Annotated in this window: 57 protein-coding genes and 2 pseudogenes (2 of these 59 running past the window's edge); 33 read left to right on the forward strand and 26 right to left on the reverse strand. The window is 60.6% G+C overall.

Translation table 11 applies throughout. The features are described from left to right. The 3 genes from BGP85_RS00555 to greB all read left to right on the forward strand — a co-directional run. A protein-coding gene (locus BGP85_RS00555; RefSeq protein ID WP_103448158.1) for a DoxX family protein crosses the window boundary here: on the forward strand, window positions 1–53 show its final stretch. Its footprint begins 382 nt before the window's first position; 53 of the gene's 435 nt are visible here — the last part of the coding sequence; its start codon lies off the left edge, out of view; the stop codon is at window positions 51–53. Between the two features lie 226 nt (window positions 54–279). Beyond that, window positions 280–588, forward strand: a complete 309-nt coding sequence (locus BGP85_RS00560; RefSeq protein ID WP_103448157.1) for a hypothetical protein — start codon at window positions 280–282, stop codon at window positions 586–588. An 11-nt stretch (window positions 589–599) separates the two neighbouring features. Then, window positions 600–1073 carry a transcription elongation factor GreB gene (gene greB, locus BGP85_RS00565; RefSeq protein ID WP_103448156.1) on the forward strand — a complete coding sequence of 158 codons (474 nt, stop codon included), beginning with the start codon at window positions 600–602 and terminating at the stop codon, window positions 1071–1073. 44 nt (window positions 1074–1117) lie between these two features. Here greB and BGP85_RS00570 read toward each other — a convergent pair whose 3' ends face one another. Further along, the gene (locus BGP85_RS00570) at window positions 1118–3625 is read right to left on the reverse strand and encodes an ABC transporter permease (RefSeq protein ID WP_103448155.1); all 2508 of its coding nucleotides are present in this window, start codon (window positions 3623–3625) and stop codon (window positions 1118–1120) included. Beyond that, complete coding sequence (locus BGP85_RS00575) at window positions 3625–4308, reverse strand: ABC transporter ATP-binding protein (protein WP_103448154.1); 684 nt, start codon at window positions 4306–4308, stop codon at window positions 3625–3627. The genes BGP85_RS00570 and BGP85_RS00575 overlap by 1 nt, the downstream gene beginning before the upstream one ends. A gap of 10 nt (window positions 4309–4318) precedes the next feature. Between BGP85_RS00575 and BGP85_RS00580 the strand changes: the two genes are divergently transcribed. The 3 genes from BGP85_RS00580 (at window position 4319) to BGP85_RS00590 (ending at window position 6373) form a co-directional block, all read left to right on the forward strand. Further along, window positions 4319–4924, forward strand: a complete 606-nt coding sequence (locus BGP85_RS00580; RefSeq protein WP_103448153.1) for an arylesterase — start codon at window positions 4319–4321, stop codon at window positions 4922–4924. Between the two features lie 58 nt (window positions 4925–4982). Continuing rightward, window positions 4983–5264 (forward strand): hypothetical protein, encoded by a 282-nt coding sequence (locus BGP85_RS00585; RefSeq protein ID WP_103448152.1) that lies wholly within the window; start codon window positions 4983–4985, stop codon window positions 5262–5264. Between the two features lie 131 nt (window positions 5265–5395). Then, on the forward strand, window positions 5396–6373 hold the full coding sequence (locus BGP85_RS00590) for a L,D-transpeptidase family protein (protein ID WP_103448151.1): 978 nt from the start codon (window positions 5396–5398) through the stop codon (window positions 6371–6373). 139 nt (window positions 6374–6512) lie between these two features. Here BGP85_RS00590 and BGP85_RS00595 read toward each other — a convergent pair whose 3' ends face one another. Next, window positions 6513–6764, reverse strand: coding sequence for an Lpp/OprI family alanine-zipper lipoprotein (locus BGP85_RS00595; protein ID WP_003250288.1), 252 nt, complete (start codon window positions 6762–6764; stop codon window positions 6513–6515). Between the two features lie 508 nt (window positions 6765–7272). Between BGP85_RS00595 and BGP85_RS00600 the strand changes: the two genes are divergently transcribed. Further along, the gene (locus BGP85_RS00600) at window positions 7273–7554 is read left to right on the forward strand and encodes a GNAT family N-acetyltransferase (protein WP_008095521.1); all 282 of its coding nucleotides are present in this window, start codon (window positions 7273–7275) and stop codon (window positions 7552–7554) included. 65 nt (window positions 7555–7619) lie between these two features. On the opposite strand, the gene BGP85_RS00605 is transcribed toward BGP85_RS00600, so the two are convergent. After that, the gene (locus tag BGP85_RS00605; RefSeq protein ID WP_054901725.1) at window positions 7620–8696 is read right to left on the reverse strand and encodes a 3-deoxy-7-phosphoheptulonate synthase; all 1077 of its coding nucleotides are present in this window, start codon (window positions 8694–8696) and stop codon (window positions 7620–7622) included. 234 nt (window positions 8697–8930) lie between these two features. Here BGP85_RS00605 and BGP85_RS00610 point away from each other — a divergent pair, with 234 nt between their 5' ends. The 3 genes from BGP85_RS00610 to cysB all read left to right on the forward strand — a co-directional run bounded on the left by BGP85_RS00610 (window position 8931) and on the right by cysB (window position 11584). Beyond that, window positions 8931–9878: a putative 2-dehydropantoate 2-reductase gene (locus BGP85_RS00610; RefSeq protein ID WP_103448150.1), complete on the forward strand. Its 948-nt coding sequence runs from the start codon at window positions 8931–8933 to the stop codon at window positions 9876–9878. A 104-nt stretch (window positions 9879–9982) separates the two neighbouring features. Continuing rightward, window positions 9983–10480, forward strand: coding sequence for a universal stress protein (locus tag BGP85_RS00615; RefSeq protein WP_103448149.1), 498 nt, complete (start codon window positions 9983–9985; stop codon window positions 10478–10480). Window positions 10481–10609: 129 nt separating this feature from the next. Beyond that, the gene (gene cysB / locus BGP85_RS00620; protein WP_027593928.1) at window positions 10610–11584 is read left to right on the forward strand and encodes an HTH-type transcriptional regulator CysB; all 975 of its coding nucleotides are present in this window, start codon (window positions 10610–10612) and stop codon (window positions 11582–11584) included. A 54-nt stretch (window positions 11585–11638) separates the two neighbouring features. Here the strand turns inward: cysB and BGP85_RS00625 are convergent, their stop codons facing one another. From BGP85_RS00625 to rloA, 5 genes are all read right to left on the reverse strand, one after another. Beyond that, window positions 11639–12373 carry a phosphoadenylyl-sulfate reductase gene (locus tag BGP85_RS00625; protein WP_103448148.1) on the reverse strand — a complete coding sequence of 245 codons (735 nt, stop codon included), beginning with the start codon at window positions 12371–12373 and terminating at the stop codon, window positions 11639–11641. Window positions 12374–12463: 90 nt separating this feature from the next. Further along, window positions 12464–13807 carry an aminodeoxychorismate synthase component I gene (pabB, locus tag BGP85_RS00630; RefSeq protein WP_103448147.1) on the reverse strand — a complete coding sequence of 448 codons (1344 nt, stop codon included), beginning with the start codon at window positions 13805–13807 and terminating at the stop codon, window positions 12464–12466. A 115-nt stretch (window positions 13808–13922) separates the two neighbouring features. Further along, window positions 13923–14903, reverse strand: a complete 981-nt coding sequence (locus tag BGP85_RS00635; protein ID WP_103448146.1) for an alpha-L-glutamate ligase-like protein — start codon at window positions 14901–14903, stop codon at window positions 13923–13925. Then, window positions 14903–16438 (reverse strand): osmotic stress tolerance membrane protein RloB, encoded by a 1536-nt coding sequence (gene rloB / locus BGP85_RS00640; RefSeq protein WP_027919646.1) that lies wholly within the window; start codon window positions 16436–16438, stop codon window positions 14903–14905. The genes BGP85_RS00635 and rloB overlap by 1 nt, the downstream gene beginning before the upstream one ends. Before the next feature lie 5 nt (window positions 16439–16443). After that, entirely contained in the window at window positions 16444–16980 is a 537-nt protein-coding gene (gene rloA, locus BGP85_RS00645; protein ID WP_027919647.1) for a retropepsin-like aspartic peptidase RloA, read from the reverse strand. Between the two features lie 300 nt (window positions 16981–17280). Here rloA and BGP85_RS00650 point away from each other — a divergent pair, with 300 nt between their 5' ends. From BGP85_RS00650 to prpD, 6 genes are all read left to right on the forward strand, one after another. Continuing rightward, window positions 17281–17997 carry a GntR family transcriptional regulator gene (locus tag BGP85_RS00650; protein ID WP_103448145.1) on the forward strand — a complete coding sequence of 239 codons (717 nt, stop codon included), beginning with the start codon at window positions 17281–17283 and terminating at the stop codon, window positions 17995–17997. Beyond that, window positions 17994–18884 carry a methylisocitrate lyase gene (prpB, locus tag BGP85_RS00655; protein ID WP_027919649.1) on the forward strand — a complete coding sequence of 297 codons (891 nt, stop codon included), beginning with the start codon at window positions 17994–17996 and terminating at the stop codon, window positions 18882–18884. Before BGP85_RS00650 ends, prpB begins: the two co-directional genes overlap by 4 nt. Window positions 18885–18946: 62 nt before the next feature. Next, window positions 18947–20074 carry a bifunctional 2-methylcitrate synthase/citrate synthase gene (gene prpC, locus BGP85_RS00660; protein ID WP_060483892.1) on the forward strand — a complete coding sequence of 376 codons (1128 nt, stop codon included), beginning with the start codon at window positions 18947–18949 and terminating at the stop codon, window positions 20072–20074. Between the two features lie 80 nt (window positions 20075–20154). After that, complete coding sequence (gene acnD / locus BGP85_RS00665; protein ID WP_103448144.1) at window positions 20155–22743, forward strand: Fe/S-dependent 2-methylisocitrate dehydratase AcnD; 2589 nt, start codon at window positions 20155–20157, stop codon at window positions 22741–22743. A 13-nt stretch (window positions 22744–22756) separates the two neighbouring features. Next, window positions 22757–23947, forward strand: a complete 1191-nt coding sequence (gene prpF / locus BGP85_RS00670) for a 2-methylaconitate cis-trans isomerase PrpF (protein ID WP_103448143.1) — start codon at window positions 22757–22759, stop codon at window positions 23945–23947. A gap of 68 nt (window positions 23948–24015) precedes the next feature. Continuing rightward, window positions 24016–25500, forward strand: a complete 1485-nt coding sequence (prpD, locus tag BGP85_RS00675) for a 2-methylcitrate dehydratase (protein ID WP_103448142.1) — start codon at window positions 24016–24018, stop codon at window positions 25498–25500. A 120-nt stretch (window positions 25501–25620) separates the two neighbouring features. Here the strand turns inward: prpD and acnB are convergent, their stop codons facing one another. Further along, the gene (gene acnB, locus BGP85_RS00680) at window positions 25621–28230 is read right to left on the reverse strand and encodes a bifunctional aconitate hydratase 2/2-methylisocitrate dehydratase (RefSeq protein WP_103448141.1); all 2610 of its coding nucleotides are present in this window, start codon (window positions 28228–28230) and stop codon (window positions 25621–25623) included. Between the two features lie 404 nt (window positions 28231–28634). On the opposite strand from acnB, the gene BGP85_RS00685 reads away from it, so the two are divergent. Both BGP85_RS00685 and BGP85_RS00690 read left to right on the forward strand, forming a co-directional pair. Next, window positions 28635–29102 carry a DUF1289 domain-containing protein gene (locus tag BGP85_RS00685; protein ID WP_181004521.1) on the forward strand — a complete coding sequence of 156 codons (468 nt, stop codon included), beginning with the start codon at window positions 28635–28637 and terminating at the stop codon, window positions 29100–29102. 75 nt (window positions 29103–29177) lie between these two features. Beyond that, window positions 29178–29831, forward strand: a complete 654-nt coding sequence (locus tag BGP85_RS00690) for a hypothetical protein (protein WP_103448139.1) — start codon at window positions 29178–29180, stop codon at window positions 29829–29831. A 7-nt stretch (window positions 29832–29838) separates the two neighbouring features. Here the strand turns inward: BGP85_RS00690 and queD are convergent, their stop codons facing one another. Next, complete coding sequence (gene queD, locus BGP85_RS00695) at window positions 29839–30195, reverse strand: 6-carboxytetrahydropterin synthase QueD (protein ID WP_103448138.1); 357 nt, start codon at window positions 30193–30195, stop codon at window positions 29839–29841. A gap of 51 nt (window positions 30196–30246) precedes the next feature. Then, the gene (locus BGP85_RS00700; RefSeq protein ID WP_103448137.1) at window positions 30247–31326 is read right to left on the reverse strand and encodes a patatin-like phospholipase family protein; all 1080 of its coding nucleotides are present in this window, start codon (window positions 31324–31326) and stop codon (window positions 30247–30249) included. A gap of 152 nt (window positions 31327–31478) precedes the next feature. Here BGP85_RS00700 and BGP85_RS00705 point away from each other — a divergent pair, with 152 nt between their 5' ends. The 5 genes from BGP85_RS00705 (at window position 31479) to BGP85_RS00725 (ending at window position 35479) form a co-directional block, all read left to right on the forward strand. After that, window positions 31479–31787 (forward strand): PepSY domain-containing protein, encoded by a 309-nt coding sequence (locus BGP85_RS00705; RefSeq protein ID WP_103448136.1) that lies wholly within the window; start codon window positions 31479–31481, stop codon window positions 31785–31787. Continuing rightward, window positions 31787–32101, forward strand: coding sequence for a PepSY domain-containing protein (locus BGP85_RS00710; protein ID WP_103448135.1), 315 nt, complete (start codon window positions 31787–31789; stop codon window positions 32099–32101). Before BGP85_RS00705 ends, BGP85_RS00710 begins: the two co-directional genes overlap by 1 nt. Window position 32102: 1 nt before the next feature. Next, a complete protein-coding gene (locus BGP85_RS00715; RefSeq protein WP_103448134.1) occupies window positions 32103–32771 on the forward strand; it encodes a response regulator transcription factor in 669 nt (222 codons plus the stop codon). Then, on the forward strand, window positions 32768–34087 hold the full coding sequence (locus BGP85_RS00720; protein ID WP_103448133.1) for an ATP-binding protein: 1320 nt from the start codon (window positions 32768–32770) through the stop codon (window positions 34085–34087). The genes BGP85_RS00715 and BGP85_RS00720 overlap by 4 nt, the downstream gene beginning before the upstream one ends. A gap of 243 nt (window positions 34088–34330) precedes the next feature. Further along, complete coding sequence (locus BGP85_RS00725) at window positions 34331–35479, forward strand: HPP family protein (RefSeq protein WP_103448132.1); 1149 nt, start codon at window positions 34331–34333, stop codon at window positions 35477–35479. On the opposite strand, the gene BGP85_RS00730 is transcribed toward BGP85_RS00725, so the two are convergent. Continuing rightward, entirely contained in the window at window positions 35453–36319 is an 867-nt protein-coding gene (locus BGP85_RS00730; protein WP_103448131.1) for a LysR family transcriptional regulator, read from the reverse strand. The genes BGP85_RS00725 and BGP85_RS00730 overlap by 27 nt on opposite strands. A 180-nt stretch (window positions 36320–36499) precedes the next feature. Here BGP85_RS00730 and BGP85_RS00735 point away from each other — a divergent pair. Next, window positions 36500–37213 (forward strand): annotated as a pseudogene (locus BGP85_RS00735) (AMP-binding protein); the annotation flags it as partial. A gap of 1031 nt (window positions 37214–38244) precedes the next feature. On the opposite strand, the gene BGP85_RS00740 reads toward BGP85_RS00735, so the two are convergent. Continuing rightward, window positions 38245–38553 carry a helix-turn-helix domain-containing protein gene (locus BGP85_RS00740; RefSeq protein ID WP_033740654.1) on the reverse strand — a complete coding sequence of 103 codons (309 nt, stop codon included), beginning with the start codon at window positions 38551–38553 and terminating at the stop codon, window positions 38245–38247. Between the two features lie 163 nt (window positions 38554–38716). Between BGP85_RS00740 and BGP85_RS28615 the strand changes: the two genes are divergently transcribed. From BGP85_RS28615 to BGP85_RS00755, 4 genes are all read left to right on the forward strand, one after another. After that, window positions 38717–39112: a hypothetical protein gene (locus tag BGP85_RS28615; RefSeq protein ID WP_125855459.1), complete on the forward strand. Its 396-nt coding sequence runs from the start codon at window positions 38717–38719 to the stop codon at window positions 39110–39112. Window positions 39113–39131: 19 nt separating this feature from the next. After that, window positions 39132–39596 (forward strand): hypothetical protein, encoded by a 465-nt coding sequence (locus tag BGP85_RS00745; RefSeq protein ID WP_028699633.1) that lies wholly within the window; start codon window positions 39132–39134, stop codon window positions 39594–39596. Next, window positions 39590–40108: a hypothetical protein gene (locus BGP85_RS00750; protein WP_103448130.1), complete on the forward strand. Its 519-nt coding sequence runs from the start codon at window positions 39590–39592 to the stop codon at window positions 40106–40108. Before BGP85_RS00745 ends, BGP85_RS00750 begins: the two co-directional genes overlap by 7 nt. Before the next feature lie 311 nt (window positions 40109–40419). Beyond that, window positions 40420–40746: a hypothetical protein gene (locus BGP85_RS00755; protein ID WP_028699632.1), complete on the forward strand. Its 327-nt coding sequence runs from the start codon at window positions 40420–40422 to the stop codon at window positions 40744–40746. A gap of 404 nt (window positions 40747–41150) precedes the next feature. Here the strand turns inward: BGP85_RS00755 and BGP85_RS00760 are convergent, their stop codons facing one another. Then, a complete protein-coding gene (locus BGP85_RS00760; protein ID WP_028699631.1) occupies window positions 41151–41942 on the reverse strand; it encodes a DUF5677 domain-containing protein in 792 nt (263 codons plus the stop codon). Between the two features lie 297 nt (window positions 41943–42239). Here BGP85_RS00760 and BGP85_RS28620 point away from each other — a divergent pair, with 297 nt between their 5' ends. Next, entirely contained in the window at window positions 42240–42638 is a 399-nt protein-coding gene (locus BGP85_RS28620; RefSeq protein WP_028699630.1) for a hypothetical protein, read from the forward strand. A 594-nt stretch (window positions 42639–43232) separates the two neighbouring features. Here BGP85_RS28620 and chrA read toward each other — a convergent pair. Together chrA and BGP85_RS00770 are read right to left on the reverse strand one after the other, a co-directional pair. Next, the gene (gene chrA, locus BGP85_RS00765) at window positions 43233–44603 is read right to left on the reverse strand and encodes a chromate efflux transporter (RefSeq protein ID WP_028700057.1); all 1371 of its coding nucleotides are present in this window, start codon (window positions 44601–44603) and stop codon (window positions 43233–43235) included. Beyond that, window positions 44596–45537 carry a chromate resistance protein ChrB domain-containing protein gene (locus BGP85_RS00770; RefSeq protein ID WP_139813918.1) on the reverse strand — a complete coding sequence of 314 codons (942 nt, stop codon included), beginning with the start codon at window positions 45535–45537 and terminating at the stop codon, window positions 44596–44598. Before BGP85_RS00770 ends, chrA begins: the two co-directional genes overlap by 8 nt. Window positions 45538–45727: 190 nt before the next feature. Here BGP85_RS00770 and BGP85_RS00775 point away from each other — a divergent pair, with 190 nt between their 5' ends. Then, window positions 45728–47032: an MFS transporter gene (locus BGP85_RS00775; protein WP_049277359.1), complete on the forward strand. Its 1305-nt coding sequence runs from the start codon at window positions 45728–45730 to the stop codon at window positions 47030–47032. A gap of 40 nt (window positions 47033–47072) precedes the next feature. On the opposite strand, the gene BGP85_RS00780 is transcribed toward BGP85_RS00775, so the two are convergent. The 6 genes from BGP85_RS00780 to BGP85_RS00800 form a co-directional block, all read right to left on the reverse strand. Next, on the reverse strand, window positions 47073–47246 hold the full coding sequence (locus BGP85_RS00780; protein ID WP_028700060.1) for a DUF1289 domain-containing protein: 174 nt from the start codon (window positions 47244–47246) through the stop codon (window positions 47073–47075). A 68-nt stretch (window positions 47247–47314) separates the two neighbouring features. Beyond that, window positions 47315–48271, reverse strand: a complete 957-nt coding sequence (gene dmeF / locus BGP85_RS00785; protein ID WP_028700061.1) for a CDF family Co(II)/Ni(II) efflux transporter DmeF — start codon at window positions 48269–48271, stop codon at window positions 47315–47317. Then, complete coding sequence (locus BGP85_RS00790; protein ID WP_028700062.1) at window positions 48268–48543, reverse strand: metal/formaldehyde-sensitive transcriptional repressor; 276 nt, start codon at window positions 48541–48543, stop codon at window positions 48268–48270. The genes dmeF and BGP85_RS00790 overlap by 4 nt, the downstream gene beginning before the upstream one ends. 170 nt (window positions 48544–48713) lie before the next feature. Beyond that, complete coding sequence (locus BGP85_RS29075; RefSeq protein ID WP_254912523.1) at window positions 48714–48836, reverse strand: hypothetical protein; 123 nt, start codon at window positions 48834–48836, stop codon at window positions 48714–48716. A gap of 75 nt (window positions 48837–48911) precedes the next feature. Beyond that, complete coding sequence (locus tag BGP85_RS00795) at window positions 48912–49580, reverse strand: hypothetical protein (RefSeq protein WP_049277358.1); 669 nt, start codon at window positions 49578–49580, stop codon at window positions 48912–48914. 12 nt (window positions 49581–49592) lie between these two features. Next, window positions 49593–50330 (reverse strand): HupE/UreJ family protein, encoded by a 738-nt coding sequence (locus BGP85_RS00800; protein WP_049277357.1) that lies wholly within the window; start codon window positions 50328–50330, stop codon window positions 49593–49595. 513 nt (window positions 50331–50843) lie between these two features. Between BGP85_RS00800 and BGP85_RS00810 the strand changes: the two genes are divergently transcribed. The 3 genes and pseudogenes from BGP85_RS00810 (at window position 50844) to BGP85_RS00820 (ending at window position 52336) form a co-directional block, all read left to right on the forward strand. Beyond that, on the forward strand, window positions 50844–51161 hold the full coding sequence (locus tag BGP85_RS00810; protein WP_028700065.1) for a metal-sensing transcriptional repressor: 318 nt from the start codon (window positions 50844–50846) through the stop codon (window positions 51159–51161). 4 nt (window positions 51162–51165) lie between these two features. Next, window positions 51166–51605, forward strand: a pseudogene (locus BGP85_RS00815) (YqaA family protein). After that, window positions 51602–52336: a TraX family protein gene (locus tag BGP85_RS00820; RefSeq protein WP_028700066.1), complete on the forward strand. Its 735-nt coding sequence runs from the start codon at window positions 51602–51604 to the stop codon at window positions 52334–52336. The pseudogene BGP85_RS00815 and the gene BGP85_RS00820 overlap by 4 nt, the downstream one beginning before the upstream one ends. Window positions 52337–52408: 72 nt before the next feature. Here the strand turns inward: BGP85_RS00820 and BGP85_RS29490 are convergent, their stop codons facing one another. From BGP85_RS29490 to BGP85_RS28625, 3 genes are all read right to left on the reverse strand, one after another. Further along, window positions 52409–52540 (reverse strand): YHYH domain-containing protein, encoded by a 132-nt coding sequence (locus BGP85_RS29490; RefSeq protein WP_102667976.1) that lies wholly within the window; start codon window positions 52538–52540, stop codon window positions 52409–52411. Window positions 52541–52881: 341 nt separating this feature from the next. After that, on the reverse strand, window positions 52882–53283 hold the full coding sequence (locus tag BGP85_RS00830; protein WP_226342988.1) for a TetR family transcriptional regulator: 402 nt from the start codon (window positions 53281–53283) through the stop codon (window positions 52882–52884). Continuing rightward, window positions 53267–54765 carry the 3' portion of an integrase gene (locus BGP85_RS28625; RefSeq protein WP_131812210.1) on the reverse strand. It continues 391 nt past the right edge of the window, so 1499 of the gene's 1890 nt are visible here — the last part of the coding sequence; the start codon falls outside the window, past its right edge — the gene reads right to left on this strand; it ends in the stop codon at window positions 53267–53269. Before BGP85_RS28625 ends, BGP85_RS00830 begins: the two co-directional genes overlap by 17 nt.

Genomic DNA, 54765 nt, shown 5'->3' on the forward strand with positions numbered 1-54765 from the left:
TACTGATCGAAGGCGCGGGCCGCTTGTCCTTCGACCGCCTGATCGCCCGCTGACAGATCACCAATTGCAAGCTGCAAGCCCCAAGCCGAACACATTTCAGCTTGGGGCTTGCAGCTTGCGGCTTGTCGCTCTAGCATACCGCCTGCGCCGATTTAAACAGCTACTTGCGGGGCGCAGGACTGGCCCCCTCTCCGGGTCATCCGAAATACCGCTAAAGCGCTGGTTCGGTGACGCCTCCCACCGCTGCCCAGCGGGATTCGCGAGGCGGAGAGAAACTCCATGAGTTGTCCACGTACCAGTGTCTGTTTGAGCCCACTACCAGCCAGCCAGGCTTCCCGCACACCGCGCATCCTGCTCGGTGGCCAGCATCAGCCCACGCTCTTGCGTCACCTTGAAGGCTTGTCGCGTCGCAAGGGCCAGGCCCGCGCCTTTCTTATCCAGTTTGCCGAAGACGCCTGCCGCCTGGAGCAGTTCGGCAATGATCGCTTCGACCTGGCGGTGATCCAGGCACCTGCCCGGGAAGACGCGGCCGAAGTCATTGGCCAGCTTACCCGCATCGCGCGTCAGGGCCTGATTACCCGACGCTGAGGAGCGCGCCGTTGAGCACCAACATCATCACCACGGAAGGTCACGAGGCCCTTAAGAAGGAGCTGGATCATCTGTGGCGGGTCTATCGCCCGGAAATCACCCAGAAAGTGACCTGGGCCGCTTCGCTGGGTGATCGCAGCGAGAATGCCGACTACCAGTACAACAAGAAGTTGCTGCGCGAGATCGACCGTCGGGTCCGCTATCTGCGCAAGCGCCTCGAGGACGTGAAGGTGGTCGCCTACTCGCCGCAGCAGGAAGGCAAGGTGTTCTTCGGTGCCTGGGTCGAAATCGAGAACGATGGCGGCGAGACCATGAAGTTTCGCATTGTCGGGTATGACGAGATTTATGGCCGTAACGACTATATCTCGATCGACTCGCCGATGGCCCGGGCCCTGCTCAAGAAGGAGGAGGGCGATGAAGTGCTGGTGAATACACCGACCGGTCAAGCAACCTGGTATGTGAACAGTATCGATTACGGGCAATGAATTGTTATCGCATGTACCGACGCTAAGGCCGGTACATGCAAGCATCAGGTCTCCCTCAGTACTGCCAGTGGGCTGGCATTCAAGGCTCGCTGAGTGCCCAGTACCCCGGCCCCGCCCACCAGCAGCGCCCCGACCAGCGGCAGCACCAGCAGCCACGGATGCGGGCTCCACTGCAGGTCGAACGCATAGCGATACAGCACCCAGGTTATCAACTCGCACCCCAGCGCCGCCAAGGCGCCACTGGCCGCCCCCAGCAAACCGAACTCGATGCGCCGTGCCTTGACCAACAAGGGGCGAGCGGCGCCCAGTGCCCGCAGCAAGGCACCTTGGCGAATCCGCTCGTCGAGCGTCGCCTGCAGCCCGGCGAACAACACGGCAAGCCCCGCCGCCAGCACGAACAGCAACACATATTCGACCGCCAGGGTGACCTGGGCGAGGATGCTGCGTAGCTGCTCGAGCAAGGCATCGACCTGCAGGATGGTCACCGCCGGAAACGCCCGCGACAGCGCCACCACATCCAGGTCATGGCCTGGCGCCAGATAGAAGCTGGTCAGGTAGGTGGTTGGCAGCCCCTGCAGGGTGCCCGGCTGGAAGATCATGTAGAAGTTCGGCTGAAAGCTGTCCCAATGCACGCTACGCAGGCTGCTGACCCGCGCCTGGCGCTGCTCGCCGCCGATGTCGAAGGTCAGCAAGTCGCCCAGATGCAGCTTGAGGCTGGCAGCCAGCTCGGCCTCGACCGACACGCCGGGGATTTCATCGCTGCCAGGCAACGCTTGCCACCAACTGCCTGCGCTCAGCTCATTGCCCTGAGGCAGGTCGGCCGCCCAGGTCAGGCTGAGGTCGCGTTGCACGGCTCGCTCGCCGGCGGAATCCTTGCTGACGATCTGCTGCACCGGTTGGTCGTTTATCTGAATCAGTCGGCCGGGGGTCACCGGATACAGCGGTGCCGAGTGGGCATTCACATCGTGCAGGCGCTGGGCGAACGGTTCGCGGTCAGTGGGCAGGATGTTCAGGGCAAAATGGTTGGGGGCGTCCTTGGGCAGCTGGGCCTGCCAGTTGTCGAGCAGCTCTGCCCGCAGCAGCGCAACCAGAGCCATGGCCAACAAGATCAGGCCAAAGGCCAGGGCTTGCCCGGCAGCGGCCATCGGGTGGCGCAGCAATTGGCCGAGGCCCAGGCGCCAGGCCAGAGGTGCGCCGGCGAGCGCCTTGCGCAGGCTCTGCAAACCGAGCAGAAGCAGCCCGCCCAGCAGCAGCGCGGCGATCAGGCCGCCGCCCAGCAGGGCGAAGGTCAGTAGCAGGTCAAGGCTCAGGCGCCACATGATCAGGCCCAGGGCGAGCAGGGCGGCGCCATACACCAGCCAGCTGCTCGGTGGCACGGGCAGCAGATCGCGACGCAGTACGCGCAACGGTGGCACCTGGCCCAGCGCGGCCAGCGGCGGCAAGGCAAAGCCGGCCAGGGCCACCAGGCCGGTGGCGATGCCGGCCAGTGCCGGCAGCAGGCCTCCGGCCGGCACTTCGGTGGGCAGCAGGCCATGCAGCAGGCGGAACAGGCCCAGTTGCGCCAGCCAGCCGAGCAGGGCGCCGGCCAGGGCCGCGACCAGGCCAAGCATTGCCAGTTGCAGGCAATACAGCCCCAGTGCCTGGTGCCGCGACAGCCCCAGGCAGCGCAGCAGGGCGCTGGCATCCAGGCGGCGCGTAGCGTAGCGGCTGGCCGACAGCGCCACGGCCACGCCCGCCAGCAGCACGGCCACCAAGCTGGCCATGTTCAGGTAGCGCTCGGCTTTCCCCAGGGCACCGCCGATCTGCCGGTTGCCATCGCGGGTGTCGAGCAGGCGCTGGCTGGCGGCAAGGTTGTTTTCCACGGCCTGGCGATAGTGCGCGAGGGCTTCGGCATCGCCGCGCCACAGGTCGCGGTAGGAAACCCGGCTGCCGGGCTGGATGACCCCGGTAGCCTGCAGGTCCGCCAGGTTCATCATCACCCGGGGCGTCAGGCTGTAGAAGTTATTGGCACGGTCTGGTTCGTAGGTCAGCACGCGGCTCATGCGCAAGGTCTTCATGCCGACGTCGATGCTGTCGCCAACCTTCAGTCCCAGGGCCGCGAGCAGGCGAGGTTCGACCCAGGCTTCTCCCGGTGCCGGGCCGCCGCCAGGAGTTTCCTCGGCGTAGGGCGCGGCGGCACTGCGCACCTGGCCGCGCAATGGGTAGGCACCATCGACCGCCTTGATGCTCGAAAGCTGGATGCCGGCATCGCCGCCCACCACGCTGGTGAACTCCACGACCTGGGCATGCCGCAGCCCTAGCGCCTGGCCCTCGCTGAGCTGTTCTTCGCGGGCCGGTGCGCTGCCTTGCAATACCAGGTCGGCGCCGAGGAACTCGCTGGCGCGCAATTGCATCGCGCCATTCAGGCGGGCGCCGAAATAGCCGATGGCGGTGCTGGCGGCCACCGCCACCAGCAGGGCAAAGAACAGTACGCGCACTTCGCTGGCGCGGATGTCGCGCAGCAGCTGGCGCAAGGCCAGGCCGTACAGGCGGGACAGCGGCATATGCTTCATCAGGCCTCCACCGGCGCCACCAGGCGGCCTGCGTCCAGGCGGATCTGGCGCCGGCAGCGGCGAGCCAGGCGCTCGTCATGGGTGACCAGCACCAAGGTGGTGCCGCGCTCCTTGTTCAGCTCGAACAGCAGGTCGCTGATACGCTCGCCGGTATGGCTGTCGAGGTTGCCGGTGGGTTCGTCTGCGAACAGCACTGCCGGTTGTGCGGCGAAGGCGCGGGCGATGGCGACCCGCTGCTGCTCGCCACCGGAAAGCTGGCGCGGGGTGTGGGCCAGGCGCTTGCCAAGGCCGACCCGCTCCAGCAGGGTGCGGGCGTGCTCGCGGGCGTCGCGCCGACCGTCCAGTTCCAGAGGTAGCATCACATTTTCCAGGGCGTTGAGGCTGTCGAGCAGCTGGAACGACTGAAAGACGAAACCGACATGCTCGGCGCGGACCCTGGCGCGCTGGTCCTCGTCCAGCGGGCCGAGGTCGTGCCCGGCGAGGATGACCTGGCCGGCGCTGGGGCGGTCGAGGCCGGCGAGCAGCCCGAGAAGGGTCGACTTGCCCGAGCCGGAGGCGCCGACGATGGCCAGGCTGTCGCCCTGGGCAAGGTCGAGGGACAGGGCGTGGAGGATGGTCAGGTCACCTTCCGCACTGGGGACCACTTTGCTAAGGTTCTGCGCAACGAGAATGCTGGGGCCCATGGAGAATCCGATGCGAGTGTGGTGGTTGAGTGCCGGTCTGGCCCTGTATTGCCTGGCCCAGAGCGCGGCGGCGGGAACATTGCTGGTTGTCGGCGATAGTATCAGCGCCGGTTTTGGCCTGGATACCCGCCAGGGGTGGGTCTCTTTGTTGCAGACCCGGCTCAAGGACGAAGGTTTCGACGATCAGGTGGTCAACGCGTCGATCAGTGGCGACACCAGTGCAGGTGGCCAGGCGCGGCTGCCGGCGCTGCTTGCAGCACACAAGCCGAGCCTGGTTGTGCTGGAGTTGGGGGGCAATGATGGCCTGCGCGGGCAGCCTCCGCAGCAATTGCAACAAAATCTTGCCTCGATGATCGAGAGTGCCCGCACGGCGGGGGCCAAGGTGCTGCTGCTGGGCATGCGCCTGCCACCGAACTATGGCGTGCGATATACCACGGCCTTCGCCAACGTCTACGAACAGCTGGCAACGGAAAAAAAGGTGGCGCTGGTGCCGTTCTTCCTCGAAGGGGTGGGCGGTGTGCCGGGGATGATGCAGGCCGATGGCATCCATCCGGCACAGGGTGCCCAGCAGCGTTTGCTGGAAAATGCCTGGCCGGCGATAAAACCCTTGTTGTGACGCTTTAAACGGGGCCGGCTTTCGGCTAATGTTGCGCCCCCCGTTTCGAGAGCCCCCGATGCCGCGCCCTGCCTGGTCCTTGTTTGCCTACCAACTGATCGAGCCCGATGAACAGCTCGACCTGTTCGCTTGCCAGGAAATCCGCGTCCACCTCGTGGCCCGTCAACTCGAGCTCGGCGTGCCGGTCGACCGTACCTTGTGCGGCGGCCTGCTGCCTGCGCAGCCGCGCTGGTCCGGTGTGCCTCGCAGCATCTACCGTGACGGGCGCCTGTGCGACCTGTGTCGGGCGATTCTCGATGCCCAGCGCCGCGGTATTCGGCCGGTCTGGCCTGAGCTCTGAGCTGAATCTAAGGTGCGCAACTGTGTGCACCTTTCATCATCTGAAACGCTTGTAAGGTGCCAACGCCTCCCGCTTGCAGCGAGGCGGGTGTACAATCGTGCTTCTTGACTACCTTTCGAAGGATTTACCGGATGTTGCCGCGCTTTCCCGCCGTCACCCGTTGCCTGTCCCTGGCCGCCCTGCTGGTAGCGGGCCCTGCTGCTGCGCTGGAACTGCCGCTGCCACCACCCGGTGAAGACGTCGTTGGCCAGGTCCAGACGATCAAGGCCAAGTACGAAGACACCTTTGCCGACATCGGCACTGCCAACGACCTCGGCTACCTGGAAATGATCGCCGCCAACCCGGGTGTCGACCCGTGGCTGCCGGGCGCCGGCACCGAGATCGTCCTGCCGACCCGCTACATCCTGCCGCCGGGGCCGCGCGAAGGCATTGTCATCAACCTGGCCGAGTACCGCCTGTACTACTACCCGAAAGGGCAGAACGTGGTGCATACCTTCCCGTTGGGTATCGGCCGTGAGGGCTGGGGGTCGCCTGTAGCGATGACCAAGATCACCGCGAAGACGCCGAACCCGACCTGGACCCCACCCGCGTCGATCCGTGCCGAGCACGCTGCCGACGGTGACATCCTGCCGACCGTCGTGCCTGCCGGCCCGGACAACCCGCTCGGGCCGTTCAAGTTCACCCTGGGTGTGCCGGGCTACCTGATCCACGGTTCAAACAAGAAGTTCGGTATCGGCATGCGCACGAGCCATGGCTGCTTCCGCATGCTCAACAACAACGTGCTTGAACTGTCGAAGATGGTACCGGTGGGCACGCCGGTGCGCATCATCAACGAGCCTTACAAGTTCGGCATCAGTGGCGGCAAGGTTTACCTCGAGGCGCACACGCCGCTGGATGATCATGGCAACCCGTCTGTGGTCGACAAGCACACGGCGGTCATCAATGCCTTGCTCAAACGGGAAGACTTGGCCAACAACCTGCGCATGAACTGGGACATGGTGCGTGACGTGGTTGCAGCTGAAGACGGTATGCCGGTGGAAATTGCCGTGCCCGTCAATAACCAGGGCGCCGCACCCATGGTGACGAGCATTCCGCCCGAACTGCAGTAACGCTTTTGCAACACCTTCGGGGCCCGCTCAGGTTAACAACCTGAAGCGGGCCTCTTCGTTTCCGGGGCAGGGCTTTCGTCCAGGCAATAAAAAAGCCGACCCACTAGTGGGTCGGCTCCATAACAATCCGTGAGGATTATTACTTGCGGCTGGCTTTGTCCAGCATACGCAGAGCGCGCTCGTTGGCTTCGTCAGCAGTCTGCTGAGCCTTCTGAGCGGCTGCCATTGCGTCGTCAGCCTTACGGTAGGCTTCGTCAGCACGGGCTTGGGCGCGAGCTGCTGCGTCTTCAGTCGCAGTCAGACGAGCTTCGGTTTCTTTGGATACGCTGCTGCAACCGGTAGCCAGAACTGCGGCCAGAGCCAGAGCAGAGAATTTCAGAACGTTGTTCATCGTGTTCCCCTTCAAGGACTTTCTATTAAATAGCCATCTCTCGGAAAAGAGAAACTGGCCGGCGTACATAGTACCCATTACTTGTAGTAAGTAAACTGACAGAGCGCAAGAACTGCAAAAAAAATGTTGCACGGGGTCACGCCGACAAGATTTGCGAGGGATTTGTGAAAAAACCGTGTAGCGGGCGCAAGCGACTGTAGAGCAGGAACTTTTTTGTTGAACTAAGGGTGACTTTAACTGTCCCTCAGCGTCTAAGCACAACAACATCCGGTTGCTGTTGCAGGGTGCGCCAGGGCAAGGCCCTGGCGTGGCTTCCTGCTACTTTTTAATGCTCGCCACCTTGAGAAATCCCGCATGCGGCGCCTACTATTTGGGGGTGTCCGACCCGGTCGAACGATTGCTGTCGGCTGATGGTCCAAGGGGCTAGAGGTGGCGTTGAGGTTCCTCCGCCGGATAAACCACATCGGTTAAGGTAAGGGTCTGCCAGAAAGACCAGCGAGGAGTAGTGATGAGTGAAGCGCTGACCATCCACCATGACCAGGCCGGTCATCAGTTCGAAACCAACGTGGACGGTCATCGTGCCTACCTGACGTACATGGACCTGGGCAAGCAGACGCTGGACATCTATCGCACTTTCGTACCCAACGCCCTGCGTGGCCGCGGGATCGCAGCAGCGTTGACCGAGAAGGCCCTCGAGTACGCCGACCAGATGGGTTACACGGTGATCCCTTCCTGCTCGTATGTGGAGCGCTACATGGAGCGTCAACAGCGCCATTCGAGCAAGGCTTGAACGGGCGACAAACGCCAGATACAAGAACGCCGGGCAATGCCCGGCGTTCTTCATTGCGCTGAAGTTCAGCCGCGCTTGCGCTGTGGCAGCACATCCTTGAGCTTGGCGTGCATGCTGCGCAAGGTTTTCTCGGTGGCCGACCAGTCGATGCAGGCATCGGTGACCGACACGCCGTACTGCAGTTCGTCGAGGTTTTTCGGGATCGACTGGCAGCCCCAGTTCAGGTGGCTTTCGACCATCAGGCCGATGATCGACTGGTTGCCTTCGAGGATCTGGTTGGCGACGTTCTCCATGACCAGTGGCTGCAGGGCCGGGTCCTTGTTGGAGTTGGCGTGGCTGCAGTCCACCATGATATTGGCCTTGATCTTGGCCTTGGCCAGGTCCTGTTCGCACAGGGCGACACTGACCGAATCGTAGTTCGGCTTGCCGTTGCCGCCACGCAGCACCACGTGGCCATACGGGTTGCCCTTGGTGGTGACGATCGACACGCCGCCTTCCTGGTTGATGCCGAGGAAGCGGTGCGGCTTGGACACCGACTGCAAGGCGTTGATGGCCACGGTCAGGCCGCCATCGGTGCCGTTCTTGAAACCGACCGCCGAGGACAGGCCCGAGGCCATCTCGCGGTGGGTCTGCGATTCGGTAGTGCGGGCGCCGATGGCCGACCAGCTGATCAGGTCCTGCAGGTACTGCGGGGAGATCGGGTCGAGTGCTTCGGTGGCGGTCGGCAGGCCCATTTCGGCCAGGTCCAGCAGCAGCTTGCGGCCAATGTGCAGGCCGTCCTGGATCTTGAACGAGTCATCCAGGTACGGGTCGTTGATCAGGCCTTTCCAGCCGACGGTGGTGCGTGGCTTTTCAAAGTACACACGCATGACCAGGTACAGCGTATCGGACACTTCTTCGGCCAGCACCTTTAGGCGCTCGGCGTATTCGTGGGCGGCCTTGATGTCATGGATGGAGCAGGGGCCGACCACCACGAACAGGCGATGGTCCTTGCCGTCGAGGATATTGCGCACCACTTCGCGGCCGGCAGTCACGGTCTGCAGGGCCTTGGCGCTGAGGGGGATTTCCTTCTTGAGCTGATCGGGGGTGATCAAGGTCTCGTTGGAAGCAACGTTAAGGTCGTCGATCGGTAAATCAGCCATCGTGTTACTCGTCAGGTCACGGGTGCCGGCCGCCAGCAATCCCCGTGCGGCCCAGCAGCAATAATGTTCGCAGCGGGGAGCAGAACCTTAGCGCGTTACTGGGGGCGCGACAATGGCCTGTGCCACGCAGTGCAGGGTTTTTCCCTGGCGCAAGGGGCTTGAACTGCATTCAGGGTGCGCAGAAGGCCGTAAACGGTGTAGAAAAGCGCATCAGAATCAGAGATGGAGAGCAGCATGAACCCTCGCAAACCGCGTATCGGCATCATCGGCAGCGGTGCTATCGGTGGCTTCTATGGGCTGATGCTGGCACGCGCCGGTTTCGATGTGCATTTCCTGCTGCGCAGCGAATATGACGTGGTGCGCGAACAGGGCCTGAAGCTCGAGCATGCCGTGCATGGCACGCTACAGATGCCGGTCAATGCCTACGCCAGCGCTGCCGACATGCCGCCCTGCGACTGGCTGCTGGTGGGCGCCAAGGCGACCGGCAATACCGAACTTGCACCGCTGATCGTCCAGGCCGCCGCTGCTGATGCCAAGGTGGTGCTGTTGCAGAATGGCCTCGGCGTGGAGGAGCAGTTGAGGGTGGCCTTGCCGGGCAACCTGCATTTGCTTGGCGGCTTGTGTTTCATTTGCGTCAATCGCCAGGCCCCAGGGGTGATTCGTCACCAGGCGCTGGGTGCGGTCAACCTCGGCTATCACAGCGGGCCGGCCGAAGATGGCGGTGCGGCGATCATCGAAGCGGGCGCCGGGTTGTTCCGTGCGGCGGGCATCGACTCCCAGGCCATGGCCAATCTCGGTCAGGCGCGCTGGCAGAAACTGGTGTGGAACGTGCCGTACAACGGTCTATCGGTGTTGCTGGGGGCCAGTACCACGCCGCTGATGGCCGATGCCGACAGCCGCGAGTTGATCCAGGCGCTGATGGCTGAAGTGGTGCAGGGTGCCGCCGCGTGTGGGCATGAGCTGCCGGCGGGCTATGCCGAGCAGCTGTTCAGCATGACCGAACAGATGCCCGATTACTGGCCAAGCATGTACCACGACCATGTCCAGCATCGCCCGTTGGAGCTGCAGGCGATCTATGCCGAGCCGATTGCTCGCGCTCAGGCGGCCGGCTGCAGCCTGCCGCGGATGCACATGCTGCATCAGGCCCTGGCTTTCATCGACCGCACCAACCGGGCTGGCTGAATCCTCTGCAGGCCGCATCAGCAGTGCGCCGGACGGCAAAGCGCGGGTCCGGTGCGCTGCTAAGCTGAAGCTTGCTCTGCCGCAACGGCAGTCGAGGAGGTCGAATGATCCGCTCCATGCTGTACGCCACCGACCTCGGTGTCTACGCACCTTTTGTCATGCAGCACGCCCTGACCCTGGCTCGCGCCTTCAGCGCAGAGCTCTACGTGATTCATGCGGTGGAGCCCATGGGGCAGTTCGCCGAGTCCCTGCTGCAGAGTTACCTCGATGAACAGACGCTGGATGAATTGCACAGCGAAGGCGTCAACACGGTGATGGCCAATATCGAGCAGCGGGTGCTGGAAAACTTTCGTGACGAATTGGGCGGGGATGCAGACCTGGCATTGATCAAGGCGGTACGGGTGCGCCAGGGTGACCCGGCGCAGGTCATCCTCGAGCAGGCGCAGCGGCTGAGCGTCGACCTGCTGATTTTCGGCAGCCACACAGCCGGTGCCGGGGTGGATGTGCCGATTGGCCGAACGGCGGTGCGCTTGCTGCAACTGTCGCCGGTACCGGTGTACATGGTGCCGCTCTCGCAGCACCTTGGGCGTAGGAAATTGTGAAGCTGGCGGTAGGTTAGTTCGGAGGCGCGTGTAACAAAATAGTTCTAGTTTTATTTCGAGAACCACTAATATAGTTATATCTCGTCGCTGCCTGCTGCCGCTGACTTATCGCCGATTCGAGGGAAACCTATGAAGCTTCAACAACTGCGCTACATCTGGGAAGTGGCGCACCATGACCTCAACGTCTCCGCGACGGCGCAGAGCCTGTACACCTCGCAGCCGGGGATCAGCAAGCAGATCCGCCTGCTCGAGGACGAACTGGGTGTTGAAGTCTTTGCCCGCAGCGGCAAGCACCTGACCCGCGTAACCCCGGCCGGTGAGCGCATCATCAACACCGCTGGCGAGATCCTGCGCAAGGTCGAGAGCATCAAGCAGATCGCTCAGGAGTTCTCCAACGAGAAGAAGGGCACGCTGTCCATCGCCACCACCCACACTCAGGCACGCTATGCGCTGCCACCGGTGATCAGCAGCTTCATCAAGCAGTATCCGGAAGTGGCCTTGCACATGCATCAGGGCTCGCCCATGCAGATCGCGGAAATGGCGGCCGACGGCACCGTCGATTTCGCCATCGCCACCGAGGCGCTTGAGCTGTTCGGCGACCTGATCATGATGCCGTGCTACAAGTGGAATCGTTGTGTGGTGGTGCCGCAAGGTCACCCGCTGACCAAACTGCCGAAGCTGACCCTGGAAGCGGTTGCGGAATACCCGATCGTCACCTACGTGTTCGGTTTCACTGGCCGTTCGAAGCTGGACGAAGCCTTCAACCACCGTGGCCTGACGCCGAAAGTGGTGTTCACCGCTGCTGACGCCGACGTGATCAAGACGTATGTCCGCCTGGGGCTGGGCGTGGGCATCGTGGCCAAGATGGCAGTCGACACCAAGCTCGACAGCGACCTGGTGGCGTTGGATGCCAGCGAGCTGTTCGAAGCCAGCATCACCAAGATCGGCTTCCGCCGTGGTACCTTCCTGCGTGGCTTCATGTGCGATTTCATCGAGAAATTCGCACCCCACCTGACCCGTGAAGTGATGGCCAAGGCCATCCAGTGCCACAACAAGCAGGAACTCGAAGAGCTGTTCGAAGGCGTTGAGTTGCCGGTGCACTGAGTACGGCAGAAACGAAAAAACCGGCCCTTGGGCCGGTTTTTCTTTGCCTGCGAATCAGGCTTTGCTGATCAGGTTGCCGGCATGCAGCCCGCATTCCTTCTGGGTCGACTCTTCCCACCACCAGCGGCCTTCGCGCTCGTGCTGGTTCGGCAGCACTGGGCGCGTGCAAGGCTCGCAACCGATGCTGATGAAGCCGCGTTCGTGCAGGCTGTTGTACGGCAGTTCGAGCATGCGGATGTAACCCCACACTTCCTCGCTGGTCATCTGCGCCAGCGGGTTGAACTTGTACAGGGTGCGCTCGGGCGTGGAGAACGCGCCGTCGATTTCCAGCGCTGCCACCTGGCTGCGGGTGCCTGGGCTCTGGTCGCGACGCTGGCCTGTGGCCCAGGCACTGACGGTGGCGAGCTTGCGCCGCAGTGGTTCGATCTTGCGGATGCCGCAGCATTCGCCGTGGCCGTCCTTGTAGAAGCTGAACAGGCCTTTTTCCTTGACGAACGGGTCGAGCTTGGCGCGATCCGGGCTGAGGATTTCGATCGGCAGGTTGTACTGCTCGCGCACCTGGTCGATGAAACGGTAGGTCTCCGGGTGCAGGCGGCCGGTGTCGAGGCTGAATACCTTGACCTGCTTGTTCAGCTTCCAGGCCATGTCGACCAGCACCACATCCTCGGCGCCGCTGAAGGAGATCCACAGGTCGTCGCCAAAGTGCTCGAAGGCGAGCTTGAGGATGTCCTGCGGGGACTTGTTGGCATAGGTCGCGGCCAGGGCGGCGACGTCGAAGGGTTGGCTCATCAGGCGGTTTCCATCTTGGCTGTGGCGCTGTGCGCTCGTAATGGGGTGATGGTAACAAAAAATGGCGGGGTAGACGCCTGGCGATGAGCCTCAAAGGCTCTGCAGCGTTTCCATCAGCACCCGCACCTTGGCAATCGATTCCTCGTATTCGGCCTGCCAGTTCGAGTCGGCCACCACTGCGCCGCCGCCCCAGCAACTGACCTGACCATCCTTGACCAGCAGGCTGCGGATGGCGATGGAGCTGTCCATTTCGCCACGCACGTCCACGTACAGCAGCGAGCCGCAATACAGCGCGCGGCGGGTGGGTTCCAGTTCGTCGATGATCTGCATGGCGCGGATCTTCGGGGCACCGGTGATCGACCCGCCCGGGAAGCTGTCGCCGATCAGGTCCAGGGCGTCCTTGTCGCGGGCCAGCTGGCCGGTGACGCTGCTGACCAGGTGGTGGACGTTGGGGTAGCTTTCCAGGCTGAACAGCTCCGGCACCTTCACCGAGCCGATTTCGCAGGTGCGCCCCAGGTCGTTGCGCAGCAGGTCGACGATCATCAGGTTTTCCGAGCGGTCCTTGGCGCTGTGGCGCAGCTCTTCGGCATTGCGCGCGTCTTCGGCGGGGTCGGCCGAGCGCGGGCGGGTGCCCTTGATCGGGCGGGTTTCCACCTGGCCCTGGCTGACGCGGATGAAGCGCTCTGGGGAGAAACTCAGCAGTGCGCTGCCGTCTGCCAGCTGCTGGTAACCGGAGAATGGCGTCGGGCAGGCTTGGCGCAGGGCCTGGTAGGCGTGCCACGGGTCGCCGTGGCAGGGGGCGCGAAAGCGCTGGGTGAGGTTGATCTGGTAGCAGTCGCCGGCCTCGATGTAGCGCTGCACCTTATCGAAGGCGCCCTGGTACTGTTCGGGTTGCAGGTCGCCCTGCATCGGGGCAAGCAGCTGGAAATCGCCGAACGTAGAGGTGTCGACAGTCTCGAACAATGCCGTCAGGCGAAGCCGCTCTTCAGGCGCCAGGCTAGGGTGGAACACCAGTTGACTGGTGCCAAGCTGGTGGTCGGTCACCATTGCCCAGGCGTATAGGCCCAGCTGTGCATCGGGCAAAGCCAGGTCGTCGCTCGCAAGGCTGGGCAGCTGTTCCAGGCGGCGGCCGAAGTCGTAGCTCAGGTAGCCGATCAGGCCGCCGGCGAAGGGTAGCTCGATGCCGGCGGGCAGCTGTGCTTCACCGAGTTGCGCCAGGCTGGCACGCAGGCGTTCGAGAAAGGCGCGGCCGTCCTCTTCGGGCTGGGCCTGCAGGTGTTGCACGGGCCAGGCGCTGAGCAGGTCGAAGCGGCCGCGTTCGGCGCCGGGGCGGGCGCTGTCGAGCAGGATCGCGCCGGAGGCCTGGCGCAGGCGAGCGAAATAGGCAGCGGGGTCGGGCTGATAGGGCAGGGGGTGGAGCGTACAGGTCGGCATCAGTGTGGACGGCGATGTAAAAGCGAGGGAGCGATTGTAGACCTGTGTAGGAAATGCGCCTAGCACCAGGCGCGATATTAAACATTGCCTGGGGCTGCGCAGCAGCCCCAGGGGCTTAACGCGGATGCACGTGCCCGAACAGATTCTGGGTCACGCGTACGCGCTGCTCGGCGTCTTCGGTAATGCCTTCCTTGGCCAGCGCTTCGATGTGCGCTTCGATGGCATGGGTGCGCTGGGTCAGCCCGGTGTCGTTGGCGATCTGGATGTTCAGGCCGGGGCGGGCGTTGAGCTCGAGAATCAGCGGTCCCTTGTCCTGGTCCAGCACCATGTCCACGCCGATGTAGCCCAGCCCGCACAGCTCGTAGCAGCCGGCGGCCAGCTTCATGAAGCCGTCCCAGTTCGGCAATTGCACGCCGTCCACCGCGTTGGTGGTGTCCGGGTGCTTGCTGATGATGTTGTTCAGCCAGGTGCCGCGCAGGGTCACGCCGGTGGCCAGGTCCACACCCACGCCGATGGCGCCCTGGTGCAGGTTGGCCTTGCCGCCGGACTGGCGGGTCGGCAGGCGCAGCATGGCCATCACCGGGTAGCCCATCAGCACGATGATGCGGATGTCCGGCACGCCTTCGTAGCTGATGCTCTTGAAGATCTGGTCCGGGGTCACCCGGTACTCGATCAGCGCACGGTCGCGATGGCCGCCTAGCGAGTACAGGCCGGTGAGGATGCTCGACACCTGGTGCTCGATTTCCTCGTGGCTGATGATCTTTCCCGACACCGTGCGATAGCGGTCTTCGAAGCGGTCGGCGATCACCAGGATGCCGTCACCGCCGGCGCCCTGCGCCGGCTTGATGACGAAGTCGTTGCGCTCGCCGATGATCTCGTGAAGCTTTTCGATCTGCTTCTCGGTCTCGATGATGCCGTACATCTCTGGCACATGGATGCCAGCGGCGAGGGCACGCTCCTTGGTGATGATCTTGTCGTCGACGATCGGGTACAGGCTGCGCTTGTTGTACTTCAGTACATAGTCCGCGTTACGCCGGTTGATCCCCATGATGCCCCGGGCCTCCAGGGCTTTCCACGTCTTGAGCAGGCCGAACATCAGGCGTCAGCCTTCTTCAGGAATGCCTTGAAGCGCACGAGCTCGGTCAGGCGGTAGCCGCGGTAGCGACCCATTGCCAGCATGAAGCCCACCAGGATCAACAGCACGGCCGGGAAGGTGAAGACGAAGTACACCAGCTCCGGCACCATCATCAGCAGGTGCGCCAGGGAGGCGGCGAACAGGGTGCCGATCGCTACTTTCATGGCATGGCCACCACCGCGCTCTTCCCAGGTGATCGACAGACGTTCGATGGTCATGGTCAGGATCACCATCGGGAACAGCGCCACCGAAAGGCCGCGCTCCAGGCCCAGCTTGTGGCTGAACAGGCTGATGGCGGCAATCAGGACCACGACGAAGGTCAGCACCACCGACAGGCGCGGCAGCATTTGCAGCTTCAGGTGTTCCAGGTACGAGCGTAGCGACAGGCCCAGCGCGGTGATCACCGTGAACAGCACGATGCCGAAGCCCAGCTGGGTTTCGCGGAAGGCCAGGGCGATCAGCACCGGGGTGAAGGTACCCAGGGTCTGGATACCGATCAGGTTGCGCAGGATCAGGATCACCAGCACGCCGATCGGGATCATCACCATGATCATGAAGGTCTGTTGGGTCTGCAGTGGCAGGCCGTACAGCGAATATTCGAGGAAGTCGGCGTCGGTGTTCTCGTCGGTCAGCTTGGCCAGGCGGATGGCGTTCATCTCGCTGTTGTTCATGCTGAAGGTGACGTTGGCCTTCTTGCCGCCATCGACGGTGATCAGGTTGTCATCACCGGTCCACCACAGCAGGCGGTCGGCCGGCAGGCCCTGTTCGCCGGTGTCCGGGTTGAAGTACAGCCAGTCGTTGCCGTTGAAGCTGCGCAGCCACAGTTCAGGCGTTTGCGGGGTGTCGGCAACCAGCCGGATGGTGTGGACCTTTTCCATCGGCACGTGGGCAATCGACAGCAGCAGGTCGATGACCTGGGCCTTCTTCATCGGCGAAGTGTCGCCGGCCAGCAGCAGCTTGACGTTGTCGTCGTTGAGGTTGTTGACCCGCTTGATGGTCTCGCTGACGAAGGTCTCGACGTCGGCCGAGTGCTGGCGGATCGGTGCCATCAGGGCTTCTGCGGCGATCTTCTCGGGGCCGTCGATGGCCAGGCTGTCACGGAAGGTCGGGCCTTTGATGGCGGATTTTTCGTTGCTGTAGCGCTTGGTCAGCACCAGGCGGTAGTACAGGGTCTGGTTGCCGCTGACGCGGCGCGCCGACCAGGTCACTTTGCGGTTGCCATCCGCGCGGTTGACGCTGACGCCGTAGTTGTTGGAGATGAAGCTCTCGTTGAGGCTGACGTAGTCACGGTTCAGCGGCGGCACGAACATCTGGATCTTGACCGGGTCCTTGGAGCTGGCGACGAACTCGACCTTGGCGTCGATGTTCCACAAGTCGTCGGTCTCGTCCTCGGTCACCGGGATGCCGAGCACGAAGATCTGATAGGCCGTGACCGCCACGCCGAGCAGCACCAGCACGGTGATCAGGACTTTCAGATGGAGGGTAAGAGAGCGCATCGGGGTTACTCTGCTTTGGGAGCGTCGGTGGCACAGGCAGGTTTGCCGGCCGCGTATTTAAGGCTTGGGTCGACCAGCGCGTCGAAGTGCTTGAGCGCCTCGGAGCCGATCAGCAGCGGGAACTGGAAGGCGCTGCGGTCGGTGAGGTTGACTTCGATGGTGCGTCGGGCCTGGCCCATGCAGATTTCAAGTTCGATGACCGGACGGGCGGTGTAGGCCTTGCCGGATTCCGCATCATAGTCGCCAGCGCGGCGCTTGATCTTGCTCACGCGCGCCAGGGGGCGTTCGATGGGGTGCGAATGGGCGGCGTCGATGGCCAGGTAGAAGCGCACCCAGCTTTCGCCGTTGCGCTTGAAGCGCTTGATGTCGCGGGCACTGAGCGACGCGGTCTTGGCCCCGGTGTCGAGCTTGGCGGCCACTTCCAGGTCAAGGTCGCCGAGCCGGGCGTATTCGTTCAGACCGTACACGGTCTTGCCCGCCGCCTGGCCAAGGGCCGGCAGCAGGGTAAGGCATAACAGCAATAATACGGGTGTAAGTCTCATAGTCCTGGCGCGGTGCTGAGCTGTGCAGTGTTCGGGGGCAAAGGTGACTGGCAACGACTGCGCAAGCTTCCTCGTTCATCTGTCAACAACATGAATTGATGACAAATACACTATCGATACCCCGTTGAAGGCGCGGCATTCTATCACGCCGGCGTCTTGACGCCAGCGTGCCGCGATCTGACAACGCCATCACTGGGTAAGTTCGTTCTTAGACGATTGTCGACAATATTCATTTTGTCTTTGACTGCATGCCTGTGATTCGCTAGTTTCTGCTCAAGAGATTAGCAAGGTGTCGACAATATGCTGGACCTGACCACCCCGAGCCCCGTCGAGTCGGACGAAACGGAAACCTTGTCCGAGAATGTCTTCCGGCGCATCCAGGCGGCGATCGTAAAGGGCGACATCGCCCCAGGCAGCAAGATCTCCGAACCGGAGCTGGCGCGCACCTATGGCATCAGCCGCGGCCCGCTGCGCGAGGCCATCCATCGGCTGGAGGGCCAGCGTCTGCTGGTGCGCGTGCCGCATGTCGGCGCGCGGGTGGTGTCGCTCAACCACGCCGAGCTGATCGAACTCTACGAAATCCGCGAGTCACTGGAAGGCATGGCCTGCCGCCTGGCCGCCGAGCGCATGAGCCAGGCCGACATCGACGAGCTGCGCCGGGTGCTCGATACCCACGAGCGCGATGCCGCGTTCCAGGCCGGGCTTGGCTATTACCAGCAGGAAGGCGATTACGACTTCCATTACCGGATCATCCAGGGCAGCGGCAACCAGACCCTGGTCAAGATGCTCTGCGGCGAGCTGTACCAATTGGTGCGCATGTACCGCATCCAGTTTTCCGCCACGCCCAACCGGCCGCGCCAGGCCTTTGCCGAACACCACCGCATTCTCGATGCCATCGCCGACCGTGACGGCGAACTGGCCGAACTCCTGATGCGCCGCCACATCGGCGCGTCCAAGCGCAACATCGAGCGTCACTATCTGGACGCCAACAACAACAGCCCACGAGGTGAGAAATGACTGTGAAGAGCACCCCCGGTCAGCGTTTCCGCGACGCCGTTGCCGCCGAACATCCCCTGCAAGTGGTCGGCGCGATCAACGCCAACCATGCACTGCTGGCCAAGCGTGCCGGTTTCAAGGCCATCTACCTGTCCGGTGGCGGCGTTGCTGCCGGCTCCCTGGGCCTGCCTGACCTGGGCATCAGTGGCCTGGATGACGTGCTGACCGATGTGCGCCGCATCACCGACGTCTGCGACGTGCCGCTGCTGGTGGATGTCGACACCGGTTTCGGCGCCTCGGCCTTCAACGTTGCCCGCACCGTGCGCTCGATGTGCAAGTTCGGTGCTGCGGCTATCCACATCGAGGATCAGGTCGGCGCCAAGCGCTGCGGCCATCGCCCGAACAAGGAGATCGTCACCCAACAGGAGATGGTCGACCGCATCAAGGCAGCAGTGGACGCCCGCACCGATGACAGCTTCGTGATCATGGCGCGTACCGACGCCCTGGCGGTGGAAGGCCTGAACGCCGCCCTGGACCGGGCTGCCGCCTGCATCGAGGCTGGTGCCGACATGATCTTCCCGGAAGCCATCACCGAACTGTCGATGTACAAGACCTTCGCCGACCGGGTGCAAGCACCGATCCTGGCCAACATCACCGAATTCGGTGCCACGCCGCTGTACACCACCGAAGAGCTGGCCTCGGTCGACGTGTCGCTGGTGCTGTACCCGCTGTCGGCGTTCCGCGCCATGAACAAGGCGGCGGAGAACGTCTATACCGCACTGCGCCGCGACGGCACGCAGAAGAACGTGATCGACACCATGCAGACCCGCATGGAGCTCTACGATGCCATTGGTTATCACGCTTTCGAGCAGAGCCTCGACGCGCTGTTCGCGCAGAAGAAAGGTTGAGCGTACCGCTCCCGAATTAGCCAGATCGCTTCCTATAACAAGTTCAAGAAAGGAGAAACACCATGGCCGAAGCAAAAGTACTCAGTGGCGCTGGCCTGCGCGGCCAGGTGGCCGGCCAGACCGCACTGTCGACCGTGGGCCAGGCCGGTGCCGGCCTGACCTACCGTGGCTACGACGTCCGTGACCTGGCCGCCGGTGCCGAATTCGAAGAAGTCGCCTACCTGCTGCTGTACGGCGAGCTGCCAAGCAAGGCCGAACTGGCCGACTACAAGCGCAAGCTCAAGGGCCTGCGTGACCTGCCGCAGGCGCTGAAGGAAGTGCTCGAGCGCATCCCGCGCGATGCGCACCCGATGGACGTGATGCGCACCGGTTGCTCGGTGCTGGGTACCCTGGAGCCGGAGCTGACCTTCGACGCCCAGCGCGAGAAGACCGACCGCCTGCTAGCGCTGTTCCCGGCCGTGATGTGCTACTGGTACCGCTTCACCCACCACGGCGTGCGCATCGACTGCACCAGCGACGAAGACACCCTCGGCGGCCACTTCCTGCACCTGCTGCATGGCAAGAAGCCGAGCGAGCTGCACGTCAAGGTGATGAACGTGTCGCTGATCCTCTACGCCGAGCACGAGTTCAACGCCTCGACCTTTACCGCACGGGTCTGCGCCTCGACCCTGTCCGACCTGTATTCCTGTGTGACCGCTGCCATCGGTTCGCTGCGCGGCCCGCTGCACGGCGGCGCCAACGAAGCGGCAATGGAACTGATCGAGCGGTTCCAGAGCCCGCAGGAGGCCACCGCCGAACTGCTGCGCATGCTGGAGCGCAAGGACAAGATCATGGGCTTCGGCCACGCGATCTACAAAGAGTCCGACCCGCGCAACGAGGTGATCAAGGGCTGGTCGAAGCAGCTTGCCGACCAGGTGGGTGACACGGTCCTGTACCCGGTTTCCGAAGCCATCGACAAAACCATGTGGGAGCAGAAACGCCTGTTCCCCAACGCCGACTTCTACCATGCCTCGGCGTACCACTTCATGGGCATCCCGACCAAGCTGTTCACCCCGATCTTCGTCTGCTCGCGCCTGACTGGCTGGGCCGCGCACGTGTTCGAACAGCGCGCCAACAACCGCATCATCCGCCCGAGCGCCGAGTATGTCGGCGTCGAACAGCGCCAGTTCGTGCCGATCGAGCAGCGCTGATTAGATAAAGAGAGGCAACCCGCTTCCCGTGTGGAAGCGGGGGCAACCTTCCGAATCCTGTGACCGAGCCTGACTCCAAGATGAATACTGCATTCCGCAAGAACCTGCCAGGCACAGCCCTGGACTACTTCGATGCCCGCGCTGCCGTCGAGGCCATCAAGCCCGGTGCCTACGACAGCCTGCCGTATACCTCACGCGTGCTGGCCGAAAACCTGGTGCGCCGCTGCGACCCGGCCACCCTCGACGCCTCGCTGGGCCAGCTGATCGAGCGCAAGCGCGACCTCGACTTCCCATGGTTCCCGGCCCGCGTGGTGTGCCATGACATCCTCGGCCAGACCGCCCTGGTCGACCTCGCCGGCTTGCGTGATGCCATCGCCGACAAAGGCGGTGACCCGGCCCAGGTCAACCCGGTGGTGCCGGTGCAACTGATCGTCGACCACTCCCTGGCCGTGGAGTGCGGTGGCTTCGACCCACAGGCGTTCGAGAAGAACCGCGCCATCGAAGACCGTCGTAACGAAGACCGCTTCCATTTCATCAACTGGACCAAGAAGGCGTTCAAGAACGTCGACGTGATCCAGCCCGGCAACGGCATCATGCACCAGATCAACCTGGAGAAGATGTCGCCGGTCATCCACAGCGACCGCGGCGTGGCCTACCCGGACACCTGCGTCGGCACCGACAGCCACACTCCGCATGTCGACGCCCTGGGCGTGATCGCCATCGGTGTCGGCGGCCTGGAAGCCGAAAACGTCATGCTGGGCCGCGCCTCGTGGATGCGCCTGCCGGAAATCGTCGGCGTCGAGCTGACCGGCAAGCTGGCACCGAACATCACCGCCACCGACCTGGTGCTGGCCCTCACCGAGTTCCTGCGCAAGCAGAAAGTCGTCGGCGCCTACCTCGAGTTCCATGGCGAAGGCGCCCGCGCCTTGACCCTGGGCGACCGCGCCACGATCTCCAACATGGCCCCGGAATACGGCGCCACCGCTGCGATGTTCGCCATCGATCAGCAGACCATCGACTACCTCAAGCTGACCGGGCGCGATGATCAGCAGGTGCAGCTGGTGGAAACCTACGCCAAGGTTGCCGGCCTGTGGGCCGACAGCCTGGCCAAGGCCGAATACGAACGTACCCTGAGCTTCGACCTGTCGAGCGTGGTGCGCAACATGGCCGGCCCGTCCAACCCGCACGCCCGCGTCGCTACCAGCGACCTGGCGGCCAAGGGCATCGCTGGCGCCTGGGAAGAAGTGCCGGGGCAGATGCCCGACGGCGCGGTGATCATCGCCGCCATCACCAGCTGCACCAACACCAGCAACCCGCGCAACGTGATTGCCGCCGGCCTCCTGGCGCGCAACGCGAACAAGCTCGGCCTCAACCGCAAGCCGTGGGTCAAGTCGTCGCTGGCACCCGGCTCCAAGGCCGTGCAGCTATACCTGGAAGAAGCGGGGCTGGAAAAGGAGCTGGAGCAACTGGGCTTCGGCATCGTCGCCTTCGCCTGCACCACCTGCAATGGCATGTCCGGCGCACTGGACCCGGTGATCCAGCAGGAAATCATCGACCGTGACCTGTACGCCACCGCCGTGCTGTCGGGCAACCGCAACTTCGACGGGCGTATCCACCCTTACGCCAAGCAGGCGTTCCTCGCCTCGCCGCCGCTGGTGGTGGCCTACGCGATTGCCGGCACCATCCGCTTCGACATCGAAAAGGACGTGCTGGGCGTGGTCGACGGCAAGGAAATCCGCCTCAAGGACATCTGGCCGAGCGACGAGGAAATCGATGCAGTCGTGCGGGCAGCGGTGAAGCCGGAGCAGTTCCGCAAGGTCTATATCCCGATGTTCGCCATCGAGGAAGACCGCGGGCCGAAAGTCGCGCCGCTGTACGAATGGCGCCCGATGAGCACCTATATCCGCCGCCCGCCTTACTGGGAAGGGGCCTTGGCCGGTGAACGCACACTGCGTGGCATGCGCCCGCTGGCGGTGCTGCCGGACAACATCACCACCGACCACCTGTCGCCGTCCAACGCCATCCTGCTCGACAGCGCTGCGGGTGAATACCTGGCGAAGATGGGCCTGCCGGAGGAGGACTTCAACTCCTACGCCACCCACCGTGGTGACCACCTGACCGCGCAGCGCGCCACCTTCGCCAACCCCAAGCTGTTCAACGAAATGGTGCGCAAGGACGACGGCAGCGTGAAGCAAGGCTCGCTGGCGCGCATCGAGCCGGAAGGCAAGGTCACCCGCATGTGGGAGGCCATCGAAACCTACATGGAGCGCAAGCAGCCGCTGATCATCGTTGCCGGTGGCGACTATGGCCAGGGCTCGTCCCGTGACTGGGCGGCCAAGGGCGTGCGCCTGGCCGGTGTCGAGGCGATCGTCGCCGAGGGCTTCGAGCGCATTCACCGCACCAACCTGGTGGGCATGGGCGTGTTGCCGCTGGAGTTCAAGCCGGGCACCGACCGCAAGACCCTCGGCCTGGATGGCAGCGAGACCTATGACGTGCTCGGCCAGCGCAAGCCACGGGCGACGCTGACTCTGGTGGTCACGCGGCGCAATGGCGAGCGAGTCGAAGTGCCGGTCACCTGCCGCCTGGACACTGCTGAAGAAGTGTCGATCTATGAGGCGGGCGGGGTGCTGCAGCGCTTTGCCCAGGACTTCCTCGAAGCGACCGCTTGAACAGGACTTGAACATGGCACATGTAGCGCAAGTGAGAATCCCCGCCACGTACATCCGTGGCGGTACCAGCAAGGGCGTGTTCTTCCGCCTGCAAGACCTGCCGGAAGTGGCCCAGGTCCCAGGTCCGGCGCGCGACGCCTTGCTGTTGCGGGTGATCGGCAGCCCCGACCCTTATGCCAAGCAGATCGACGGCATGGGCGGCGCCACTTCGAGCACCAGCAAGACGGTGATCCTGTCGAAGAGCATCAAGCCCGGGCACGATGTCGATTACCTGTTCGGCCAGGTCGCCATCGACAAGGCCTTCGTCGACTGGAGCGGCAACTGCGGCAACCTGTCTGCCGCAGTCGGCTCGTTCGCCATCAGCAACGGCCTGGTCGATCCGGCGCGCATTCCGCGCAACGGCATCGCCACCGTGCGCATCTGGCAGGCCAACATTGGCAAGACCATCATCGCCCATGTACCGATCACCGAAGGCGAAGTGCAGGAAACCGGCGACTTCGAACTGGACGGCGTGACTTTCCCGGCCGCCGAAGTGCAGCTGGAGTTCCTTGACCCGGCCGCCGACGAGGATGGCGATGGTGGGGCGATGTTCCCCACCGGCAACCTGGTGGACGACCTGGAAGTGCCGGGTGTCGGCACCTTCAAGGCGACCTTGATCAACGCTGGCATCCCGACCGTGTTCGTCAATGCCGCCGACATCGGTTACACCGGTACCGAATTGCAGGATGCGATCAACGGCGACCCACAGGCGCTGCTGCGTTTCGAGACCATCCGCGCCTATGGCGCCGTGCGCATGGGCCTGATCGAGCATGTCGACCAGGCTGCCGGGCGTCAGCACACGCCGAAGGTGGCTTTCGTTGCCCCGCCGAGCACCTACACTGCGTCCAGTGGCAAGGCGGTTGCGGCTGGTGACATCGACCTGCTGGTGCGTGCGTTGTCCATGGGCAAGCTGCACCACGCGATGATGGGTACCGCGGCCGTGGCCATCGGTACCGCCGCGGCCATTCCAGGCACCTTGGTCAACCTCGCTGCGGGCGGGGGTGAGCGCAGTGCCGTGCGTTTCGGTCATCCGTCCGGCACCTTGCGGGTCGGGGCCGAGGCGCGCCAGGTGGATGGCCAGTGGACGGTGACCAAGGCAATCATGAGCCGCAGTGCTCGCGTGCTGATGGAGGGCTGGGTTCGCGTGCCTGGCGATAGCTTCTAACGCACCACTGGCGCTCGGCTTGGGATGAGTAGGGCTGCAATGCAGCCCCAACTTCACAGGAGCTGGCTATGAGCGCCAATGTGGACCTGAACGACCGCCCGGACTACGACCGGGTGCTGCAAACCCTCGCCGACTACGCCCTCACATACCGGGTCGAATCCCCTGAAGCCCTGGACACCGCACGCAACTGCCTGATGGACACCCTTGGCTGCGGCCTGCTGGCCCTGCGCTTCCCTGAATGCACCAAGCTTCTCGGCCCGCTGGTGGAAGGCACCGTGGTACCCAATGGCGCGCGCGTTCCCGGTACCGCCTATCGCCTCGACCCGGTCAAGGCAGCCTGGGACATCGGCTGCACCGTGCGCTGGCTGGACTACAACGATACCTGGCTGGCCGCCGAGTGGGCGCATCCTTCCGACAACCTTGGCGGCATCCTGGCGGTTGCCGATCACCTGTCGCAGAAGCGTGTGGCCAGCGGCGAAGCGCCGCTGCTGATGCGCGACGTGCTCGAAGCGATGGTCATGGCTCACGAGATCCAGGGCGTGCTGGCGCTTGAGAACTCCTTCAATCGTGTGGGCCTCGATCACGTGATACTGGTCAAGGTGGCCTCGACCGCCGTATGCGCCAGGCTGATGGGTGCCAACCGCGAGCAGATGCTTTCAGCCTTGTCTCATGCCTTCGTCGATGGCCAGGCGCTGCGCACTTATCGGCATGCGCCCAATGCCGGCTCGCGCAAGTCCTGGGCGGCCGGTGACGCCTCCAGCCGTGGTGTGCGCCTGGCCGATATCGCGCTGCGTGGGGAGATGGGCGTGCCGGGCGTGCTGACTGCGCCGCAATGGGGTTTCTACGATGTGTCGTTCAGCCACACCAACAAGGACCTGGCGCTCAAGCCTGCCGGCCAGTACGAATTGCGCGTGCCGCAACCGCTGGCCAGTTACGTGATGGAAAACGTATTGTTCAAGGTCAGCTTTCCCGCCGAATTCCATGCCCAGACGGCCTGCGAGGCGGCGGTCACCCTGCATCCGCTGGTGCGTAACCGCCTGCATGAAATCGACCGCATCGTCATTACCACCCAAGAGTCGGCGATCCGCATCATTTCCAAGAGCGGCCCGTTGGCCAACGCCGCTGACCGTGACCACTGCCTGCAGTACATGGTGGCGGTGCCGCTGATCTTCGGTCACCTGGTGGCCGAGCATTATGAAGATGCCTTCCATGCCAACCATCCGAGCATCGATCGCCTGCGCGAGAAGATGGAGGTAGTTGAAGACCCGCGCTTCAGCCGCGAATACCTGGAAGCGGACAAGCGCTCGATTGCCAATGCCGTGCAGGTGTTCTTCAAGGATGGCAGCAGCACCGAGCAGGTGTCGGTGGAGTATCCGATCGGGCATCGGCGGCGGCGGGAGGAGGGGATACCGCTGCTGGAGGCCAAGTTCAGGGAAAACCTGGCGACGCGCTTTGTGCGGCAGCGCTGTCAGCAGATTTTCGAGCTGTGCAAGGATCAGCAACAGCTGGAGCAGATGGCAGTGCACCGGTTTGTGGAGTTGTTCGTGATTTGAGGTTGCCTGTGCTGGCCAATTCGCGGGGCAAGCCCGCTCCTACAGGAATTGCATTGCCAGGATGAATAAAAAAGCCCCGGCATTTCTGCCGGGGCTTTGTTTACAGCCTACAACCGATGCTTATGCCTGAACCACCGGGATCTTGGCGTTGGCTGCCGCTTCGCGGAACTCGGCGATCTGATCGAAGCTCAGGTAGCGGTAGACGTCGGCAGCCATGCTGTCGATGTCCTTGGCGTACTGCATGTACTCTTCGACGGTCGGCAGCTTGCCGATGATCGAAGCGACCGCAGCCAGCTCGGCCGAGGCCAGGTACACGTTGGTAGCGTCGCCCAGACGGTTCGGGAAGTTACGGGTCGAAGTGGAAACCACGGTCGAACCGGTCTGCACACGTGCCTGGTTACCCATGCACAGCGAGCAGCCTGGCATTTCCATGCGCGCACCGGCCTTGCCGTAGATGCCGTAGTAGCCTTCTTCGGTCAGCTGGTGGGCGTCCATCTTGGTTGGCGGGGCCAGCCACAGGCGGGTCGGGATACCGCCCTTGACCTTGTCCAGCAGCTTGCCGGCAGCGCGGAAGTGACCGATGTTGGTCATGCACGAACCGATGAACACTTCGTCGATCTTCTCGCCCTGTACCGAGGACAGCAGGCGGGCATCGTCCGGGTCGTTCGGCGCGCAGAGCACAGGCTCTTTCACGTCGGCCAGGTCGATTTCGATGATTTCGGCGTATTCGGCATCGGCGTCGGCCGACAGCAGCTCAGGCTTGGCCAGCCAGGCTTCCATGGCCTGGGCGCGACGCTCCAGGGTGCGGGCATCGCCGTAGCCTTCGCCGATCATCCAGCGCAGCAGGGTGATGTTGGACTGCAGGTACTCGGCGATGGCCTTTTCCGGCAGCTTGATGGTGCAACCGGCAGCGGAACGCTCGGCCGAGGCGTCGGACAGCTCGAAGGCTTGCTCGACGGTCAGGTCGTCCAGGCCTTCGATTTCCAGGATGCGGCCGGAGAAGGCGTTTTTCTTGCCTTTCTTCTCGACGGTCAGCAGGCCCTTCTGGATGGCGTAGTAAGGGATGGCATGCACCAGGTCACGCAGGGTGATGCCTGGCTGCAGTTTGCCCTTGAAGCGCACCAGGATCGATTCTGGCATGTCCAGCGGCATGACGCCGGTGGCGGCGGCGAAGGCCACCAGGCCGGAACCGGCCGGGAACGAGATGCCGATCGGGAAGCGGGTGTGCGAGTCGCCACCGGTACCCACGGTATCAGGCATCAGCATGCGGTTCAGCCAGCTGTGGATGATGCCGTCGCCCGGGCGCAGCGACACGCCGCCACGGGTGCGGATGAAGTCTGGCAGGGTGTGGTGGGTGTTGACGTCGATCGGCTTCGGATAGGCCGCGGTGTGGCAGAACGACTGCATCACCAGGTCAGCGGAGAAGCCCAGGCATGCCAGGTCTTTCAGCTCGTCGCGGGTCATCGGGCCAGTGGTGTCCTGGGAGCCGACGGTGGTCATCTTCGGCTCGCAGTAGGCACCTGGACGCACGCCCTGGCCTTCTGGCAGGCCGCAGGCACGGCCGACCATCTTCTGCGCCAGGGTGAAGCCCTTGCCGGTGTCGGCAGGCTGCTCTGGTTTCTTGAACAGGTCGGAAGTACCCAGGCCCAGTTCGGCACGGGCTTTTTCGGTCAGGCCACGGCCGACGATCAGCGGGATACGGCCGCCAGCACGGACTTCGTCCAGCAGCACTTCGGTTTTCAGCGCGAACTCGGTGACCAGCTCGTCGCTGCCGTGACGGCGCACTTCACCTTTGAACGGGTAAACGTCGATGACGTCGCCCATGGCCAGGTTGGTGCAGTCGAATTCGATCGGCAGGGCGCCGGCGTCTTCCATGGTGTTGTAGAAGATCGGAGCGATCTTGGTGCCGAAGCAGAAGCCACCGGCGCGCTTGTTCGGCACGTACGGGATGTCGTCGCCGAAGAACCACAGCACCGAGTTGGTGGCGGATTTACGCGAGGAACCGGTACCGACCACGTCACCGACGTAGGCCACCGGGAAGCCCTTGGCCTTGACCGCTTCGATCTGTGCCAGCGGGCCGACCGAACCCGGCTGCGACGGCTCGATGCCGTCACGGGCCATTTTCAGCATGGCCAGGGCGTGCAACGGGATGTCAGGGCGCGACCAGGCGTCTGGAGCCGGGGACAGGTCGTCGGTGTTGGTTTCGCCAGGCACCTTGAACACGGTCAGGGTGTACTTGTCGGCGATGGCCGGACGCGAGGTGAACCACTCGCCGGCAGCCCAGGATTCCAGGACGGCCTTGGCGTGAGCGTTGCCGGCCTTGGCTTTTTCGGCCACGTCGTGGAAGGCATCGAACATCAGCAGGGTGTGCTTGAGCTGTTCGGCCGCGACGGCGCCCAGATCGGCGTCGTCGAGCAGCGCAACCAGCGTCTCGATGTTGTAGCCGCCCTGCATGGTGCCCAGCAGTTCAGCAGCGTGCTTGCGGTCGATCAGTGGCGACTTGGCTTCGCCCTTGGCGACGGCGGAGAGGAAAGCGGCCTTGACGTAGGCAGCTTCGTCGACCCCTGGTGGAACGCGGTTGGTGATCAGGTCTACGAGGAAGGCTTCTTCGCCGGCCGGCGGGTTTTTCAGCAGCTCGACCAGGCCTGCAGTTTGTTCGGCGTTCAGCGGCTGGGGCACGATACCCAGGGCGGCACGCTCTTCGATGTGTTTGCGGTAGGCTTCAAGCACAGTTATTACCCTCATCAGTGGTCCCTAAAGGGAGTCCGGGACGCTCATCCAGCATTCAATGCACCCATGCGCTGCCACGGCTTTGTGGGCCGCCCAGCCAGAGTCGCAAAGAATCCTTACAGAAGCTGCTTTCAAAGTTTTACGCCTGCAGAACGGGAGCTGATGAGGGCTGGCACGGGCATGCGAGGGATGCATGGCCCGGGCCAACGCCGTTCTACCGGATGAACTGTGCTCGTGACGCTTTGAAAACAGCTTCCAACGGACATTGTTGCCTTGAAAAGGCGGGATGATTCTACGGTAAAAAAAGCCCGAAGGTAAGGCAGCGATCATGACTTTAACGGGTGACCCTGGTTAGACAAAGGGCTAACATGACCCCGTGTTCCACCGCCAAGCCGTTGTTTTCAATGTCCAACCAGTCCATCAAGACCCCTTGCGTCGGCCTTTGCTCCACTGTTTACGGGGACACGGTTTGCCGTGGCTGCAAGCGTTTCCACCATGAAGTGATCAACTGGAACGGTTACGACGACGAGCAGAAGCGTGCCGTCTGGCTGCGCCTGGAGCAGTTGCTGGTGCAGGTGATGATGGCCAAGCTGGAAGTGTTCGACAAAGACTTGCTGCGCCAGCAGTTGCAGCAGCGCTCCATCCGCTTCGTCGAGCAGCAGTCGGAATATTGCTGGGCCTACCAGCTGATTGCCCGTGGGGCGCGGATGATTCGTGAGCTGGAAGCCTACGGCATGGTGCTGTTGCCGGAGTTTCGCGATTGGGAACTGCCGCAGCTGCGCGACGCCATCGACCGCGAGTTCTTCCTCTTGTCCGAGGCGCATTACCAGCGCTACATCGCCCCTGCGTTCCTCAAGCAGGCACTTGAGTAGCCCGCTTTCCCTCTGACGCTCATGCCCGGGTTGACCTAGCGTCGGTCTCTCCACGAACTGAAGCGGAGAGTCAGCATGAGCGATTACAACTTCAACCCCGGTTTTTCTTTTCTGGCGCGCTGCTGGTGGCAGGTTTCGGGCGGTTTCATCCAGGCCGAGCAGTGGGACACGCTGGACCACGCCCTTGCGCCGATCTGGGTCCAGTTCGGCAGCGAAGGGTTCGTGCACAACGATCATTGGGACCGCTACCTGAGGGCGGAACCTGAGGGTGTGAAGGTGCTGCAGCTAGGGCCATCAGACTACCGGACCTCGGAGCACAGGTACTGCGAACTGTTCTGGTTTGGCGCGTACAACCTTCGCCAGGACCGGAGCGGGGCCAAGCTACGGTATGAGATCCGGCCCTATGACAGGGTATGGACACCGTACAACTGGATCCTCGAGAACAATCCCAGCCCCTGGTCCGGTTATGTGGCCATGAGGCGCCCCAGCCAAAGAGCCGGGGCTCTGGGAGCCGAGAGCACCTCGATGCTCTGGAGCCTCGGAGGCCTGGATCTCAGTAATCTGAGCAAAGGGCAACGTCATTGCAATATCGAATTGCTCAGCCCGTCCGGTAGGTTGGCCAGGCGGTACTACAAGCGTGGGGCATGGTTGCTGAACACCGTCAGCGGCACGCCAGGCCTGATATCGCTGGAAATCGAAAACGTGCCTCACCCCGCGTTCAAAGGCTAGCCTTCGATCAGTCGCCGGTATATTCGCACCCGCTGGTGCAGGTTTCGTGGATACGCACCTTCGACAACTCCGGCATCAGCGGCTTGACCTGTTGCCAGATCCACTTGGCGATCACTTCGCTGGTGGGGTTTTCCAGGCCTGGGATGTCGTTCAGGTAGTTGTGGTCCAACTGCTCGTAGATCGGCTTGAAGATCGCCTTGACCTCGGCGAAATCGCGGATCCAGCCAGTGTGCGGGTCAAGCGGGCCGGTCAGGTGCAGGCCGACCTTGAACGAGTGGCCGTGCAGGCGGCCGCACTTGTGCCCTTCAGGGACGTGGGGCAGGCGGTGGGCCGATTCGAATGTAAATTCCTTGAAGATTTCCACTGTCGTAACTCTGCGTGAATCAATATTGCGCGCAGTCTACCAGTATGGTCGCTACAAGGCTTGCAGGCGTTCGTGCAACCGCCCGGTGGCGATCAGTTCGAGCAGTTCGTCACCCAACCGCTGGCTTTCGGCAATGGCCTTGTACCAGTAGCGCTTGCGGCTCGGCGCATCGCCCATGAAGCGCTTGAAGTCGTTGCGGTCCGGCAGCTTGCCGAAGGGCAGCGCGGCCAGGTACTGCGGCGAGGGGGTCATCAGCAATACGTTCTGCAGGCGCGTGGCATCGCCCTTGCGCCAGGGCAGCGCCTTGTCGAACCAGCCGGGCACCACCTTGTCGGTGAAGTGCGGGTACAGCACCAGGTCGTCGCCACGGTAGGGCAGGTCAAGGTGGTAGTCGAGCAGGCCGCCGTCGCGGTAGGTGCCAGCACCGGCGCCGGGAATATCCCGCACGCCTTCCATCACCATCGGGATAGAGCCTGAGGCGAGCAGGGCCTGGCGCAGGTTGGCCAGGTCCAGTGGCAGGCAGCGCGAGGGGAAGTCGGTCAGCGCATCGAGTGGCGGCACGCTGCGCTCATCGTGCAGGATGATCCGTTCAAAGTGCCGGGCCAGGCGCGAGCGCCCCAGCAGGTTGCTGGCGATCACCGAGCCCAGGCCCATGCCCAGGCGGCCACGGTGGTCGTGCGCGAGCTGGCCGTGGCTCTTCACCACCAGGATGTTCAGGCGGTAGTGCGGGTTGGCGAGGATCTGCCCGTCGCGGCCCTGCAGCAGGTCGTCGAGCATGCGCTGGCAGCTGCGGCTGATCTCGGCGGGAGTGACGCCTTTGGCGAAGTCTTGTTCGGTGTACAGTTCGCCCAGGCGGCGGATGCCGGCGACCGGGTCGTCGAGGCAGGCGCTGGCGAAGCGCCAGGAGCCGATCGAGGCGCCGATCAGTGCGCGTTGCCGTGGTGCCGAAGGCAGCCAATCGCCGAACAGTGCTAGGTCCAGGCCTTGGATGCCCAAAGGCTTGGGCCCACCCGCTGCACCTGGCAGCACGCCCACATCGGCCGCCTGCAGGCCACGTTCGCGAATCCGCTGCAGCGCGCGCTGGCCAGCCTTGAAGGTGAGTGCAGGGAATTTGATGTGAATGGCGCTCATGACGGATCTCGCAAGTAACAAGCCGGTCATTATAGGGGCTTGATAACGCTGTAGCTGCGCTATCATGGCGCCAGCTGTTTTCAGGTTGAATTAAGGACCGCTGGTTAGTCTTAACCCCGTAGACAACTTGAACGTCGCTCAGGAGAGCCCCCATGAAAACCTTGACTGCCCTGTTCACCGCCGCCGCCCTTGCCCTGGGCGCCAATGCTGCCTTCGCCACGGACGTCCAGCCCGACGAAGTGGTCAACCTGGTCAACGCCAAGACCATCAAGTCGCTGGATGAACTCAAGGCCACCGCCGTGGCCAAGCATCCAGGCGCCACCGTCACCGATTCGGAGCTGGAAAACGAGTACGGTCGCTACATCTACAAGGTCGAACTGCGCGACACGCACAACGTCGAGTGGGATGTCGATCTGGATGCCAAGACCGGTGAGGTGTTGAAGGACAAGCAGGACAGCTGATGATCCACTTGCCCCGGCCTGCGAGGTACCTGGCGCTGTCGTTGCTGGCCGTCTGCTCCTTGGCCGTTGCCCGTGACCTGGACCAGGACGAAGCCCTGAAACTGCGCCAGAAGGGCATCATCCTGCCGCTCGAGCAACTGCTGGAAACCGCCCTGGGGCATTACCCCGGGGCGCGCCTGCTGGAGGCCGAGCTGGAAGAACACGACGGCCGCTACGAATATGAAGTCGAGCTGCTGACCAACGACGGCGTGGTGCGCGAGATCAAGCTCGATGCCAGCAGCGGTGCCCTGCTCAAAGACGAGGAAGACGACTGACATGCGCCTGCTGCTTGTCGAAGACAACGTGCCCCTGGCCGACGAACTGACCACCATCCTGCAGCGCCAGGGCTATGCCGTGGACTGGCTGGCCGATGGCCGAGACGCGGTCTACCAGGGCCAGAGCGAGCCCTATGACCTGATCATCCTCGACCTTGGCTTGCCGGGCTTGCCGGGCCTGGAAGTGCTGGCGCAGTGGCGTGCTGGCGGCCTGGCTACGCCGGTGCTGATCCTGACGGCGCGCGGGTCGTGGGCAGAACGGATTGAAGGCCTGAAAGCCGGGGCCGACGACTACCTGAGCAAGCCCTTTCACCCCGAGGAGTTACAGCTGCGCATTCAGGCGCTGCTGCGCCGTGCCCGGGGCCTGGCCAACCAACCGACGCTGGAGGCTGCAGGCCTGCGCCTGGATGAAAGCCGCCAGTGCGTGAATCGTGACGGTGTCGATGTCCAGCTGACCGCAGCGGAATTTCGCCTGTTGCGCTATTTCATGCTGCACCCGCAGCAGATCCTGTCCAAGTGCCACCTGGCCGAGCACCTGTACGACGGCGAGACCGAGCGCGATTCCAATGTGCTGGAAGTGCACGTCAATCACCTGCGGCGCAAGCTGGGCCGCAGCGTCATCGAGACGCGCCGCGGGCAGGGCTACATCTATGCCGGGAGCGGTGGATGAAGTCCATCCAGGCGCGCCTGAGCCTGGGCCTGGTTGCCGTGTTGGTGGTGGTCGGGGTAGTGCTCGCGCAGCTCACGTTGTGGCTGTTCGAAGCGGGTTTGCAGCGTTACCTGGAAAACGGCCTGCGCAAGGAAAGCGAGAACCTGCTGGTGGCATTGGTGCGCGGGCCTGATGGCCTGCAACTGGATGAGCGGCGCATCTCCGCTGCTTACCAGCGGCCTTTCTCCGGTTATTACTTCCGTATCGATTTCGAGCAGGGCACCTGGCGCTCGCGCTCGCTGTGGGACCTGGACATGCCAAAGCCGGCTGCGCCGGGGCTGTCCGATAGCCACGAGCTGGGCCCGGAAGGGCAGCAACTGCTGGCCTTGCGAGCTGATTACCGGCGCCTGGGCCAGGACATTTCGATCAGCGTGGCGCAAGATTACTCGCCGGTGCGCGAGGGCTTCCGTCGTCTGCAGCAGATCGGCCTGGGCATGGGCCTGGTGGCGTTGCTGATCGTGCTGGTACTGCAGCGCATCACCGTGACCCGCTCGCTGCGCCCGCTGGAGCGCGCGCGCCAGCAGATCGCCCAGTTGCAGCAAGGCCAGCGCTCGCAGCTCGATGCCGAGGTGCCCAGCGAGCTGGCACCGCTGGTGGACCAGATCAACCACTTGCTCAGCCACACCGAAGACAGCCTGCGCCGCTCGCGCAATGCCCTGGGCAACCTCGGCCATGCACTGAAGACACCGCTGGCAGTGCTGCTCAGCCTGGCGTCCAGCGAGCGCTTGCAAGGCCTCCCAGAGGTGCAGGCGCAGTTGCGTGAGCAACTGGCGCAGATCCAGCAGCGCCTGGCCCGTGAGCTGAACCGGGCGCGCCTGGCGGGCGATGCCTTGCCGGGGGCGCAGTTCGATTGTGATGCCGAGCTGCCGGGCTTGCTCGCGACCTTGGGCATGATCCATGGCGAAGGCTTGCTGCTCGCGCGCGATATGCTGCCCGGGCTGCTGCTGCCGTGGGATCGCGAAGATGTGCTGGAGCTGCTCGGCAACCTGCTGGACAACGCCTGCAAGTGGGCGGACAGCGAAGTGCGGCTGGGGATTGCGCCGACCGACGAGGGCTATCAGTTGTGGGTCGATGATGATGGCCCTGGCATTCCGCAAAACCGGCGCCTGCAGGTGCTGGAGCGCGGCTCGCGGCTGGACGAGCAGGTCGATGGGCATGGGCTGGGGTTGGGGATCGTGCGCGACATCGTCGAGGCGTGGGGCGGGCAATTGGCGCTGCTGCAGAGCCCGATGGGCGGATTGAGGGTGAGCATCGAATTGCCGCGCAAGGCTCGCTAGCGCCGGAGGCGCGAAGCGGCCCCCGTGGCCAGATCAGCACTGCAAAAAAATTGCAGTACAGCCGCATTTTTTTGAATTAGCCCAATTTCCCCCCGCCCGGCACAATCCCCCAGACGAAACCCTGCGGTTTCCATCTCTCCACGGACGGAGCCCCTTGAGCTATTGCATCCGCAATACGAGGCCCAGGCCACTTCGGCTGGGCTTTCTTTTTAATCAGAAAAACTACAGATCCCGATTACCCAAATGTCTGCCATGCGTTCCGAAAGTCGTCTGCAGCGGCTGTTGCCAGCGCCCCTGAATATCCCCCCCAAACAATGGTTGCGTGCTGGTATCGGCGCGTTGCTTGGCTTGTTCCTCGCCGGCTGGCTGACCAGCCTGGCCTATGGCCCGGGCATTGCCCTGCACCTGCTCGGCCCGCTGGCGGCCTCGGCGGTGCTGGTGTTCGCCGTGCATTCCGGGCCCTTGGCGCAGCCGTGGCCGGTGCTTGGCAGTTATGCCCTGGCCGGTGCGGTTGGCCTGGCCATGCGCCAGGGCTTTGGCCCTGAACTGTGGGTGGCGGCCGTTGCCCTGGGGGTTTCGATTCTGCTGATGTGCCTGCTGCGTTGCCTGCACCCACCCGGTGGCGGTGTGGCGGTGAGCGCGGTACTGGCCGACCCGGGGCTGACGGCCATGGGCGATCATCTTCTCGAACCGGTGCTGCTCAACGCGCTGATCCTGGTGGTCGTGGCCGTGATCTACAACCGCCTCACTGGCGTGCAATATCCGAAAGGTGTGGCACCGCGCAAGGACTTGCACCACACCCACGACCCGCTGCCCAGCGAGCGCGTGGGCGTCAGTGGCGCTGACCTGGATCAGGCCCTGGAAGAGTTGGGCGAATTTGTCGACGTCACCCGCGATGAGCTGGAGCGCATCATCCTCGCCACCGAGCAGCACGCGCTGCAGCGCAGCCTCGGTGGCATCACTGCCGGGGCGGTGATGTCCCGCGACGTGCAGTTTGCCTCACCGCAAACCACCCTTGAGCAGGCCTGGAAAATGCTCGCCGCCCACCAACTGAGAACCTTGCCGGTGCTGCAGCAGGGCAAGCTGGTGGGTATTGTCAGCCTCAGTGACCTGGTCGGCCCGGCCATGCAGCGCGGCCAGTTCAGCTGGCGTAACCTGTTCGGCCGCAAGGTGGTGCGCATGGAGCAGGTGATGAGCCGGCGGGTGGTCAGCGTCAGCAGCCAGCACCCGCTGGAGCGTCTGCTGCCGCTGCTGTGCGAGCAGGGCCTGCACTGCCTGCCGGTGCTCGACGGCGAGCAATTGGTTGGCGTGGTCACCCAGACCGACTTGATCGCCGGCCTCAAGCGCCAGTTGCTCAGCGCTGCCTCAGATAACCGGGTCCCAGCGTTGTGACCAATCGCTGGCGCCGGCTGCCACCAGTTGGCGCAGCACCGCGAAGGCCTGCTGCAAGGCCTCGCTGTCGCGCTTGCGCGGGTAGACCAGGTAGGTCGGGTAAGTGAATTCCGGCGCCTGTGGCACGCGCTCGAACACGCCGGTCTCCAGGTAGGCCTGTACCACACGGGTACGGAAATAACCGCTGCCACCCTGGTCGAGAATGAACTGCAGGGCCAACGGCCCGAGGTTGAAGCTCAGCGCCGGGCGTGCGCAGTCGGGCAGGGCGGCGTCATGCTGGCGGCGGAAGGCTTCGCCCCAGTCGATGTAGATGTACGGCTCGGGTTGGTCGACCCGGCGCACGCGGATCAACTTTTCTTCCATCAACTGCTCCACCTGCAGCCCTGGGCCGTAGGTTGGCTGGTACACCAGTGCGGCGTCGAGCAGGCCCATCTCCACCTTGCGCAGCAACGACTCGCCATCGCTTACCTCGCTGCGGATGGCATGGCTAGGCAGCTCGCGGTGCAGGGCGCCGACCCAGTCGAGCAACATCGGGTTGCCCAGGCTCACTTCCGCGCCCACATGCAGCACTTGTTGGCAGCCTTCGGGCAGTGGCAGGTCGCGGCGTGCCGCTTCCCAGGTCTGCACCAGCTGGTTGGCGTAGCTGACGAAGGCTTCGCCGTCACTGGTCAGGCTGGCACCGTTGCGGCTGCGCACGAACAGTTGGCAGCCCAGTTGCTGCTCCAGGCGTTGCACGCGGGCGGTGATGGCGGTCTGCGACACGAACAGGCGTTCGGCGGCGGCGACCAGGCTGCCGCAACGCACGATTTCCAGGAAGGTTCGGGCCTGATCGATGTCCATGAGCTGCTCTGTGGCGGGAAGGGCGGCCTATTCTAGAGGCTTTGCACCGTTGTGGGGCATTTTTGCCTTGTCTGCAAATTTGCAGGTCCGTTGTGACTTTAGTCCCATGGCGGCCCCGGTGTGGCGGGCCATACTCACTATTCGCCCTTCAATAACAACAAGTACCGGGTTTTCATCAACATGACCTACCAGCACAGCTACGCCCAATCCATTGCCGACCCTGCTGCCTTCTGGGCCGAACAGGCCCAATCCCTGGCCTGGCACCGCAAGCCCTCGCTGACCCTGCAGGACAACCCCGACGGCACCCATCGCTGGTTCGCCGACGGCCGCCTGAACAGCTGTTACCTGGCCCTCGATCGGCAGATCGAACTGGGCCGGGGCGAGCAGCTGGCGCTGATCTACGACTCCCCCGTGACCGGTGTGCAGCAGGCCTTCACCTACCATCAGCTGCGCGACGAAGTGGCACGCCTGGCCGGCCTGCTGCGGCAACTGGGCGTGGGCAAGGGCGACGGGGTGATCATCTATATGCCGATGGTGCCCCAGGCGGCCATGGCCATGCTCGCCTGCGCGCGGATCGGTGCGGTGCATTCGGTGGTGTTCGGTGGCTTTGCCGCCAACGAGCTGGCACTGCGCATCGATGATGCCCGGCCGAGGCTGTTGCTCACCGCGTCCTGTGGCCTGGAGTTCGATCGGGTGATCGAGTACAAGCCGCTGGTTGATCGCGCCCTGCAGGTGGCCCGCCATCAACCCCGCAATGTGCTGGTGCTGCAACGGCCCCAGGCCCGCGCCCAGTTGCAGGCAGGCCGTGACTTGGACTGGCAGCAAGCCTTGGCCAGTGCCGAGCCGGTGGCCCCCGTCGAGCTGGATGCTGGCGATCCGCTGTACATCATTTATGGATACCTGCTAACAGTTAGAAGTGATAGAGGCCCCGTAAATCCTGGGTCGTAGGCTTCCTAACAGTTTTTCAAGGTAGGTAACGATCCTGATGAACGGATGCACCCGTTAGCTCCAAGTCCCCCACCAGGCTCCCCCCATCCTAAGGTCACGGTCTGACTGCCAGCGCGACATCCAGACATCGAGCCCAGTCATGCACCTTCAGTGCAAAAGCTAACTCTGGAAGAAAAAGCCCATTGAGCGCTCCGCAGCTTTTAGTGTTATGGGCCAGCTTTTTATTTTACTGTTCGTGCCTAGGAACTTAATCTCGCACAAAACTAAGATGAATTAGTGTGCGTATAATGTTGGGGTGGTCAATTTCAAATTAATAAATAGAGATGGTGTTATGGCTTTGTATTCATTTAGGGCGGAGTGTATAAGTGATGTGTGCAGTTACTTAGGGCTGGTAGGAGGGAGCTTTAGAATTGAGGAGTGCAGTACTAAGCAGGATCCTATATTTCCGGATGTCGACGTGCGCCTCTGCGTCGAAGTAGGGTTGGCGGAACTACGACGTCTAGCTCGTAGAGTTGAGGATGGGCACGTAATTGTGGAGTCTTTGGTGGCTGGATAGATGAGGTATATACAGCTTTCCCTGTCCTTCTTGCGGGCTACAGCTGGAGGTTGCGGGCTATTTAAGTGGCGTGGTAGAGCGCTGGCGATTAAAAGGGCAGAGCTATGCTATAGGGGATTTCTTGAGGAGCGCCAAAGTAGTCACTCGGGATAGATATATTATCAATAAGGGGTGGGCAGAACGCTTGTACAATTTTCAGACGGTTGCCAATCTCAAGGGGGAGCCACGTACGCAGAGTCTGCTTACTTGCGACGGGCTCGCAGCCGCAGTAATCGGAGTCAATATTGGGCTCAATGCTAGAGATGATTTATTTGGCGAAGCTCCGAAGGGCTAGGAGGTGTCCACGCCTGCTGGGTCAACTGCCGTTGTCCACCCCTCTAGCCTAATAACCGTTCGGCACTAGATGTAGGCGCGAGCTGGATTAGGGTGTGACCCGACCAGAAATGCGCCAGGTTGTAAAACTCTGCACCTCCTTCTCAACGCGCTGAAGGATGCTTTTGGAATCGCTCAACTCTTCCAGCGACAGCGCGGTAAGGACAAGCACGCTGCTCAGCTCGACACCCAGGTGATCGCATATCCCTCGCAGTACCGCCAGCGATGGGCTCCTCTTTCCGAACTCGATGTCACTGAGATATTGGGGTGAAACCACTCCGTCAAAATGCGCCTGTGTCCAGCCTCGCTGAAGCCGCATTTCCCTCAAGACCGCGCCCAGCGCCGCTTCGAACCCCATGCTGATGCCTGCTGTAGAAAACAGCTGGCATTAGACGAAGCATGGCGTTAGATTGGAATCAACGATAGGCGATGCTAAGATATATCTTAAGATAGCTACGTGAGGTAGGGCCTTTGTTTGCTGCCGCTCAGCCACCTCGTACCCGTAAATTTGGAGCGTAAATATGAATGACGCCGCAGAACGCGATTTGATTATTAAATACCCGCTTCTGTTCGGTAGCGAGGGGCGTCGTCGTGATGCAGCGGTGTGGGGCATCGGATGCGATGACGGATGGGCAGAGATTTTGAGCGCGCTGTGCTCTGAGATTCAATCATATATTGATGAACAAAATATCGAGCAGGTTCGGTTTTCTTACGTGAAAGAAAAATTCGGAGAGTTGAGGGTTTCCTGTATTTGTGCGGATGAATATGTCTCTTCGTTAGTAAGCAGGGCTTTGCAAGTATCAATTAAGACATGCGAGTGGTGTGGTCAGCCAGGTTCTAGAAAAAGGTTGCAGTCCGACTGGGTTAAGACCTTATGTGAGCCTTGCGAAGCTCAGGCTCTAAAGCGGATTTCTTAATGGATCTATAGGTGGAGCAATGTTTGAAACGCATACAGGAGCCCTCTCGGTTTCTTCTGAACTACCGGATGAGAAATTGCTCGAAATTGATTACGTCTCCCAACGACTTCAGGCAGCTTGGTTTTATATTACACAGCACTACATGAGATCCGGGAGTAGTGATGTGTCAAAAGGTGAAGTTCTGATTGATGATGTGGGTAAGTTGAAGCGGTTTTTGTCTAAAAAATTTACCGGCTCATACACCTACAAAATTGTATTGGTCATTCCTCCGGTTATGAATGGGACTGATGACTGGTCGATGGCTCCCTTAATCGAAATGAATGAAGTGACCTCTGGCTCATTGGCTGAAAAGCGGCATTATATTTACACAGTTGATAACAGTGAGAGGGTCTATTATTCGGCGCAACCGGATGGGGATTGGGAGCGAGGCCCCCAAAAATTGATTTATAAGCGAAGTGCGCGGTGCGAGGTGGCAACATGCTGAATTTGCTTGTCTCTACTAAGATGGTCATGGCTAGCTCATCAAACTCTGTTGCGCTCGCACAACAGCTTTTTTCATTTTACGAGGCTGGAAAAAGCTTTCCAATTCACGAGCTGAAGTCTCTTATTTCCTCTCCAAGGCTTTTCGATGTCTACCTGAAAGACTTTGTAGGTAGCGAGGCAATCTTGGCGGGAGACTCATTCCTCGATCTTCATACAAATCTCGCTGACTCACTTCAGAAAACATATGCAATCACGCTGAGCGATTGGGAAGTGGTGCGTGAGCTATATGTGGAGGTCGACTCATTCCATTTCAGGGATGCAAGTGTAAGTAAAGTTCAAGTTTGGCCCTATGATCCTCGTGGTTTATCTCCCGAGCAGATGAGGCTTGCCGTTGCGGTGAGCTACACCGACTCAGAGCTGCTGGAGGAACCACGGTTGTGCGGAGCACTGAGTAATTTGCTCTCAGAATATAGAGTTGAATTTTATTGGGAGCGAAGAACTTATGACTCCTGATTGATCATTTCTGCGGTGCAGTGGAGGACCTACTGATGGACTACAAAATCGATCCATGTCCTGGCGCCTAAGAATTCCCCAAAAATGCGCATACCGCTTGCCGCGGAAGGGCCCAGATGGGGGCTCAGTTCTCAGGTCAGTGAAGCGTGCCGGAGGGGCGACCCATCGAGCGTTGGTAGTAGTCAGAAATGGCTTGGAAAATCTCTTCAGCCTCATTCTTGTACCGCTGGATGACGAAGGCCGGCGCGCCAGCATCTGTGATGGAGGCTTGTGCTGGTAGCGAAGGTCAGATGCGTTTGTAGGAGTCAGCAATGAAAATAATTGGAAGAGTCGAAGTCGAGGCCGTTACAGACGTCGTGTGTGATATATGCCGTTGCTCCACGCGCACGAATATTGGCGCGCATCAGTTTGGGACCTTACAAGCACATTGGGCCTGTGACACTGCCCATGATGGGGAGCGCGATGAACTACATCTATGTGAGCATTGCTTCTTCAAAACATTGGCTTATCTCAAGCAGGAGCGGCGAACTCAGCATCTTTTCAGCGAGGATGGCCAGGATCTCACCGATAATCTCGGTCTGGTCGCAGATGATGTTTGTTTCGGTGACGTCGGGGTCGATAGTGGGCCTGTTCCGTGACGGCGGACGCCAGGAGGCGATACTTGGATCATTTCTTGGAGGTTGTCACGGGACAGGCCCAGAGCTTCGTTGTCGCACGGTAATCCTGACGATGAGGATGATCGAGCCCGCTTGAAAATACGCAGACACCATCGCCCTTCAATGATGGAGTTTGGAAGATGACTCGGCTGGAGGCTTCCGAATGACCATGAGTACGGCGGAGTACATTTGTACTCTAATCGTCTGTGGGGCGCGAGATCTGGGATTTATACGCTTTTATAGACGATTATAGAGTGATTATAGATTCCAGCATTTCCTGCTCAGGGCTGCCGGAAACTCCGGCCTTCCCTGGGCAGCATCCGAATTTCGGGTGGGACGATCCGTCCGCCCGCAGGCCATCCTCAAGGCAAGCCAAGGTTTTAGCGTTATGCCAGTAATGGGGCGGGGGTTTTGTCGAAACGGTCGACCACCTCGTGTATCTGGGCGGCGAATTGCTCAAGGCCGAGGAGATCGGCCACACCTACGACTACGGGAATTACACCGTATAGGCAGTAGTAGAGTGAGGTGGCAACTTCGTCTGGGGTTCCTGCGCCAACCTTATAATCCCAATATTGTCGGCCCTCTTGGGGTTCTATGTAGTGATCCAGGGATGAGGCGGAAACGTGACCGGCGTTGTCAGACAGAACCTGATAAACGAAGTAAGAGGCCTCCAGAGGACCAAGCGCCGCTAACTCCTTCGGACTGATGAGACTGAGCGACTTTTCGAGCTGGCCTATCGCCGTCTGAAGGGCCTTACGTGCCTCTGGGTCCGTGCTTTGAGTATGAAGGGTTTGGTATCGATTGCGCCGGCTCTTCAAATGGTCATCCCTGAGCATCTGTATGAACTTGCCTTTGTTGCCGTCCATTGCTGAAACAGCGAGGCTGACTTCAATCACTGATCGAGCCATAGCACGGCACTCGACAAACATGCCGCGCTCAGCCATCAGCAGTGCCCCCTGATAAAAGCCTGCTGCTCGCATAAGTAGCCGTACCAGAACAGCTTCCTCACTCATTGAGCTAGTGTGCACGGTATTCACCGCCTCTTGAGCAATCGCCATTATGAGGTGGTTTACGTCTCTGGCGAAACCGAAAAGCTCATCGTTTGCTTGCAAAATGGCAGGTACAGCGTCTTCAACGTCAGTGCTGAGAAAGCCAGCTTTTGGGAGAGACCATTCCATGAGTTCACCTGGCGATTGATGGCTATAGCTAATCCTACCTTGAAACCCACAGTTCGCTACATCTCTGCCAAATAAATTATAGGATTTGGGTGGCTGGAGTCACCATTAATGGCTGACCTATCTGTGAGGTCGACGTGTCATGGTTATAGGCTGAGTAATTGGTTGAACAATATATTATTTGATGTAAATGTAATTGACAGTAGCGATTGAGCAGGGCTGCTTTATTTGAATGTTCTTGACCGGTGCTTATTTGTATGGATTAATTGGGTGAATTTTTAATTATTAGCTGAGGCGTATATGTGGGATTCTGACCAATTTGATCATTCGCTTATTCAAGTGAGTGTAGGTGAGCTTGATGGAGTAGCAGAAGGTGATGCAGAAGGGCTTCTCGCTTGTGGGACGTCTTGCGTTACTGAGAATTACGAGCGCGAAGGGGAGATGGCGTTTTTCAAGTGTGAAATATTTGCGCGAGAAGGAGGGGCTGGATTCAGGGTGGAAAAAACAGTAGTTGTGACAGCTGGAGACTGGGATGGCCAGGTTATTTGGAGTCAAAAGGAGGAGTTTTTCCTGACTTCGAGCTTTGAACCAGCTATGCCTGGTTTGATCCTAGACGAGCTGAGTAGGCGTACCATTAACGAGTATGGGCGTCGTATCCATGCTCATGAGAACGGTGTTGCTTATGAATCTCGTGCTTAATGTGGATTCGCTGAGCCTGGTCAGTAATATACTCAGATCTTGCTGATCCCGCATGAAGGTACCTGGCAAACTATCAACCACAGCGAATTTGAAGACAGGTGGGCCGGGCGCTGCCGGTGTGCCTGCCGAACCTTCCAGAGAATGTGAGCCTCCAATTGGAGCTATTGCATGGCAGCAAATTCGATCCCAACGTAACGCCGCGCAAGAGCCCTCAGGCATGTCGCATTAATTTGCAGTGGCTTCATACCTATTTATGGTCAGAAGATGATTGATGCATACGTCTGGGGGGAACGCAGTCAGGTATGAATGACCGCTAACGACCCAAAGCTGACATTCGCCTACCAGCGTTCCAGTCAGTAGCACGCACGGCTAGCAGTGCTTTCAAGAGCGCTGACAGCAGGCCGAATGTGAACAGGCAGGGTGCGATTGTAGTGACGTTAAGGAAGCCCCACTAAGCCACCAATTCCAGGTGGGTGAGCCAGGGGCAGACGATCCGATCAATCTTTGAATGCTCACGCGATACCTACTTAAATCTCCCACCAGCGGGAGATGGGTCATGAAATGCCGGCCGATGATGTCGACGGGTATTTGGTTTCAAACACGCAACATGTGGACTGCCAGGCCGACCAGAGCGCAGGCAATCAGCACCTGGATCACCCCTCGTTTGAAGCGGAACAAGGCAATCGCTGCCGCTACCGCGATCACAGCGGAAGGCCAATCAAGCGCCCCATTGAAGCCTTTTGGCCAAAGCACGTGATAGCCGAAGAACATTGCGAGGTTGAGGATCACGCCCACTACTGCAGCCGTGATCCCCGTCAGCGGTGCGGTGAACTTCATCTCGTTGTGAGTCGATTCCACCAACGGGCCACCGGCGAGGATGAACAGGAACGACGGCAAGAAGGTGAACCAGGTGACGAGGCTCGCCGCGACTGCACCGGCCAGGAATGGGTGCTCCGCACCGAACATCGGATGCACGTATCCACCGACGAAGCCGACGAAGGCAACCACCATGATCAGTGGGCCCGGAGTGGTTTCCCCCAAGGCGAGGCCATCGATCATCTGGGTTGGCGTCAGCCATCCGTAGTGCCCGACAGCGCCCTGATAGACATAGGGCAGCACAGCATACGCACCGCCAAAAGTCATCAGTGCGGCCTTGGTGAAGAACCAGCCCATCTGCGTCAGGGTGCCGTCCCAGCCAAACGATAGCGTCAGCAGCCCCATGGGCAGGGCCCAGAGCCCTGCACCGACCATCAGCAGGCGTACCAGATGCCCCCAGCTGAAACGGGTATGCTCAGGCGTGGGGGTGTCGTCATCGATAAGGGCCGGGCCATAGCTGTTCTTCGCGGCTCCATGACCACCACCGATTACGAATTTGCTCGGGGCGAAGCGACCACCCACATAGCCGATGATGGCAGCCACCAGCACGATCAGCGGGAACGGCACGTTGAGGGCGAAGATCGCCACGAACGAGGCGCCGGCCATAGCCCACAGCCAGCCATTCTTCAGTGCCCGCGAGCCAATCCGGTGGGCTGCATGAACGACAATAGCCGTGACCGCCGGCTTGATGCCATAGAAGATCCCCGCGACTACCGGTACCTCGCCAAAGGCGACGTAGACCCAGGACAAACCGATCAGGATGAACAGCGAAGGCAGCACGAACAATGCGCCGGCAATCACCCCGCCCCAGCTGCGGTGCATGAGCCAACCGATATACGTGGCCAGCTGCTGAGCCTCGGGGCCGGGCAACAACATGCAATAGTTCAGCGCGTGCAGGAAACGCTTCTCGCTGATCCACCGCCTGCGCTCTACCAGCTCCTGGTGCATGATCGAGATCTGCCCGGCAGGCCCGCCAAAGCTGATGAAGCCCAACTTGAGCCAGAACAGGAAGGCTTCATAGAGACCGATCGGCTGCTGAGTTGCTTGCGATGGCGGCTGTTCACTTACTGCGGAGGTGGTATCAACCATTTTGGGCTTCCTCACTTGCGAAAGCCGTCAGCAGGCCATCGAAGATGCCTCCTGCGACCATTGTCAGTTGATCGTCATCGCCAATGCTCTCTCTCAAGCCAGCGAGGACACGCTCGATACCGGGTGCTTCGGAAGGTTGTACGCCTCCCACATCCAGGTAGTGGATGACGCCTGCCAGGCGTGCCAGGCCTGGCTGCTGAACGGCAAAGCTCTCGATGAGGGTTTCGAAGGAAATCCGCTGGCCAACGTGGCTGAACCGGGCCCCATCAAAATCAAAGCCGAGCGCATCGCTTGGGCAGTCACTGGGACTGTCCAACCAAATGAATTGGGCATCGGCATCAATGAAGCGACGGATCAGCCAGGCACAGGCCAACCGGTCTACCCATGGGCGTTTTCGCGTTGCCCATCGGCGACCTTGGTATTCGCTGCGCTCCAGCTGCTTGATGGCCTCATCGTGCGCACTCGGCTCATCGGAAGACAGTGCTCGGCTAATCGCGGTCTCAAGTTCCTGCAGGGCCGAGTCGGCTTGTGTCTTGAACACACCTGGGAAGAAATCGATCGCTGTCAACTGGCCGAAGGCCTTCCTGAGCTTGCGCACCTGCCGGGCTGTCAGCAGCGCATTCTCCGGGGATAGGTCAGCTCGGCAGCCTGCAATTTCTTCCATCAGCTTGGCGTATTCATCGCTTCTGTCGAATAGCCCGCTGAAGCGCTCCTCGCGTTCAGGCAGCGACAGCAGAAATGCCGTGCCGTTGATGGCCAGCACATCTCGCTCCACCGCTTCGAACGTTTCGCGGCCCGCGCTTTTTTCTGGCAGCAGGTACACACCATCGCGCAGCACAGCTGCACCGGAGGCCTTCAGGGTTCTCCATGCGCGCATACGCTCGGTGGCGTTGGCCGTCGGCAGCCCAAGGATCAGTAACGACCAATCAATCATGTAGAAGGCTCAGCATAAAATGTATCTCTCTCTACATTAAACCAGATTTGGCTAAAAGCAATGGGTATTCATTGACCGTGCTGAGCAGCACGGAATCGCGTTGACCATATCCCCCTGGGGGGGATACGCTGTTGTCGATCTGATGAAGTTCAGGCGATAGAGATCGCCTCCAGCCGTGCACGGAGGTGCCATGCTATTTGTCCTGAAAAACCGCAATTACAGGCACCTGTTCCTTGCTCAGGTGATTGCCTTGATAGGCACCGGCCTGGCGACCGTAGCGCTTGGGCTTCTGGCCTGTGATCTGGCCGGCGCGCAGGCCGGCGCCGTCCTGGGTACCGCGCTTGCGATCAAGATGGTGGCCTACATTGGCGTGGCCCCGATTGCCGGTGCGTTTGCCGAACACTTGCCCAGAAAAGCCATGCTGGTCTCTCTCGACCTGGTCAGGGCTGCCGTGGCGCTATTGCTCCCGTTTGTCACAGAGATCTGGCAGGTCTACGTGCTGATTTTCGTGCTGCAGTCTGCATCTGCCGCGTTCACCCCGACATTTCAGGCCACCATCCCCGACATCCTCCCTGACGAGCGTGAGTACACCCGAGCGCTGTCGCTTTCGCGACTGGCTTACGACCTTGAGAGCGTCATCAGCCCAATGCTCGCGGCAGCCCTGTTGACCGTGGTCAGCTTCCACAGCCTATTCGGTGGCACCGTCGTGGGATTTCTCGTATCAGCTGCAATGGTGGTTTCAGCGGTATTGCCTGTAGCCGTTCGCGGGCCTAAACGGAGCATCTACGAGCGCACGACCAAAGGCCTACGGATCTTCCTGCGTACTCCGCGCCTGCGCGGCCTACTAGCCCTGAACCTCGCAATTGCTGCTGCCAGCGCAATGGTGATAGTGAATACGGTCGTGTTGGTTCAGGCGAAGCTTGGGCTGGATCAGAGCGCTATGGCCATGGCGTTAATGGCTTTCGGTGGCGGCTCGATGGTGGTGGCGCTATTGCTTCCCCGACTGCTTGAACGCCTGGATGATCGTAAGGCCATGCTTGCCGGTGGAGCAGTGCTGGTGGTCGGCCTGCTGATAGGGGCCTTCGTTTCCAGCTATTCGGCTCTGATAGTTCTGTGGGTGGTACTGGGTGCTGGATATTCCCTGGCACTAACGCCGTCGGGGCGTATCTTGCGTAGGTCGTCTTCGGCTCAGGATCGACCAGCGCTATTCGCGGCACAGTTCGCCTTGTCGCATGCCTGTTGGCTTATTACCTACCCATTGGCCGGATGGCTGGGAGCCAGCGTGAACCTGACGTCTGCGTTCGTTGGTCTAGGCCTGCTCGCTGGGGCAGCGTGGATACTGAGCAAATGGATCTGGCATCCCGACCATGAGGACGAGGTGGTGTCGCATCAGCATGACGATCTTTCGGAAGACGATCCTCATGTCGCGGATGGCAAATCTCATGCGCACTCCTTTGTCATCGATGAGCACCACCGGAAATGGCCACGGCGATAGCGCCCTCCATCCTGGGCGGTGGAGGGGCGCCTGGTCGGTGTTATTTCTTCAGTGCCTTCAGCCGCGCACTGGCTTTCTGTACGGCTGCCATCTTCTCCGGGCGTTTCATGCGTTTCCACTTGCGGATTTCGTCTTTCGATCGCCCGCAACTGACACAGAGATCACCTTTCAGCTGACAGAGTGAAATACAAGGATTCTCGATCGCTGAAGCCATTGTTGGGTTACCTGTGGCACTGGACTCTGATGCGAGCGTGCGGGCAGCAACTGCGACCCGCATCCACATCAGGCCTGATGGACTTCGACGGTCAGATGCCGTACTTCATGAACTGGTAGCAGTCGTTCACGAATGCTTGAGACGCTTGTTTGAGCGTGGCCAACAACACTGACGATCGCTGCGTGAGCGTCGGGCCCGACACGCCAGACATGCAGATCGCAGATGCGGACGTCACCCGGCTGCTCAATGAACTCGCGGATTTCCTGCGCCACGTGATCATCGGTTTTGTCCAAAAGAACACCGGCGGTCACTTTCATCAGGTTCCATGACCAACGACCAATTACAACAGCGCCTACGATACCCATCACCGGGTCGAGCCAGACCCAGCCCAGGAATTTGCCTGCCAGCAGGGCGACAATTGCCAGAACCGAGGTCAATGCATCGGCAAGGACATGTACATAGGCCGATCGTAGATTGTTATCGCCGCTGCTATGTCCGTGGCTGTGTCCATGATCGTGGTGATGGTGGTCATGAACGTGATCATGGTCGTGCCCGTGCCCGTGACCCAGCAGCAGCGCACTGACAATGTTCACCAGCAAGCCTACGACGGCGATAGCAATGGCCGTGCCGAACTGCACTTCATTCGGTTGGAACAAGCGGACGACCGACTCAGCACCGACTGCCAGGGCAACAAGCCCCAGGATCAGCGCCGAGGCAAACCCACCCAGGTCACCAACCTTCCCAGTACCAAAACTGAAACGTGAGTTGGTGGCGTGCCGCTTTGCGTATGCATACGCGGCTGCCGCGATACCGAGCGCACCGGCGTGCGTAGCCATATGGAAACCGTCGGCCAGTAGAGCCATCGATCCGGTGATGTAGCCGGCGGCAATTTCACCCATCATCATCACAACGGTCAGTAAGACCACCCAAAGCGTGCGCTTTGCATTCTCTTCGTGGGAGGCGCCAAGAAAAACATGGTCGTGGATGGTAGCTGTCGTGCTCATTGCTTGGGTGTCCGAGGTCATTTTGAGTAACGCTGAATGGCTTCCAGGAGTTCCTCCACTCCCTTGCTGCGCTCTTCGTCAGTGAGAGAAGGGGCAGCCACGTGCGCCCTGGCGTGATCTCTGATGATCTCGTCCAGTAGCCCATTCATCGCGCCACGCGTCGACGCCACCAGAAGGAGGGTTTTAGCGCAGTCCTCATCTTCCTGAAGCGCTTTTTCGATTGCTTGCACCTGTCCAGCAATGCGTTTGACGCGTTTGAGCAGCGCGTCCTTGTTCGATGCGAGATGGCCCATACCATACCCCCCCTATGTATATTGTCGCGAAGATTGTCATACCCCGCCCCCCTATGCAAGGGGCAGCAGTCAGCAGACGTTATTTGGAGGCGAACGGAGCGACTGACAGACCTGTCAACCGTTGTCCTGAGGTAGGTAAAAATTGAGCCATCCTTGGCTCTAGTTGGACGTCAGTCGTGAGCGTGACCATGGCCCGCGCTGTCGCCAGTGGCCTCAGGCTCGGCATCGCCGCATGCGACAAGCAGACCGAGAAGACCGATTACGGCGAGCGAACGTAGCAGTTTGATAGTCATGTCTTGAGTTCCACAGTGGTGCAATCAAAGGGGTCATGGGCTGAGACTCACTGCATATGAGTCTCAGCCAGAAGGTCATTTTTTGAGGTTGAGGTAGTCACCCGCCGTGTTCAGCACGATGGTTACGTTGCCCGAGGTACGGTTACGCCAGAACCAGCCATGGGTTCCTTCGAAGAGCGCAGTCAGCTCACCCGTGTCACCCTTGACCTGGCGACCTTTGCTATAGCTGTGGAAGTCGCCTTGAGCGGCGTTGTAGGTTTCACCATGGGTGTCATAGTTGACCGGCCCCGAAGCGCTCCATTTGTAGGCCACGATCGCGCCCTTGCGCATTTCGAGCTTGATCTCACGCCCTTCGCCAGGTTTCAGGGTCAGGCTGACCTCATCCTTTTTCGCTAACGGTTGTTCGGCCTGGCTGGCAGGCTCAACGGCGGCAACCTGTGGCACCGGAGCGGGAGCTACCGAAGGTATTGGTGCTGATGCCGCCACTGTTGAAGCCGGTGCAGGCGAAGGCACTTTGGCTGCAGCTTCATCGGCCAAGGCCTCCTGTGCGAGAGATATCTTGATCTCCCCCATTTGCGTGAGCCCCATGGCACGGCCCAGGCCAGTTGGATCGACGGCGTACTCCGAAGGCATGACCACGGTGACCAGAAGCCCCATCGCGACCGCGAAAGCGATGGCGGTGGATCGGATGAGCTGACGGCTGCTCGGCAGTTCGCTTGCCGAAGGAAGTGGAGAGTTGAACATTTTTCAGGATCCTCAGGCGGTAACGAACAGGCCGGTCAGCTGGTAACCCATCAGCAGGAAACCGGCACTCATCATGGCAACGTTGGCGGTGTAGGCGTGACGCCAGAAACCACCGGTTTTTCTCCAGTAGCCCATCACGATCAGGATGGCGCTCAGCGCGAGCAACTGACCAATCTCCACCCCGATATTGAAGGCAATGAGGTTCGGGATCAGGCCTTCGGCCGAGATTTCGTACTCCTGGATCTTTGTTGCCAGGCCAAAGCCATGCAGCAGGCCGAAGGCGAGCGTCGCGGCTTTGGTGTTCGGCTGGTAACCGAACCAGCGCTTGAAGGCCCCCAGGTTGTCCATCGCCTTGTAGACCACCGAGAAACCGATGATCGCGTCGATGATGTAGGAGCTGATGCTGATCTCAGTAAGCACGCCGAACAGCAGCGTGACCGAATGTCCAACGGCGAACAGCGTGACGTAGAGGCCCACGTCCTTGAGGCGGTAGAGGAAGAAGATTACGCCGAACAGAAACAGCAGGTGGTCGTAGCCCGTCATCATGTGCTTGGCGCCCATGTAGATGAACGGGATCAGCATGACCCCCGAGCTTTCCTGGATGAATCCCTTGTCGCCTTCCGCTACGGCGTGTGCCAATGCCTCCGGCATGCCGATGAGCAATGACACGGCGAACAGGAACAAAAGGAAGATGGGATGGCGTGCTCGCACGGCAAGCAAGCCCCCACCCGGTATCGAGTGTAAACGCATGGATCAATCCTTTTTTGCAATGATCGAGAGCCGCAAAGCGGCCAGGGTCAGGAAGCAAAAGCAGGACGAGGTGGGCGTTCGATTCGGAAGATTGGTGGGTGTGGTACCGATTCGCCTGACCAGGTCAATGGCATGGACGGGCCGAAGATAGGTGTCAGTTGCGTAGCAGAAGAGAGCTGAGGGGTCTCGTGCTGGTGGTCGGGCGTGAGCGGGGCGTGATAGTGGTCAGTGCAGTGCGTGCAGCTCCACGAAGCCTCGCCATGGTCATGCCCGTACTTCATGTTCACTGCCTCTTGGGCAGCGACTTGAGTCGGTACTGCCAACGAATAGGCGTGCCCCGTCCAGGCCAGCATAACGGCCATAGCCAAAGCCACGATCATGGCTGATGACAGGAAACGACGGGACATTCAGATGCCTATGACGCTGATTCAACAGCAACGCTGCACGTTTGACCTAACCCCCTGGGGGGGATAGCATCGCCAGCGTAATGTATCGACGACAGAGACTCAAGATATGTCCGATCACTCTCATGATCACCAGCACAATGATGGACAGGGCCATGCCCATCCTCACCAGAGCCATGAGGCGATCATCAAGCGCCTGAAGCGTGCAGACGGTCATCTGCGCAGCATCATTGCCATGATCGAGGACGGGCGGGAATGTGTAGACATTGCCCAGCAACTGCATGCGGTTGAAAAGGCCGTCTGCCAGGCCAAGCGCACGCTCATCCAAGACCATATCGACCACTGTCTTGAGGATTCGGTTACAGCCTTGAGCAAGGGCGATAGATCGGCCCTGGACGAATTCAAGCAAATTACCAAGTACCTGTAGAACTGTGTTCGAACTCACCAGCTACCTTGGGCTTTTTCTGGCGGCGTTCGCTGCGGCCACGTTGTTGCCGATGCAATCCGAAGCAGCACTGGTCGCGATGCTTGTGTCTGAGCACTACCTGCCCATGGCGCTCGTCGCGATGGCTACCGCCGGCAATGTCCTGGGTTCAGTGGTGAACTGGTTTTTGGGTCGAGGCGTCGAGCACTTCAAGCACAAGCGCTGGTTCCCGGTCAGTGAGGCGAAGCTGGTGAAGGCGCAGGCACTCTACCAGCATATGGATACTGGTCACTGCTAGTGAGTTGGGTACCCATCATCGGCGATCCGATTACGTTGGTGGCTGGGGTCATGCGCGAGCCGCTTTGGCGGTTCCTGTTACTGGTCACCCTGGCCAAGGGTGGGCGATACCTGCTGTTGTCACTCCTGGTGCTTGGGGGCATGCCATGACTTTCGATATTGCTCGCTCTGCGGCAGAGCGGCATACCGGGCAGGATCTGATCAAGTGGATTGCCTTGCTCACGATGGTGCTCGATCACATGCGATTGGCCTGGCCTGCGAGCAGCGATCTGTTTGTGCTCGGTCGGTTATCTTTTCCCCTGTTCTGTCTGGCAGTCGCGATCAACGTCTCACGCAATCAGCCAGGTGAGATATTCACTCGGAGCAATGGCCGGTATCTCGCCTCTTTGGTGGTGTTCGCCGCGCTTTCTGAAGTCCCTTACCGGCTGGTCAGCACCTCGGGCACCTTCAATGTCTTGGTCACGTTGGCGCTAGGGCTTCTGGTCGCTTGGGGAGTACAGCACCGGACGCTCGAAAGCCTGGTAATGGCTGGCGGTGCAATTCTGGCGGGTTATCTGCTGAGCGAGCCGCTGATGTACGGCTTCTACGGGGTGTTCGTGCCGGCGGCTCTGGTGCTTGCCATTAAGCGCCCCGAACTGTTCGCGCTACTGCCCGTCGCGCTTTGTGTAACCGTCAACTCTCGAACTGGCCTGTTCGAACAGGCGGCGCAGCTTGAGCCGTTCGCTGTCCTCGCGCTGCTGATCGCGGCTTTGGCGCCTTTACTCGGTTTGGCTCTATTCTGGGCCCGGTTGCCGTTCAAGATCTTGCCAGTCACACAGTGGAGCTATTGGTTCTACCCCGGCCACCTGTTAGCGATGCTGGGTATTCGCAACCTGCTTTAGACGCGGGGTTTGCTTTAAGGCTGGCATTCTCTGGGTCAAGAACGCCAGCTTTTAAAGAACCTACGCACTGCCTTAGTGGCAGTGGCGCTCGCCCGTTTTGTGATTGGTGTGGCAACCCTTGGAGTCGGTACCACCGCTGTGTGCGAAGGCGACTATCGAGGAGAACGAAAGGACGGCAGCAATCAAGAGGGGAACGATTTTCATCAGGCTACTCCATGCTCGGTGTTGTGGTGGCAAATTGCCTCGATGAGCTTATGGCTAAGTGCATCCTCATAACAATCGTAATTGCCATGAAGCCGATGAAAGGAATGACCGGTATGGGTCGAAAGCAGCCGGTCGCGACTGAACGCAATCGACCCAATGCGGCCAGTCAGTGCCTACAAAATCAGGTGCGATTCATATGCCGCTCCAATGAGCCTTAGAGCTGCGTCCGTGACGGGCCCGTGCCACTAGGGTAGGGATCACCTAGGGTCTCACATCGTGCCGGCTAGGCTAGCGGGATGCTGATTTTCTGTGGTTATCGTCTGAGCGGGTAGCTTGGGAACTCAACTCTTTCTAATGTCGACGATGTTCGAGTTACCCAGCTGGGCCTTCAGCTTTCGGTTTTCGAGGCCAAGCATTTCATTTAGCGATGCCAGTTTCGCTACCTGAAGACGAAGCTCTTTGATCTCTTCTCGGTAGTCCGCACTTTTCCTTCGCTCTTCCTTGAGCTGATCGTGCTTCACATCTCGCTGCATGCGACTAGATCTACCCTGGCGAAGGCGGATGTCTTCGGCAGCTTTAGGATAATGGTTGTGAATGAGTGCTGGCGAAATCCCTAGCTCGCGTGCCACGGCTGAGATGCTGACCTTTGTTTCCCCTGTTTTGGACCGACCTTTCTCGATCGCAGCCGCTGCAAGCAAAATCTCTTTCTCTCGGTCTTGGTGCGGCTTACGTGGCTTGTCCAAGGTTTGTCTCCACATCGATACCCAGATCACCGAGCACATCAGCATAACGCCTCAGGTCTCTATTAACCCGTATGATACCTGCCTCGCCGATGTCTTTGCAGTCTAGGAGAGTCTGTAGGTTACCGTACAGAGCTTGGTACATGGGGGCGTGTTCTTTGCCTATTACTGCGTTGTTACAACCTCCGCAGCGGCTTCGTTCGACCGTGTTGCCAACGCACCCGGTGTCATCGGCTGTACACCATGAATGGCCATTGCTTCGGATCGCAGTGCTCTCAGCAATCGATTTGATCATCGTGGAGTGGTCTTTAAAAATCGCCAGATTGAGGGGGTCACGCTGCCAGCCTTTCAGGCTTCGACCGTACCCGCCTCCGAGATTTTTTTCATCGAACCATTGCGAAACCACTCCCTCTTTAATCAATTGTTCCTCACTCTCCACCTCGAAAAGCAGGTCAAGATCAAAGTGTTGACCCCAAGTATCATCCATCGCGTATAACAGGGTCATGTCCATCGACCAGTGCTTGAAATGTTCTTTCAAATAGCGTAAGTCACCGAATTTGCTGTGCGCCGCATAGTTTGCGAATTTTCGACGGAACTGGTGCGTTGTTATTTCCCAGTTCAATCCCGCACTCTCAACAAACTCTTGAAGGCGAGTGTTCCACCCTGAATTGCCGAGGGAGCGGCATCCTTCTACACCCCCAGATTTGTTGGTTGCAAGAAACAACGCTTTAGCATGCTTAGCGGCAAGTGCTATTTCCGGATCGCGAGGATTGGCTTTGCGTCGTGCTGCAATCTCTATTGCGATCTTTTTTTGATAGGGTTCCGCCCACCGCTCCATTATTCGGATCGCTCGAACAGCAATAGGTGGTACCATCCAGTCGGAAGGTCCGGTATAGGTTTTTTCCGAAACAGTTCTCATCCAATGATAGATTTCGCCATCATCGCCTTCGGTTTTATGATGAGATCCGTTCTGAAGATTAGCTAACTCATGATTACGACATCCTGATGTCCCAGCGATAATGATATAGCAAGAAGTTCGAAGGTCGGTTATTTCTTTTCTTAAATCAAAAGGTTTGTGGGGGTATCCCAGCTTCAAAAGCGTTTTGTTTTTTAGTGTTCGTTGTTTTCCCTCGCTAATTGGCAAGTTATTTATCTTCTCCATTTCGTCTCTCAGGTTGAGCAAGTAATCAGATTTCTCTACCTGGTCATGTGCTTTTTCGAAAATCGCACAGAAAATATCGTCCGGAATCAGTGGTGTTAAGCTTTGTTGTTTGTGAGGGGCGTTTGCTCCAGTTCCATTAGCAAGAAATACGGCCGAAGAGTCTGGCCAAGGATGTTCGCTCAAGGGCGTTTTAGTATACTGGCTCAATTCATAAAGTGCCTCAACTGCAACGAAACGTTGTACAAGGGCCGATTTGCCGAGTGGTTTTTTCGTAATATCGCTGATCAAGCTTCTGCTTTCATGCACGAAGTTTCTGAATATGG

Source organism: Pseudomonas putida, assembly GCF_002906855.1.
Taxonomy (GTDB): domain Bacteria; phylum Pseudomonadota; class Gammaproteobacteria; order Pseudomonadales; family Pseudomonadaceae; genus Aquipseudomonas; species Aquipseudomonas putida_N.

Coding starts and splice junctions, on each gene's coding strand:
- BGP85_RS00560 (WP_103448157.1), top strand. CDS start 280: ATGAGTTGTCCACGTACCAGTGTCTGTTTGAGCCCACTACCAGCCAGC.
- BGP85_RS00570 (WP_103448155.1), bottom strand. CDS start 3,625: ATGAAGCATATGCCGCTGTCCCGCCTGTACGGCCTGGCCTTGCGCCAG.
- BGP85_RS00575 (WP_103448154.1), bottom strand. CDS start 4,308: ATGGGCCCCAGCATTCTCGTTGCGCAGAACCTTAGCAAAGTGGTCCCC.
- BGP85_RS00580 (WP_103448153.1), top strand. CDS start 4,319: ATGCGAGTGTGGTGGTTGAGTGCCGGTCTGGCCCTGTATTGCCTGGCC.
- BGP85_RS00585 (WP_103448152.1), top strand. CDS start 4,983: ATGCCGCGCCCTGCCTGGTCCTTGTTTGCCTACCAACTGATCGAGCCC.
- BGP85_RS00590 (WP_103448151.1), top strand. CDS start 5,396: ATGTTGCCGCGCTTTCCCGCCGTCACCCGTTGCCTGTCCCTGGCCGCC.
- BGP85_RS00595 (WP_003250288.1), bottom strand. CDS start 6,764: ATGAACAACGTTCTGAAATTCTCTGCTCTGGCTCTGGCCGCAGTTCTG.
- BGP85_RS00600 (WP_008095521.1), top strand. CDS start 7,273: ATGAGTGAAGCGCTGACCATCCACCATGACCAGGCCGGTCATCAGTTC.
- BGP85_RS00605 (WP_054901725.1), bottom strand. CDS start 8,696: ATGGCTGATTTACCGATCGACGACCTTAACGTTGCTTCCAACGAGACC.
- BGP85_RS00610 (WP_103448150.1), top strand. CDS start 8,931: ATGAACCCTCGCAAACCGCGTATCGGCATCATCGGCAGCGGTGCTATC.
- BGP85_RS00615 (WP_103448149.1), top strand. CDS start 9,983: ATGATCCGCTCCATGCTGTACGCCACCGACCTCGGTGTCTACGCACCT.
- cysB (WP_027593928.1), top strand. CDS start 10,610: ATGAAGCTTCAACAACTGCGCTACATCTGGGAAGTGGCGCACCATGAC.
- BGP85_RS00625 (WP_103448148.1), bottom strand. CDS start 12,373: ATGAGCCAACCCTTCGACGTCGCCGCCCTGGCCGCGACCTATGCCAAC.
- pabB (WP_103448147.1), bottom strand. CDS start 13,807: ATGCCGACCTGTACGCTCCACCCCCTGCCCTATCAGCCCGACCCCGCT.
- BGP85_RS00635 (WP_103448146.1), bottom strand. CDS start 14,903: ATGTTCGGCCTGCTCAAGACGTGGAAAGCCCTGGAGGCCCGGGGCATC.
- rloB (WP_027919646.1), bottom strand. CDS start 16,438: ATGCGCTCTCTTACCCTCCATCTGAAAGTCCTGATCACCGTGCTGGTG.
- rloA (WP_027919647.1), bottom strand. CDS start 16,980: ATGAGACTTACACCCGTATTATTGCTGTTATGCCTTACCCTGCTGCCG.
- BGP85_RS00650 (WP_103448145.1), top strand. CDS start 17,281: ATGCTGGACCTGACCACCCCGAGCCCCGTCGAGTCGGACGAAACGGAA.
- prpB (WP_027919649.1), top strand. CDS start 17,994: ATGACTGTGAAGAGCACCCCCGGTCAGCGTTTCCGCGACGCCGTTGCC.
- prpC (WP_060483892.1), top strand. CDS start 18,947: ATGGCCGAAGCAAAAGTACTCAGTGGCGCTGGCCTGCGCGGCCAGGTG.
- acnD (WP_103448144.1), top strand. CDS start 20,155: ATGAATACTGCATTCCGCAAGAACCTGCCAGGCACAGCCCTGGACTAC.
- prpF (WP_103448143.1), top strand. CDS start 22,757: ATGGCACATGTAGCGCAAGTGAGAATCCCCGCCACGTACATCCGTGGC.
- prpD (WP_103448142.1), top strand. CDS start 24,016: ATGAGCGCCAATGTGGACCTGAACGACCGCCCGGACTACGACCGGGTG.
- BGP85_RS00685 (WP_181004521.1), top strand. CDS start 28,635: ATGTCCAACCAGTCCATCAAGACCCCTTGCGTCGGCCTTTGCTCCACT.
- BGP85_RS00690 (WP_103448139.1), top strand. CDS start 29,178: ATGAGCGATTACAACTTCAACCCCGGTTTTTCTTTTCTGGCGCGCTGC.
- BGP85_RS00700 (WP_103448137.1), bottom strand. CDS start 31,326: ATGAGCGCCATTCACATCAAATTCCCTGCACTCACCTTCAAGGCTGGC.
- BGP85_RS00705 (WP_103448136.1), top strand. CDS start 31,479: ATGAAAACCTTGACTGCCCTGTTCACCGCCGCCGCCCTTGCCCTGGGC.
- BGP85_RS00710 (WP_103448135.1), top strand. CDS start 31,787: ATGATCCACTTGCCCCGGCCTGCGAGGTACCTGGCGCTGTCGTTGCTG.
- BGP85_RS00715 (WP_103448134.1), top strand. CDS start 32,103: ATGCGCCTGCTGCTTGTCGAAGACAACGTGCCCCTGGCCGACGAACTG.
- BGP85_RS00720 (WP_103448133.1), top strand. CDS start 32,768: ATGAAGTCCATCCAGGCGCGCCTGAGCCTGGGCCTGGTTGCCGTGTTG.
- BGP85_RS00725 (WP_103448132.1), top strand. CDS start 34,331: ATGTCTGCCATGCGTTCCGAAAGTCGTCTGCAGCGGCTGTTGCCAGCG.
- BGP85_RS00730 (WP_103448131.1), bottom strand. CDS start 36,319: ATGGACATCGATCAGGCCCGAACCTTCCTGGAAATCGTGCGTTGCGGC.
- BGP85_RS00740 (WP_033740654.1), bottom strand. CDS start 38,553: ATGGGGTTCGAAGCGGCGCTGGGCGCGGTCTTGAGGGAAATGCGGCTT.
- BGP85_RS28615 (WP_125855459.1), top strand. CDS start 38,717: ATGAATGACGCCGCAGAACGCGATTTGATTATTAAATACCCGCTTCTG.
- BGP85_RS00745 (WP_028699633.1), top strand. CDS start 39,132: ATGTTTGAAACGCATACAGGAGCCCTCTCGGTTTCTTCTGAACTACCG.
- BGP85_RS00750 (WP_103448130.1), top strand. CDS start 39,590: ATGCTGAATTTGCTTGTCTCTACTAAGATGGTCATGGCTAGCTCATCA.
- BGP85_RS00755 (WP_028699632.1), top strand. CDS start 40,420: ATGAAAATAATTGGAAGAGTCGAAGTCGAGGCCGTTACAGACGTCGTG.
- BGP85_RS00760 (WP_028699631.1), bottom strand. CDS start 41,942: ATGGAATGGTCTCTCCCAAAAGCTGGCTTTCTCAGCACTGACGTTGAA.
- BGP85_RS28620 (WP_028699630.1), top strand. CDS start 42,240: ATGTGGGATTCTGACCAATTTGATCATTCGCTTATTCAAGTGAGTGTA.
- chrA (WP_028700057.1), bottom strand. CDS start 44,603: ATGGTTGATACCACCTCCGCAGTAAGTGAACAGCCGCCATCGCAAGCA.
- BGP85_RS00770 (WP_139813918.1), bottom strand. CDS start 45,537: ATGATTGATTGGTCGTTACTGATCCTTGGGCTGCCGACGGCCAACGCC.
- BGP85_RS00775 (WP_049277359.1), top strand. CDS start 45,728: ATGCTATTTGTCCTGAAAAACCGCAATTACAGGCACCTGTTCCTTGCT.
- BGP85_RS00780 (WP_028700060.1), bottom strand. CDS start 47,246: ATGGCTTCAGCGATCGAGAATCCTTGTATTTCACTCTGTCAGCTGAAA.
- dmeF (WP_028700061.1), bottom strand. CDS start 48,271: ATGACCTCGGACACCCAAGCAATGAGCACGACAGCTACCATCCACGAC.
- BGP85_RS00790 (WP_028700062.1), bottom strand. CDS start 48,543: ATGGGCCATCTCGCATCGAACAAGGACGCGCTGCTCAAACGCGTCAAA.
- BGP85_RS29075 (WP_254912523.1), bottom strand. CDS start 48,836: ATGACTATCAAACTGCTACGTTCGCTCGCCGTAATCGGTCTTCTCGGT.
- BGP85_RS00795 (WP_049277358.1), bottom strand. CDS start 49,580: ATGTTCAACTCTCCACTTCCTTCGGCAAGCGAACTGCCGAGCAGCCGT.
- BGP85_RS00800 (WP_049277357.1), bottom strand. CDS start 50,330: ATGCGTTTACACTCGATACCGGGTGGGGGCTTGCTTGCCGTGCGAGCA.
- BGP85_RS00810 (WP_028700065.1), top strand. CDS start 50,844: ATGTCCGATCACTCTCATGATCACCAGCACAATGATGGACAGGGCCAT.
- BGP85_RS00820 (WP_028700066.1), top strand. CDS start 51,602: ATGACTTTCGATATTGCTCGCTCTGCGGCAGAGCGGCATACCGGGCAG.
- BGP85_RS29490 (WP_102667976.1), bottom strand. CDS start 52,540: ATGAAAATCGTTCCCCTCTTGATTGCTGCCGTCCTTTCGTTCTCCTCG.